At 60.9% G+C, this 57,671-nt stretch carries 46 protein-coding genes (2 of these 46 only partly in view); 24 read left to right on the top strand and 22 right to left on the bottom strand.

From position 1 onward, the window contains the following. The 4 genes from lon to NF676_RS17275 form a co-directional block, all read left to right on the top strand. Positions 1-2,396, top strand: the 3' portion of a protein-coding gene (gene lon, locus NF676_RS17295; protein ID WP_016775334.1) for an endopeptidase La. The gene continues 1 nt to the left of window position 1, outside the view; the window shows 2,396 of its 2,397 coding nt (coding positions 2-2,397); the start codon is cut by the window's left edge — 2 of its three bases fall inside, at positions 1-2; the stop codon is at positions 2,394-2,396. Between the two features lie 149 nt (positions 2,397-2,545). Continuing rightward, positions 2,546-2,818, top strand: coding sequence for an HU family DNA-binding protein (locus NF676_RS17290; protein ID WP_016775333.1), 273 nt, complete (start codon positions 2,546-2,548; stop codon positions 2,816-2,818). A gap of 227 nt (positions 2,819-3,045) precedes the next feature. Next, positions 3,046-4,917 (top strand): SurA N-terminal domain-containing protein, encoded by a 1,872-nt coding sequence (locus tag NF676_RS17285; protein WP_236168547.1) that lies wholly within the window; start codon positions 3,046-3,048, stop codon positions 4,915-4,917. Between the two features lie 741 nt (positions 4,918-5,658). Beyond that, positions 5,659-6,513: a DUF2242 domain-containing protein gene (locus NF676_RS17275; protein ID WP_252886453.1), complete on the top strand. Its 855-nt coding sequence runs from the start codon at positions 5,659-5,661 to the stop codon at positions 6,511-6,513. Positions 6,514-6,899: 386 nt separating this feature from the next. On the opposite strand, the gene NF676_RS17270 is transcribed toward NF676_RS17275, so the two are convergent. Then, positions 6,900-7,940: an AraC family transcriptional regulator gene (locus tag NF676_RS17270; protein ID WP_252886452.1), complete on the bottom strand. Its 1,041-nt coding sequence runs from the start codon at positions 7,938-7,940 to the stop codon at positions 6,900-6,902. 3 nt (positions 7,941-7,943) lie between these two features. Further along, positions 7,944-9,074 (bottom strand): nitrilase-related carbon-nitrogen hydrolase, encoded by a 1,131-nt coding sequence (locus tag NF676_RS17265; RefSeq protein ID WP_252886451.1) that lies wholly within the window; start codon positions 9,072-9,074, stop codon positions 7,944-7,946. A gap of 208 nt (positions 9,075-9,282) precedes the next feature. Between NF676_RS17265 and NF676_RS17260 the strand changes: the two genes are divergently transcribed. Together NF676_RS17260 and NF676_RS17255 are read left to right on the top strand one after the other, a co-directional pair. Further along, positions 9,283-11,322 carry an NADPH-dependent 2,4-dienoyl-CoA reductase gene (locus NF676_RS17260; protein WP_252886450.1) on the top strand — a complete coding sequence of 680 codons (2,040 nt, stop codon included), beginning with the start codon at positions 9,283-9,285 and terminating at the stop codon, positions 11,320-11,322. 125 nt (positions 11,323-11,447) lie between these two features. Continuing rightward, positions 11,448-12,371 carry a 1-aminocyclopropane-1-carboxylate deaminase/D-cysteine desulfhydrase gene (locus tag NF676_RS17255; RefSeq protein WP_252886449.1) on the top strand — a complete coding sequence of 308 codons (924 nt, stop codon included), beginning with the start codon at positions 11,448-11,450 and terminating at the stop codon, positions 12,369-12,371. A gap of 141 nt (positions 12,372-12,512) precedes the next feature. On the opposite strand, the gene NF676_RS27595 is transcribed toward NF676_RS17255, so the two are convergent. Next, a complete protein-coding gene (locus NF676_RS27595) occupies positions 12,513-12,926 on the bottom strand; it encodes a collagen-like protein (protein WP_290128309.1) in 414 nt (137 codons plus the stop codon). A gap of 88 nt (positions 12,927-13,014) precedes the next feature. Here NF676_RS27595 and NF676_RS17245 point away from each other — a divergent pair, with 88 nt between their 5' ends. Continuing rightward, positions 13,015-13,356 carry a hypothetical protein gene (locus tag NF676_RS17245; protein WP_143498023.1) on the top strand — a complete coding sequence of 114 codons (342 nt, stop codon included), beginning with the start codon at positions 13,015-13,017 and terminating at the stop codon, positions 13,354-13,356. Positions 13,357-13,443: 87 nt separating this feature from the next. On the opposite strand, the gene phnX is transcribed toward NF676_RS17245, so the two are convergent. Next, a complete protein-coding gene (gene phnX, locus NF676_RS17240) occupies positions 13,444-14,271 on the bottom strand; it encodes a phosphonoacetaldehyde hydrolase (RefSeq protein WP_095182103.1) in 828 nt (275 codons plus the stop codon). A 142-nt stretch (positions 14,272-14,413) separates the two neighbouring features. After that, entirely contained in the window at positions 14,414-15,523 is a 1,110-nt protein-coding gene (locus tag NF676_RS17235; protein ID WP_252886448.1) for a 2-aminoethylphosphonate--pyruvate transaminase, read from the bottom strand. Positions 15,524-15,636: 113 nt separating this feature from the next. Between NF676_RS17235 and NF676_RS17230 the strand changes: the two genes are divergently transcribed. Further along, positions 15,637-16,497 (top strand): LysR substrate-binding domain-containing protein, encoded by an 861-nt coding sequence (locus NF676_RS17230; protein ID WP_122612110.1) that lies wholly within the window; start codon positions 15,637-15,639, stop codon positions 16,495-16,497. 96 nt (positions 16,498-16,593) lie between these two features. On the opposite strand, the gene NF676_RS17225 is transcribed toward NF676_RS17230, so the two are convergent. Beyond that, on the bottom strand, positions 16,594-17,466 hold the full coding sequence (locus tag NF676_RS17225) for a LysR family transcriptional regulator (protein ID WP_095182100.1): 873 nt from the start codon (positions 17,464-17,466) through the stop codon (positions 16,594-16,596). A gap of 269 nt (positions 17,467-17,735) precedes the next feature. Here NF676_RS17225 and NF676_RS17220 point away from each other — a divergent pair, with 269 nt between their 5' ends. Beyond that, positions 17,736-19,061 carry an MFS transporter gene (locus NF676_RS17220; RefSeq protein WP_016775327.1) on the top strand — a complete coding sequence of 442 codons (1,326 nt, stop codon included), beginning with the start codon at positions 17,736-17,738 and terminating at the stop codon, positions 19,059-19,061. A 72-nt stretch (positions 19,062-19,133) separates the two neighbouring features. Further along, positions 19,134-20,525 carry an FAD-dependent oxidoreductase gene (locus tag NF676_RS17215; protein WP_252886447.1) on the top strand — a complete coding sequence of 464 codons (1,392 nt, stop codon included), beginning with the start codon at positions 19,134-19,136 and terminating at the stop codon, positions 20,523-20,525. Positions 20,526-20,533: 8 nt separating this feature from the next. On the opposite strand, the gene NF676_RS17210 is transcribed toward NF676_RS17215, so the two are convergent. Next, on the bottom strand, positions 20,534-21,922 hold the full coding sequence (locus NF676_RS17210) for a type VI secretion system Vgr family protein (RefSeq protein ID WP_252886446.1): 1,389 nt from the start codon (positions 21,920-21,922) through the stop codon (positions 20,534-20,536). 221 nt (positions 21,923-22,143) lie between these two features. Between NF676_RS17210 and NF676_RS17205 the strand changes: the two genes are divergently transcribed. Next, on the top strand, positions 22,144-22,848 hold the full coding sequence (locus tag NF676_RS17205; protein WP_041477129.1) for a YebC/PmpR family DNA-binding transcriptional regulator: 705 nt from the start codon (positions 22,144-22,146) through the stop codon (positions 22,846-22,848). A gap of 102 nt (positions 22,849-22,950) precedes the next feature. Here the strand turns inward: NF676_RS17205 and NF676_RS17200 are convergent, their stop codons facing one another. The 4 genes from NF676_RS17200 to NF676_RS17185 form a co-directional block, all read right to left on the bottom strand. Then, positions 22,951-24,264: a leucine-rich repeat-containing protein kinase family protein gene (locus tag NF676_RS17200; protein ID WP_252886445.1), complete on the bottom strand. Its 1,314-nt coding sequence runs from the start codon at positions 24,262-24,264 to the stop codon at positions 22,951-22,953. 219 nt (positions 24,265-24,483) lie between these two features. Beyond that, complete coding sequence (gene zapE, locus NF676_RS17195) at positions 24,484-25,614, bottom strand: cell division protein ZapE (protein ID WP_252886444.1); 1,131 nt, start codon at positions 25,612-25,614, stop codon at positions 24,484-24,486. 208 nt (positions 25,615-25,822) lie between these two features. Continuing rightward, a complete protein-coding gene (locus tag NF676_RS17190; RefSeq protein ID WP_056788803.1) occupies positions 25,823-26,578 on the bottom strand; it encodes an anti-sigma factor family protein in 756 nt (251 codons plus the stop codon). Further along, on the bottom strand, positions 26,575-27,081 hold the full coding sequence (locus NF676_RS17185) for an RNA polymerase sigma factor (protein ID WP_016775320.1): 507 nt from the start codon (positions 27,079-27,081) through the stop codon (positions 26,575-26,577). The genes NF676_RS17190 and NF676_RS17185 overlap by 4 nt, the downstream gene beginning before the upstream one ends. Before the next feature lie 156 nt (positions 27,082-27,237). On the opposite strand from NF676_RS17185, the gene NF676_RS17180 reads away from it, so the two are divergent. Together NF676_RS17180 and NF676_RS17175 are read left to right on the top strand one after the other, a co-directional pair. Then, positions 27,238-28,344, top strand: a complete 1,107-nt coding sequence (locus NF676_RS17180) for a catalase family peroxidase (protein ID WP_252886443.1) — start codon at positions 27,238-27,240, stop codon at positions 28,342-28,344. Continuing rightward, the gene (locus NF676_RS17175; protein WP_041477122.1) at positions 28,341-28,886 is read left to right on the top strand and encodes a cytochrome b; all 546 of its coding nucleotides are present in this window, start codon (positions 28,341-28,343) and stop codon (positions 28,884-28,886) included. Before NF676_RS17180 ends, NF676_RS17175 begins: the two co-directional genes overlap by 4 nt. A 59-nt stretch (positions 28,887-28,945) precedes the next feature. Here NF676_RS17175 and NF676_RS17170 read toward each other — a convergent pair whose 3' ends face one another. Further along, the gene (locus NF676_RS17170; protein WP_252886442.1) at positions 28,946-30,097 is read right to left on the bottom strand and encodes a M14 family metallopeptidase; all 1,152 of its coding nucleotides are present in this window, start codon (positions 30,095-30,097) and stop codon (positions 28,946-28,948) included. Between the two features lie 95 nt (positions 30,098-30,192). Between NF676_RS17170 and NF676_RS17165 the strand changes: the two genes are divergently transcribed. Beyond that, complete coding sequence (locus NF676_RS17165) at positions 30,193-30,411, top strand: hypothetical protein (RefSeq protein WP_150741164.1); 219 nt, start codon at positions 30,193-30,195, stop codon at positions 30,409-30,411. Positions 30,412-30,515: 104 nt separating this feature from the next. Here the strand turns inward: NF676_RS17165 and NF676_RS17160 are convergent, their stop codons facing one another. Beyond that, positions 30,516-30,914: a DUF6124 family protein gene (locus NF676_RS17160; protein WP_252887975.1), complete on the bottom strand. Its 399-nt coding sequence runs from the start codon at positions 30,912-30,914 to the stop codon at positions 30,516-30,518. Positions 30,915-31,044: 130 nt separating this feature from the next. Here NF676_RS17160 and NF676_RS17155 point away from each other — a divergent pair, with 130 nt between their 5' ends. Further along, positions 31,045-31,704: a LexA family protein gene (locus tag NF676_RS17155; RefSeq protein WP_071172928.1), complete on the top strand. Its 660-nt coding sequence runs from the start codon at positions 31,045-31,047 to the stop codon at positions 31,702-31,704. A 42-nt stretch (positions 31,705-31,746) separates the two neighbouring features. Here NF676_RS17155 and NF676_RS17150 read toward each other — a convergent pair whose 3' ends face one another. The 4 genes from NF676_RS17150 to NF676_RS17135 all read right to left on the bottom strand — a co-directional run bounded on the left by NF676_RS17150 (position 31,747) and on the right by NF676_RS17135 (position 37,504). Further along, on the bottom strand, positions 31,747-33,696 hold the full coding sequence (locus NF676_RS17150) for an acetyl/propionyl/methylcrotonyl-CoA carboxylase subunit alpha (protein ID WP_252886441.1): 1,950 nt from the start codon (positions 33,694-33,696) through the stop codon (positions 31,747-31,749). Beyond that, the gene (locus tag NF676_RS17145) at positions 33,696-34,508 is read right to left on the bottom strand and encodes a gamma-carboxygeranoyl-CoA hydratase (protein ID WP_252886440.1); all 813 of its coding nucleotides are present in this window, start codon (positions 34,506-34,508) and stop codon (positions 33,696-33,698) included. The genes NF676_RS17150 and NF676_RS17145 overlap by 1 nt, the downstream gene beginning before the upstream one ends. A 120-nt stretch (positions 34,509-34,628) precedes the next feature. Beyond that, entirely contained in the window at positions 34,629-36,233 is a 1,605-nt protein-coding gene (locus NF676_RS17140; RefSeq protein ID WP_252886439.1) for a carboxyl transferase domain-containing protein, read from the bottom strand. Positions 36,234-36,340: 107 nt separating this feature from the next. After that, positions 36,341-37,504 carry an isovaleryl-CoA dehydrogenase gene (locus NF676_RS17135; protein WP_024013438.1) on the bottom strand — a complete coding sequence of 388 codons (1,164 nt, stop codon included), beginning with the start codon at positions 37,502-37,504 and terminating at the stop codon, positions 36,341-36,343. A gap of 300 nt (positions 37,505-37,804) precedes the next feature. Between NF676_RS17135 and NF676_RS17130 the strand changes: the two genes are divergently transcribed. Then, on the top strand, positions 37,805-39,502 hold the full coding sequence (locus NF676_RS17130) for an AMP-binding protein (protein WP_252886438.1): 1,698 nt from the start codon (positions 37,805-37,807) through the stop codon (positions 39,500-39,502). Positions 39,503-40,152: 650 nt separating this feature from the next. Here the strand turns inward: NF676_RS17130 and NF676_RS17125 are convergent. The 3 genes from NF676_RS17125 to NF676_RS17115 all read right to left on the bottom strand — a co-directional run bounded on the left by NF676_RS17125 (position 40,153) and on the right by NF676_RS17115 (position 42,724). Beyond that, a complete protein-coding gene (locus NF676_RS17125; protein ID WP_252886437.1) occupies positions 40,153-41,052 on the bottom strand; it encodes a hydroxymethylglutaryl-CoA lyase in 900 nt (299 codons plus the stop codon). Positions 41,053-41,197: 145 nt separating this feature from the next. After that, positions 41,198-41,596: a MerR family transcriptional regulator gene (locus NF676_RS17120; protein ID WP_039763349.1), complete on the bottom strand. Its 399-nt coding sequence runs from the start codon at positions 41,594-41,596 to the stop codon at positions 41,198-41,200. Between the two features lie 198 nt (positions 41,597-41,794). After that, positions 41,795-42,724 (bottom strand): LysR family transcriptional regulator, encoded by a 930-nt coding sequence (locus NF676_RS17115; RefSeq protein WP_056788837.1) that lies wholly within the window; start codon positions 42,722-42,724, stop codon positions 41,795-41,797. Positions 42,725-42,895: 171 nt separating this feature from the next. Between NF676_RS17115 and NF676_RS17110 the strand changes: the two genes are divergently transcribed. Further along, positions 42,896-44,125 carry an acyl-CoA dehydrogenase gene (locus NF676_RS17110; RefSeq protein ID WP_024013435.1) on the top strand — a complete coding sequence of 410 codons (1,230 nt, stop codon included), beginning with the start codon at positions 42,896-42,898 and terminating at the stop codon, positions 44,123-44,125. Positions 44,126-44,246: 121 nt separating this feature from the next. Here NF676_RS17110 and NF676_RS17105 read toward each other — a convergent pair whose 3' ends face one another. Further along, complete coding sequence (locus tag NF676_RS17105) at positions 44,247-45,581, bottom strand: substrate-binding domain-containing protein (protein ID WP_056788840.1); 1,335 nt, start codon at positions 45,579-45,581, stop codon at positions 44,247-44,249. 179 nt (positions 45,582-45,760) lie between these two features. Next, entirely contained in the window at positions 45,761-46,573 is an 813-nt protein-coding gene (gene xthA / locus NF676_RS17100) for an exodeoxyribonuclease III (RefSeq protein WP_041477104.1), read from the bottom strand. A gap of 260 nt (positions 46,574-46,833) precedes the next feature. Here xthA and NF676_RS17095 point away from each other — a divergent pair, with 260 nt between their 5' ends. The 7 genes from NF676_RS17095 to NF676_RS17065 form a co-directional block, all read left to right on the top strand. After that, the gene (locus tag NF676_RS17095; RefSeq protein WP_041477100.1) at positions 46,834-47,484 is read left to right on the top strand and encodes a GNAT family N-acetyltransferase; all 651 of its coding nucleotides are present in this window, start codon (positions 46,834-46,836) and stop codon (positions 47,482-47,484) included. Positions 47,485-47,550: 66 nt separating this feature from the next. After that, the gene (locus tag NF676_RS17090; RefSeq protein ID WP_095182082.1) at positions 47,551-49,278 is read left to right on the top strand and encodes an autotransporter assembly complex protein TamA; all 1,728 of its coding nucleotides are present in this window, start codon (positions 47,551-47,553) and stop codon (positions 49,276-49,278) included. Next, on the top strand, positions 49,275-52,949 hold the full coding sequence (locus NF676_RS17085; RefSeq protein WP_252886436.1) for a translocation/assembly module TamB domain-containing protein: 3,675 nt from the start codon (positions 49,275-49,277) through the stop codon (positions 52,947-52,949). The genes NF676_RS17090 and NF676_RS17085 overlap by 4 nt, the downstream gene beginning before the upstream one ends. A 251-nt stretch (positions 52,950-53,200) precedes the next feature. Continuing rightward, positions 53,201-53,683 (top strand): MarR family winged helix-turn-helix transcriptional regulator, encoded by a 483-nt coding sequence (locus NF676_RS17080; RefSeq protein ID WP_024013429.1) that lies wholly within the window; start codon positions 53,201-53,203, stop codon positions 53,681-53,683. Continuing rightward, complete coding sequence (locus NF676_RS17075; RefSeq protein ID WP_252886435.1) at positions 53,673-55,142, top strand: efflux transporter outer membrane subunit; 1,470 nt, start codon at positions 53,673-53,675, stop codon at positions 55,140-55,142. The genes NF676_RS17080 and NF676_RS17075 overlap by 11 nt, the downstream gene beginning before the upstream one ends. Positions 55,143-55,157: 15 nt before the next feature. Beyond that, positions 55,158-56,360, top strand: coding sequence for an HlyD family secretion protein (locus tag NF676_RS17070; RefSeq protein ID WP_016775298.1), 1,203 nt, complete (start codon positions 55,158-55,160; stop codon positions 56,358-56,360). A 238-nt stretch (positions 56,361-56,598) separates the two neighbouring features. Next, a protein-coding gene (locus tag NF676_RS17065) for a DHA2 family efflux MFS transporter permease subunit (protein WP_252886434.1) crosses the window boundary here: on the top strand, positions 56,599-57,671 show its 5' portion. The gene runs 457 nt beyond the window's last position; the window shows 1,073 of its 1,530 coding nt (coding positions 1-1,073); the start codon lies at positions 56,599-56,601; its stop codon lies off the right edge, out of view.

Here is a 57,671-nt window from a genome sequence, read left to right as displayed (position 1 = left end):
TGAAGACAACCATCGAATTGCCTCTCCTGCCATTGCGTGATGTCGTGGTTTATCCGCACATGGTTATCCCGCTGTTCGTGGGGCGCGAGAAATCCATCGAAGCCCTCGAGGCAGCGATGACGGGTGACAAGCAGATTCTGCTGCTGGCCCAGAGAAACCCGGCTGACGATGATCCCGGTGAAGACGCTCTCTATCGCGTAGGTACGATTGCCACGGTACTGCAACTGCTGAAGCTGCCTGATGGCACCGTCAAGGTTCTGGTCGAAGGCGAGCAGCGTGGTACTGTCGAGCGCTTCAGCGAAGTCGATGGCCACTGCCGCGCCGAAGTTTCTCTGATCGAAGAAGTCGACGCCGCCGAGCGCGAGTCGGAAGTCTTCGTGCGCACGCTGCTGTCGCAGTTCGAACAATACGTTCAGCTGGGCAAGAAGGTTCCGGCTGAAGTCCTGTCGTCGCTCAACAGCATCGATGAGCCCGGTCGTCTGGTCGACACCATGGCCGCGCACATGGCGCTGAAAATCGAGCAGAAGCAGGAAATCCTCGAGATCATCGATCTGTCGGCGCGTGTCGAGCACGTGCTGGCGCTGCTGGATGCCGAAATCGACCTGCTCCAGGTTGAAAAACGCATTCGCGGTCGCGTCAAAAAGCAAATGGAGCGCAGCCAGCGCGAGTACTACCTGAATGAGCAGATGAAGGCCATTCAGAAAGAACTCGGTGACGGCGACGAAGGCCACAACGAAATCGAAGAGCTGAAAAAGCGCATCGATGCTGCCGGCCTGCCGAAAGACGCGCTGGCCAAGGCCACCGCTGAGCTGAACAAGCTCAAGCAGATGTCGCCGATGTCAGCTGAAGCCACTGTGGTGCGTTCCTACATCGACTGGCTGGTGCAGGTGCCGTGGAAGGCGCAGAGCAAAGTACGCCTCGACCTGGCCCGTGCAGAAGACATTCTCGACGCCGATCACTACGGCCTCGAAGAGGTCAAGGAGCGCATCCTTGAATACCTCGCCGTGCAGAAGCGCGTGAAGAAAATCCGTGGTCCGGTGTTGTGCCTGGTCGGTCCTCCAGGTGTGGGTAAAACCTCGCTGGCGGAATCGATTGCCCATGCCACCAATCGCAAATTCGTACGTATGGCCTTGGGCGGCGTGCGTGACGAAGCGGAAATTCGTGGTCACCGCCGGACCTACATTGGTTCGATGCCGGGAAGATTGATTCAAAAGATGACAAAAGTGGGCGTACGCAACCCGCTGTTCCTGCTCGATGAAATCGACAAGATGGGCAGCGACATGCGTGGCGACCCGGCTTCGGCGTTGCTGGAAGTGCTCGATCCCGAGCAAAACCACAACTTCAACGATCACTATCTTGAAGTCGATTACGACCTGTCCGATGTGATGTTCCTGTGCACCTCGAACTCGATGAACATCCCGCCAGCGCTGCTGGACCGGATGGAAGTCATCCGTCTGCCGGGTTACACCGAAGACGAGAAGATCAACATCGCTGTGAAATACCTCTCGCCGAAACAGATCGCCGCCAATGGTCTGAAGAAGGGCGAGCTGGAGTTCGATGAGGAAGCGATTCGCGACATCATCCGTTATTACACCCGTGAAGCGGGCGTGCGGGGCCTCGAGCGACAGATCGCCAAGGTCTGCCGCAAGGCAGTCAAAGAGCATGCGCTGGAAAAACGCTTCTCGGTAAAAGTGACAGCTGACCTGCTCGAGCATTTCCTCGGCGTGCGCAAGTTCCGCTACGGCCTGGCCGAGCAGCAGGATCAGGTGGGGCAGGTGACTGGCCTGGCGTGGACTCAGGTTGGCGGTGAATTGCTGACTATCGAAGCCGCAGTGATTCCGGGTAAAGGTCAACTGATCAAGACCGGTTCGCTCGGTGATGTGATGGTCGAATCGATCACTGCCGCACAGACCGTTGTGCGCAGCCGCGCCAAGAGCCTGGGCATCCCGCTGGACTTCCACGAGAAGCGCGACACGCACATTCACATGCCGGAAGGTGCTACGCCGAAAGACGGCCCAAGTGCTGGCGTCGGTATGTGCACGGCGTTGGTTTCGGCATTGACCGGTATTCCGGTGCGCGCCGATGTCGCCATGACCGGTGAGATCACTCTGCGTGGGCAAGTGCTGGCAATTGGCGGTTTGAAAGAAAAACTGCTGGCGGCTCACCGCGGCGGAATCAAGATTGTGATTATTCCGGAAGAAAACGTCCGCGATCTGAAGGAGATTCCTGACAATATCAAGCAGGATCTGCAGATCAAGCCGGTTAAATGGATTGACGAGGTCCTGCAAATTGCGCTGCAATACGCGCCGGAGCCCTTGCCGGATGTGGCTCCGGAGATAGTTGCCAAGGACGAAAAACGCGAGTCTGATGCCAAGGAAAGAATTAGTACGCATTAATACGTTTTAGCCTGGGGGGCTTTCCTTGACAGCATTTTAGAGCCCTTGTTATAAAGCGGCTCTTAAGTGTCTGTAGGCCATTCAGCACTCGTTTTTGCTTTCACCAAAAAACTTAGAAACATCTCAAAATAGATATAAGGGGACTTAGAGTGAACAAGTCGGAACTGATTGATGCTATCGCTGCATCCGCTGATATCCCGAAAGCTGCTGCTGGCCGTGCGCTGGACGCTGTAATCGAATCCGTCACTGGCGCTCTGAAGGCTGGCGACTCCGTTGTTCTGGTTGGTTTCGGTACTTTCTCCGTGACTGACCGTCCGGCTCGTACCGGTCGCAACCCGCAAACTGGCAAGTCTCTGGAAATCCCGGCTGCCAAGAAGCCAGGTTTCAAAGCCGGTAAAGCGCTGAAAGAAGCTGTTAACTGAGTTTCCAGGTTTTTACCCATCCGGGTCGGGGTCAAGCCTGACTTGGCAGCGGAGCGGTAGAGCAGGTGGCTGGAACAGGCATCTGTAACGCCGGGATCGAGGGTTCGAGCCCTGTCCGCTCCGCCAGTTACGAGAAGGCGCATCCTCGGATGCGCCTTTCTTCTATCCGGATTCTACCCACGCTCCACGGTTGCCTAAATTGAAGTTCAACCGTTTCTGGGGGACGCATGCTGCAAAATATCAGGGACAATTCACAAGGCTGGATTGCCAAGACCATTATCGGGGTCATCGTTGCACTGATGGCCCTGACCGGTTTCGATGCCATTTTCCAGGCCACGACTCACAAGAACGAGGCGGCCAAGGTCAATGGTGACGAAATCAGCCAGAACGAGCTGAGCCAGGCCGTTGATATGCAACGCCGTCAGCTGATGCAACAGCTGGGCAAGGACTTCGATGCGTCCTTGCTCGACGAAAAAATGCTGCGCGAATCGGCGCTCAAAGGCCTGATCGACCGCAAGTTGCTGCTGCAAGGCGCCGAACAGGCGAAGTTCTCGTTCTCCGAAGCCGCGCTGGATCAAGTGATCCTGCAGACGCCTGAATTCCAGGTCGACGGCAAGTTCAGCTCCGAGCGCTTCGACCAGGTGATCCGTCAACTGGGCTACAGCCGCATGCAGTTCCGTCAGATGCTGGCTCAGGAAATGCTTATCGGCCAGTTGCGCGCTGGTGTTGCCGGCAGCGGTTTCGTCACCGACGCCGAAGTGCTGGCTTTTGCCCGTCTGGAAAAACAGACCCGTGATTTCGCCACTCTTAACGTCAAGGCCGACCCGGCTGCGGTCAAGCTGACCGATGACGAGGTCAAGGCTTACTACGACGAGCACGCCAAGGAATTCATGACGCCGGATCAGGTGATCATCGATTACGTCGAGCTGAAGAAATCGTCGTTCTTCGATCAGGTTGCGGTCAAGGATGAAGATCTTGAGGCGGCTTACCAGAAAGAGATCGCCAACCTGTCGGAACAGCGTCGTGCCGCGCACATCCTCATCGAAGTGAACGACAAGACTACCGAAGCGCAGGCAAAGGCGAAGATCGACGAAGTCCAGGCGCGTCTGGCCAAGGGCGAGAAGTTCGAAGCGTTGGCCAAGGAATTCTCGCAGGATCCGGGTTCCGCCAACAATGGTGGTGACCTTGGTTATGCCGGTCCTGGCGTTTACGACCCGGCTTTCGAAAAAGCGCTGTACTCCTTGTCGAAAGACCAGGTGTCCGAGCCGATTCGTACCGACTTCGGTTATCACCTGATCAAGCTGTTGGGCGTGGAAGCGCCTGAAGTGCCGACCCTGGCCAGCCTGAAAGACAAGCTGACCCGCGAGCTGAAAGCCGCTCAGGTCGAGCAGCGTTTTGTTGAGGCGACCAAACAACTGGAAGACTCGGCGTTCGAAGCTTCTGACCTGGCGCAGCCAGCAGCGGATCTGAAACTGACTGTGCACACTTCCAAGCCGTTCGGCCGTGAAGGTGGCGAAGGTGTTGCAGCCAACCGTGCCGTGGTCACTGCCGCGTTCAGTCCGGAAGTGATTGATGAAGGTGCCAACAGCACCGCCATCGAGCTGGACCCGGAAACCGTGATCGTGCTGCGGGCCAAGGAGCATCTCAAGCCTGCGCAATTGCCACTGGAAAGCGTGAGCGCGGCGATCCGCACTCAGTTGACCAAGGAGCATGCCAGTGCCGAGGCCAAGACCCGTGCCGAGAAGCTGATCGCTGATCTGCGCGACGGCAAGGCGCCGCTGGACAAGGCCATCGATGGCCAGAACTGGAAGATCACCGAAGCGGCCACCCGTGGTCAGGAAGGGGTTGATCCGGCTGTGCTGCAGGCACTGTTCCGTATGCCGAAGCCGGCTGCCAAGGACAAGCCGACGTTCTCCAGCGTTACCTTGCCGGATGGCAGCCTGATGGTGGTGCGCCTCAACGGTGTTAACGAAGCTGCTGCGCCTACTGATGAAGAGAAGGCGCAATATCGTCGCTTCCTGGCTTCCCGTGAAGGGCAGCAGGACTTTGCGGCGTATCGCAAGCAACTGGAAGCTGAGGCGAAGATCGAGCGGTTCTGATCTTTTGACTGACGTTTGAAGGAGCCCCGGCCTGGTTGGTCGGGGCTTTTTTGTTTTTTGGGCGTGGCGGCCTTTGGGCCGGCCATGCTCTGGGTGGTTTGGGTGAATATCCGTTTCTTCGGGTGCGGCGGCTGGCGGTTTCGCCCTTACGGCGAGGCACTTTTTCCAGACGCCGAAAAAGTACCCAAAAAGGCTTGCTCCTACGTTCGGCCCTCGCAGGCTCGGGTTCCTTCGCTGCGGGATCGATCCGGGCGCAGCGGCTCCGGTTTGCTTCGCTGCACCTCCTTCCGCTGTGTCTGGCTGCGCCAGACGGTCGCTGCGCTCCCACGCCCGGATCAATCCCTCCACTCAGCCTTCCGACGTCGCCGGTGGATCAAAAGCAAGATCAGAAGCACTCGAGCTTGCGCTCATTGTGTAGGAGCTGCCGAAGGCTGCGATCTTTTGCTTTTGCCTTTCTGTGGGAGCGAGCCTGCTCGCGAAGGCGGCTTGGCAGCCGACCTGATCTTGAGTTTTTACCTTTCTTTTGCTTTAGAACACGCCGGTCGGTTCTGGGGTGTTATGGCCGTCGAGCCGACAAGCCATGGCGAAATTGCGCGCGTTGATCGATCATTTGTCCACGCGGCTTTTTCCTGACGGCCATGACCGGTAAAGTTGTAACCGATTCTTGACACTATTCCATGCGCCATGGGGCAACGATCTGTTGCACAATACGCCCCGGACTGTTTTCCCTCAGGATGTTCAATGTTGATTTCCACTCCCATGCGTGTTGTCGGGCTGGCGCTGTTATTGACTGCGGTGGCCGGTTGTTCGAAGGACAAGCCGATCTATGAGCATGAGAACTTCGATGACTCCGGCACCTTTTCGCGCAATTACCCGGTAACCGACACCGCCAGTTGCGAAGCGGCCCGGCGCGCGTTGCTCAGTCAGGGCTACATCATTACCAGCAGTGATCCGAAGCTGGTCAGCGGGCACAAGAGCTTCCAGCAGACCGGCGAGACGCACCTCGAGATCAGCTTCAACGTGGTCTGCGCCGAAGATGGCAGCGCCGGGCATCATGCGACGGTGTTCGCCAACGCCTTGCAGGACCGTTATGCGCTGAAGAAGACCAACAACTCGGCCAGCCTCGGGGTTGGTGTGTTGGGCTCGGTGTCGATGCCGATCGGCTCCTCGGACGACTCGATGGTCAAGGTCGCCAGTGAGACGGTCATTGCGCAGAAGTTCTACGAGCGTTTCTTCACGCTGGTGGAGCAGTTCCTGCCCGCCGATGCGAAGAAAGCTGCACACATCGAAGAAAAGCCGAAAACCGATCTTGGTGTGCCAGAACCAAAAGCGGCACCTGCACCTGCGCCTCTGGCGCCGACACCTGCAGCGGAACCGGTCCCCGTGCCGGCTGCGGAAACTGCACCGGCCCCGGTTGAAACCGCGCCAGTGAGTTCCGAACCGATGGTGCCCCCAGCGGAGTCGACGCCGATTACGCCTGCGCCAGCGCCCGTGGAAGAGCCAGCGCCGGCCAGCGAAACCATCACTCCGCCGACCAACCCGGATATTCCGCCACCATCCGAGCCGATTCCGGCGATGCCGGCTTCGGGCCAATAAGAAACCAAGCGAAACCCTGTGGGAGCGAGCCTGCTCGCGAAGCGGTGTATCAGTCGACAGATGATTAGACTGACACACCGCTTCGCGAGCAGGCTCGCTCCCACAGTGGTTTTCGGGTTGGCTTAAAATCTGGTAACACACCTGCGGCATCATCGCCGCGATAAATCCCCAACCACCTGCTACGTTTTATTCATGAAGGCAGCGTTTCACTTTTCCTTCACACGGGCACTTTATGCTCGGGGCACAGGTCGATTGATCAGGCCATTTTCATAGCGAGCAGTTGGGGGATTCATACGATGGATGAGTATCAGGAAGAACTGCTTGAATACCAGGCCTTTGAACTGGATCAACCAGAACCGGCTGACGACGCGACGGAACTCTGAGCTTCAGGCCCCCGAGCGGTAATTTCGTCGGGATTCGCCGGGCGTCTGCCCGCTCCAGCGCTTGAATGCGCGTTGGAAGGCTTCAGCTGAGGCGAAGCCCAGCAGGTAGGCGATTTCGCCGAATGCCAGTTCGGTGTCGCGGATGTAGGTCATCGCCAGGTCGCGGCGTGTGTCATTGAGGATCGCGCGAAATTGCGTGCCTTCCTCAGTGAGCTTGCGGCGCAAGGTCCAGGTCGGCAGTTTCAGGCGTGCCGCGACTTCTTCAAGATCCGGCTCGCGGCCGCCGTTGAGCAGCGGGCCGAGCAACTGAGTGATGCGCTCGCGCAGGCTGCGGGTGCGGGTCAGTTGTTCCAGCTCCCGCTCGCACAATTGCAGCAGATGTCGCCAGGTGCTCGGGCAATGTTCAGAGTTGCGCAGGGCGAGGCTGCTCAGGCTCAGGCGCAGTTGGTTGCGCTCGGCGCTGAACTGGATCGGGCAGTCACCGAGCATTGTGTAGGCGTCGCGGTAATACGGCGCTTCGAATTCGATTTCGATTCTCTCGGCGCGCAACGTTTCGCCGCAAAGGCTCGACAACTGATGCAGCCAGCCGGCGAGGATCGAGTCGACCACGAAGCGGTTATAGGCGTTGTATGGGCTGATCGAGTAGAAGCGCAACCAGGCACCGTTGGCATCTTCATGAAAACTGGACTGCCCGCGATAGTTCGAGCCGTAAAGCGGCTCGAAGCGCGTCAGGCAGCGGGCCGCTTCACGCACGGTGGGTGCTTGCGCCGCAGTGATGCCGGCCAGACCGGCTTGATTCAAGCGGATCATTCGGCCCATGCGCAGGCCCAGGGCCGGGTCGCCGGTGAGTTGAATCGCCGCATGGCCCAGGCGCATGTAACGCGGGATCGACAATCGCGCCCCGGCCTCGGCCAGTCGCGCTGCATCAAGGCCATATTGTTCAAGCAGAGGCAGCGGATCGACGTCGTGGCTGCGCACGGCGTCGGCCAGACTATGGACGAAACCCACCGACAGATCCCCGAGGCGCATCGGCTGCGGCTTCATGGTTTACAGCCAGACGTTCAGCAAGCGCGCACCACGGGCCTCGCCATCGGCGAACTGCTGGCCGTTGCTGCTGAGGAAGCTTGTGCCGGTACTCGACTTGTCCCAGAACTGCCCGCGCATGAACACACTGACCCCGGCAATCGCGCGGCTGCTCGGTGGTTGTGCGGTGAGGGTCAATCGGTGCCAGGCCTGACCTTCGCTGAGGTCGCCGGGCTTGAGGCTGACCGAGCCCGGCGTGCTCGAGCCCTTGTAGCCACGCCATGGCTTGTCCCAGGCGCCTTGGCCGATAACCTGCGCCGGCACGGCCACCAGTTGCGCGCCTTGCTCATCGAGGGTGCGGTAGTTGCCGGGGTACCAGCTGTCACTGCCGATCAGGATGCCCAGGCGTCCGGCCGGTGTGTCGACGACCTGTATGGCGTGTTTGTCTTCGGCTTGAATCACACCTTGCTGATCAAAGATCGGATGCATCTGCCGCTGCGGCTGGCCCAACGGTACGCCGTCGCGACCAAACACCACGCTGCTGTTGAACAGGGCGCCGCTGCCGGGCTTGAGCCGGCCGTCGCGGATGCTTGGCTCCGGCAGCACGATGGAACCGGCCACCAGGGTGACCTGGAACTCCTTGGCCAGACCTCCGAACAGCGCCTGGTAATCCTTGGCCATGGCCTTCGCTTTCATCCGCAGATAAGCGTCATCCAGGCGTTGCTCGCCCTTGGCCCGCAGCCACGCTCGGGCAAACAGCAGTGGATTGCTCGCCGCCAGCCAGTTCATTGCCTCCGCCAGCGTTGGCGCCTGATACAACTCGTCTTTCTCGCCGCTGATCATCAGCCAGGTGCCGACGTGCTCGGGCAACACCACCACGGTTTTTTCGTTGAGCAAGCCCTGATCGCGGGCCTGCTGCAGATACGCCGCGAGTTTGCGGTGCAGGCGTGCGGAGCTTTGGTAATCGGTGGGGAACAATTCGGGCTGGATGCCGAGCAGATTGCCACGGTCGCCGGGCGTGCCCTGATTGACGGCGAGCTTGATGCGCAGGTCCGACAGGTAATGTCCCGCCGGCCGGTCTGCCGCCCACATGGCATAGGTGGTCAGGACGGCAACGAGGGCCATGGAGAAAAACAGATACAGAAGTTTGCGCATGAAAACCAACAACAGCCGGGTACAGGATGTGGCGACTAGGGTAGGGCTCATGGCCCGGGTTGCCAAGGGGCGCTGCGCATTTGGATCAATAACTTGTCAGTTACGGTCATTGAGTGACAGCGGTGCGACTCTTAGTCTGTCGAACATGACTGACGGGGGACGCAGAGCTCCCGCAATTTTTCCGTGATCGCTCGTTGTGGAGTTACCGATGACCGCCGCTCATTACCCGCATCTGCTGGCCCCGCTGGACCTGGGATTCACCACGCTGCGCAACCGTACCCTGATGGGCTCGATGCACACTGGCCTTGAAGAAAAGCCGGGTGGCTTCGAGCGCATGGCGGCGTACTTCGCCGAACGTGCCCGTGGCGGTGTCGGCCTGATGGTCACTGGCGGCATCGGCCCGAATGACGAGGGCGGGGTGTATTCCGGCGCGGCCAAGCTCACAACTGAAGAAGAGGCGCTCAAGCACCGCATCGTCACCCGCGCGGTGCACGAGGCGGGCGGCAAGATCTGCATGCAGATTCTTCACGCCGGGCGTTACGCCTACAGCCCGAAACAAGTAGCACCGAGCGCGATTCAGGCGCCGATCAACCCGTTCAAGCCCAAAGAGCTGGACGAAGAGGGCATCGAAAAGCAGATCAGCGATTTCGTCACCTGCTCGGTATTGGCGCAAACCGCCGAATACGACGGCGTCGAGATCATGGGCTCGGAAGGTTACTTCATTAACCAGTTCCTCGCCGCGCACACGAATCACCGCACCGACCGCTGGGGTGGCAGCTACGAAAACCGCATGCGCCTGCCGGTAGAAATTGTCCGTCGTGTGCGCGAAGCGGTCGGGCCGAATTTCATTATCATCTTCCGCCTGTCGATGCTCGATCTGGTCGAAGGTGGCAGCACCTGGGATGAAATCGTCATGCTGGCCAAAGCCATCGAGCAGGCCGGTGCGACCATCATCAACACTGGTATCGGCTGGCACGAAGCGCGGATTCCGACCATCGCCACCAAGGTGCCGCGTGCAGCGTTCAGCAAGGTTACGGCCAAGTTGCGCGGCTCGGTGAGCATCCCGCTGATCACGACCAACCGCATCAATACCCCGGAAATTGCCGAGCAGATTCTTGCCGAGGGCGATGCCGACATGGTCTCCATGGCCCGACCATTCCTCGCCGATCCGGATTTCGTCAACAAAGCCGCCGAAGGCCGCGCCGACGAAATCAACACCTGCATCGGCTGCAACCAGGCGTGCCTCGACCACACCTTTGGCGGCAAGCTCACCAGTTGCCTGGTCAACCCGCGCGCCTGCCACGAAACCGAACTCAATTACCTGCCGGTGCAGCAGATCAAGAAAATCGCCGTGGTCGGTGCCGGCCCTGCAGGCTTGTCTGCCGCCACCGTGGCCGCCGAGCGCGGTCATCAGGTGACGTTGTTCGATTCGGCCAGTGAGATCGGTGGCCAGTTCAACATTGCCAAGCGCGTGCCGGGCAAGGAGGAATTTTTCGAAACCCTGCGCTACTTCAACCGCAAGCTGCAAACCACCAATGTCGAGGTGTGCCTGAACACCCGCGTCGACGTGGCCAAGTTGGTTGAGGGCGGCTACGACGAAATCATTCTCGCCACCGGTATCGCCCCGCGCGTGCCGGCGATTCCGGGCATCGAAAATGCCAAGGTGCTGAGTTATCTGGATGTGATCCTCGAGCGCAAACCGGTCGGCAAGCGTGTCGCGGTAATCGGTGCAGGCGGGATCGGTTTCGATGTCTCGGAATTTCTCGTTCATCAAGGCGTGGCCACCAGTCTGGATCGCGCGGCGTTCTGGAAAGAGTGGGGCATCGACACGCAACTGGAGGCCCGTGGTGGTGTGGCGGGAATCAAAGCGGCACCGCATGCGCCGGCCCGTGAGGTGTTCCTGTTGCAGCGCAAGAAAACCAAGGTCGGCGACGGTCTGGGCAAAACCACCGGCTGGATTCATCGCACCGGTCTGAAGAACAAGCAGGTGCAGATGCTCAACAGCGTCGGATACCTGAGCATCGATGACCAAGGCTTGCACATTCGCATCGGCGAATCCGGCGAGCCGCAACTGCTGGCAGTGGACAACATCGTGATCTGCGCGGGGCAGGATCCGTTGCGTGAATTGCACGACGGTCTGGTTGAAGCCGGGCAGAACGTGCACTTGATCGGCGGCGCGGATGTGGCGGCGGAGCTGGACGCCAAGCGGGCGATCAATCAAGGTTCGCGGCTGGCGGCTGAGTTGTAAACACATTCCGTAGGAGCTGCCGAAGGCTGCGATCTGTTGATCCTGATTTCAAAAGCAAGATCAAAAGATCGCAGCCTGCGGCAGCTCCTACTAGTATGTGGTCTTTTCCAGATTGTGCAGTGCCCATGCTTTTGCCTCCCCCCAACTGGCTACCCCCGGCCCCTCTCGAACCGCTCTATCTGGACTGGCTTGCAGTTGCCGGCATAGAGGTCGCGATCCTGCGCCTGGACCGCATCGACCCGCTGATCAGCGGCAACAAGTGGTTCAAACTCGTCGAACACCTCAAAGCCGCCGAGCGTGCCGGCGCCGAGGGCATCATCAGCCTCGGCGGTGCGCATTCCAATCACCTGCATGCGCTGGCGGCGGCGGGCAAACGGCTGGGTTTCAAAACCATGGGACTGCTGCGCGGGCACCCGCAGGACACGCCGACAGTGCGAGATCTGCAAGCGTTCGGCATGCAGTTGCATTGGCTGGGTTACGCCGGCTATCGCGCGCGGCACGAAGCGGGATTCTGGGTACCGTGGCACGCGCAATATCCGACGCTGCATGCAGTGCCCGAGGGCGGTGGTGGCGTGGCCGGCGCACTGGGTTGCGCAGCGATCAGGCAGCAAGCCGAAGAGCAATTGGCCAAGCTGGGCTGGGATGATTTCGACGCCTGGTGGCTGGCCTGTGGCACCGGCACGACACTGGCCGGGCTGGCGCTCGCCGAGCAAGGCAAGCGCGCGGTGTACGGTGCTCTGGCGGTACCGGATGATCACGGCGTAGCGCCGAACATCGAGTCGATCCTCGCGCCCGCCACCGAGCCTGCGGCGGGCTATCAACTGATCGACGCCAGCCGTGGTGGTTTCGCCAAAGTTGATGAGGCGTTGCTGACCTTCATCGATCAGACCGAGCAAACCAGCGGCATCCCTTTGGAACCGCTGTACACCGGCAAGGCCTTGCTGGCGCTCAAGCAGCATGTCGAAGCAGGCGAATTTGCCATCGGCACGCGTCTGATCTTTATCCACACGGGGGGCTTGCAGGGGCGACGCGGATTTGCAATGACATAGCCGATGGACGCGATCAGTACATGCCAGCGTTTCGGCGTAATGATATTTGCAACACACAAAAGTCTGATTTGTACGGTTTATTATTTCTGCTTATTTAAAGTTGTTGGTGTGCGTTGATCTGTGGGCGTAACTCTATGTTGCTTATATCTTGTAGGTTCTTTTGATTTGAATAGTTTGTTGTGCGTGATTATTGTTGGTTCGGCTCTTTAGTTTGTTATTAAAGATCATAATTATATTTGTAAATTTGAGTGTGAATATGAAAAGTCCGATCTCCAAGCCTCGCCCCACTACCACTACACCAAAGCCAGTGGCGCCGACCAAACCCGTAGCACCGACCAAACCAGTGGCACCAACCAAGCCAGTAGCACCAACCAAACCGGTAGCGCCGACCAAGCCGGTAGCGCCAACCAAGCCAGTAGCACCAACCAAACCGGTAGCGCCGACCAAGCCGGTAGCGCCAACCAAGCCAGTAGCACCAACCAAACCGGTAGCGCCGACCAAGCCGGTAGCGCCAACCAAGCCAGTAGCACCAACCAAACCGGTAGCGCCGACCAAGCCAGTGGCGCCAACCAAGCCAGTAGCACCGACCAAACCGGTAGCGCCAACCAAACCAGTAGCGCCGGTCGATACCAAGCGTCCGCCAATGCCATGGCCGACCCTTAACATCAACATCGATCCGGTGGCCTTGATTACGCTGATTCAAACACTCGGTGCGACCGTCAATGTCGATGGTTCGACCACACTGCCTGACGGTAGCGTGGTTGACGTTGATAAGACTTCGATCAAGCGTCCCGACGGCATCATTCAATATGACGACGGCCGGGTAGAGTATCCGGACGGGCGGATCGTATGGTCTGATAATACCGTTGAATATCCGGATGGCCGTATTGTCTGGGAAGATGGAACTGAACAGTTGCCTGACGGAAGCGTTAAACATCCCGATGGTAGTGCGTACGACGCAGAGGGCAACCTTGTTTCAGAGTAAGTAATAACCGGGCAATATATTTATTCAAGACAGTGCAAAAAAAACACCGCTGATTGTCATGGATCAGCGGTGTTCCGGTTATCGGCCTCAGGCGTTTTGCGGCATCTCACCGTTGGCCAGACGCTTGTTGATGTCGGCGATCACTTCCGGCAGATCGCTGATGGTGTCGATCATGTAATGCGGCCGCGAACTTGCGAACAGCGCGTGGATGCGCTGGCGCTCGCTGGCCAGTTCATCGCTGCCCAGCGCGCGGAAACCCTCATAATCCAGACCCAGCGCGTTGCCCGAGCAAATCAGCGCAACCGTCCACATGCCGGCCCGGCGGCCTTCGAGAATGCCCGGCACGGTGTCGTCGATCTTCACGCACGCTGCAACATCGTCGATGCCCAGAGCGATCACGTTGGCCAACGCTTGCGCCGGCCATGGACGACCGTTTGGCACTTCGTCGGTGGCGACCACGTGGTCGGCGACGTAGCCGTTGCTGGCGGCGAGTTCGACGACTTTGTCCATCACCGCTTTCGGGTAGCCGGAGCAGGAACCGATCTTGATCCCTTGCGCGCGCAGTTGGGCGATGGCGTCGAGCGCGCCGGGAATCAGTGCCGAGTGCTCGGCGATTTTCTCGATCTGCAACGGCATGAAGCGGTTGTAGATAGCGGTAACATCATCGTCGGTCGGCGTGCGACCGAATACCTTGCGATAACGCTCGGCCACTTGCGGCTGATCACAGAGGGTGCGGATGTGATCCCACTTGCCCATGCCCATCGGCCCACGGGCCTCTTCAATCGACACCTGCACATCGAACTCGGCGAAGGCTTCGACGAAGATCTGCGTCGGCGCGAACGAGCCGAAATCGACCACGGTACCGGCCCAGTCGAGGATCGCGGCTTGCAGCTTGCTTGGATTGGTGTAGTTCATGGCAATCAATTCCTGATTTGAAAATGAGATCAAAATGTGGGAGCGAGCCTGCTCGCGAAAGCGGTCTGACATCAGCGTATGTGTCGCCTGGGACGACGCTTTCGCGAGCAGGCTCGCTCCCACAGGGGATTTTTGGTGAGGCTCAGATATCGAGCACTTCCATCTCGCGCAGCACTTCACCCACTGCTGCTACGGCCTGGCGCATTTCGTCCGGGGTGACGTGGCCGATGCAGCCGACGCGGAAAGTTTCGACCTGGGTCAGCTTGCCGGGGTAGAGGATGTAACCCTTGGCCTTGACCCGCTCATAGAAGTCCTTGAACTGGTAGCGCGGATCCTGCGGGGCATGGAAAGTGGCGATGATCGGCGCCTGAATCGCCGCCGGTAGGAAGCTGCGCAAGCCGAGCTTGTTCATCTCTTCCATCAGCGCCTGACAGTTGGCGGCATAACGCGCATGCCGCGCCGGCAGACCGCCTTCTTCGCGGTATTGCAGCAACGCTTCGTGCAGCGCCGCGACCACATGGGTGGGCGGGGTGAAGCGCCATTGCCCGGTTTTCATCATGTAGGCGTGCTGGTCGTACAGGTCCATCGCCAGCGAGTGCGAGTTACCGGCAGATGCGGCCAGCGATTCCTTGCGGGCGAAGACAAAACCCATCCCCGGTACGCCTTCCAGGCATTTGCCGGAAGCGGCAATCAGCGCGTCGAATGGCACTTTTTGCGCATCCACGGGCAATGCGCCGAATGAGCTCATGGCGTCGATGATCAGACGTTTGCCGTGTTGCGCGACGACCTCGGCGATTTCTGTCAGCGGATTGAGAATGCCGGTGCTGGTTTCGCAGTGGATCAGCGCCACGTGGGTGATGTCAGCGTCGGCGCGCAGCAAGCGGTCGACGTCGGCGGCGGTGGTCGGCTCGTCTTCGGCGGTTTCGAAGGTGCTGAACGAGCGGCCGAGCACTTCGCAGATCTTCGCCAGGCGCTTGCCGTAAGCGCCGTTGATCAGCACGAGGATTTTGCCATCACGCGGTACCAACGTGCCGATCGCCGCTTCGACAGCGAACGTGCCGCTGCCCTGTAACGGTACGCAATGGTGGCTGGCGGCGCCGTTGAGGATGGCCAGCAATTGCTCGCACAGGCTGGCGGTCAGCTGGTTGAAGCGGTCATCCCACGAACCCCAGTCGACCATCATGGCCTGACGGGTGCGGGCCGAAGTGGTCAACGGGCCGGGAGTGAGCAGAATCGGTGCGGCGGTACTCATTCGGGTGTCCTCGCGAAAACGCTGTGGGATGAAGCTACGGGGCCTACGTTGCAATTCGCCGCTTCATCAATCAAATTGTTTGTTGTTATGCCAGCCATCAGTGAGGGTTATCCATGAATCTGTTTCAGCTGCGCGCCTTCGATGCCGTGGCCCGCGAAGGCAGCTTCACCCGCGCGGCTGCGCGGTTGTTCATCAGCCAGCCGGCGGTCACCGGACACATCAAGGCGCTGGAAGAGCACTACCAGATCACCTTGCTGCGGCGCACGGCGCGACGGGTGGAACTGACCGAGGAGGGCACCAAACTGGCGGCGATCACCCGCGCCATGTTCGGCCTGGCTGAAGAAGCGCAGACGCTGCTCGAGGCCAATCGGCAATTGTTGACCGGGCGTCTGGAGGTGGCGGCGGATGGGCCGCACATGGTCATGCCGATGCTGGCGAGCCTGCGCGCACGCTATCCGGGGATCACCGTCAACCTGCGTCTGGGCAACGCGCAGGAAACCCTGGCGGCGCTGTTGTCGGAACACGCCGATGTCGCGGTGCTGACCGAGGTCGAGCCGCGCAAGGGCCTGCATCTGCAAGCGCTGAGCGAATCGCGGATATGCGCGCTGGTGCCGGCGGGGCATCGCTGGGCGAATCGCTCCGGGGAAGTGAAACTCAAGGAGCTGGACCAAGTGATCATGGTCCTGCGCGAGCCGACTTCGATTACCCGGCGCACGTTTGACCAGGCGTGTATGCAGGCCTCGATTCAGCCGCGGGTGTTGCTGGAGCTGGACAGTCGCGAGGCGGTGACCGAAGCGGTCGCGGCCGAGTTGGGGGTCGGTGTGGTGTCATCGGTGGAGGTCAGTCATGACCCGCGCGTGGTGGCGATCCCGATTGCCGGGGAAGGGCTGGTGAACCGGCACATGATTGGCTGCATGGAGCGCCGGCGCGAGTTGCGCTTGATTCAGGCGTTTTTTGATCTGGCGCCAGACTGAAAACCGAGGCGACTTTTTCGCGAGCAGGCTCGCTCCCACACTACAGAGCGCGGTCCCATGTGGGAGCGAGCCTGCTCGCGAAGGGGCCAATACTGTTTACACAAGGCTCTCGCGAACCATATCGAGAAACGTCGCCACCACCCGCCGCGAACTCTGTTCGCGCAAACACACCAGGGTTTCGGTCAGGCGCCTCGTGCAATCGGTGATCGGCAACGCGCAGACCCGTGAGTCGGCGCCGAACTCCGCCGCTGAAACCACACCAACCCCGATCCCCACCACCACGGCTTCGCGCGCCGCTTCCCGACCTTCAACCTGAATCGCCGGGCGGATGCGCAAACCTGCGCGGGCCATTTCCTCTTCCAGGGTCTGCCGTGTCACCGAACCGGTCTCACGCAGCACCAGTGGCGTGTCATCCAGATCGGCCAGACAGATCGATTCGCGTTCGGCCCACGGATGATTGCGCGAAACGAACGCCACCATCGGATCGTTGCGCAACGGCACACACAGCAAGCGTTCATCGGTTACATCGCGGCCGAGCAGCGCCAGATCGGCCTGATAGTTGAACAGGCGAAACAGCGATTCATCGGTATTGCCGGTTTCGATTTTCACGCTGATGCCCGGGTAGCGCTCGCAGAACCGTGCGATCTGCGGCAACACGTGGATCGGCGCGTCCACCGCGAGAATCAGGCTGCCGGTCTGCAGGGCTTGGGATTCCTGCAGCAATTCCTGCGCTTCGGCTTCGATCACGAACAGGCGCTGGGTGATCGCCAGCAGGCGCTCGCCGAGATCGGTCAGGCGTACGGAACGTTTATTGCGGTGAAACAGCAGCACGCCGAAGCGTTCTTCGAGTTTGCGTACCTGGTCGGAAATCGCCGGTTGCGTCAGATAAAGCCGCTCGGCGGCGCGGGTGAAGCTGCCATGGACGGCCACCGCGTGGAACGCTTTGAGTTGGGCGTGAGAGACGGACATGGTGGCTCCAGTAACAAGCTCGGCTTATGTGTGAAATACGATAAATCGATTTTATTTATTAAACAGTAATTGCTTTGATCGGCTCACGCCATCGCTGACTGCTCGGTCGAGCAGCGGCGCCGGCCCATGAGCCTGTGCGTGCAACAGCAGACTCATCTGACCGTTATCGCCGAAGGGAAGGGGCGGTATCGCAGTGCTCAACAATAAAAACACAGGCGTTTTTCTTAACGATTCTGCCGGCACACTCACACCCTGAGGTCAGAACCACCATGAACAAGCACATCGGCACCCTGGCGCGTTGGCGCGTGCAGATCTTCGCTATTACCTGGCTCGCGTACGCCGCGTTCTACTTCACCCGCAAAGCCTTTTCGGTGGCCAAACTGGGCATCGCCGAAGACCCTGATTTCACCCTCGACAAAATGGCCATGGCCAACCTCGACGCGATCTATCTGGCGGCGTATGCCCTCGGACAGTTCACCTGGGGCATGCTCGCCGATCGCTTTGGCCCGCGAGTGGTGGTGCTTGGCGGTTTGCTGATATCCGCCGCTGCGGCGCTGGTGATGGGCAGTTTCGCTACATTGCCGATCTTCGCCACGTGCATGTTGATTCAAGGTCTGGCGCAGTCCACTGGCTGGTCGGGGCTGTGTAAAAACCTTGGCAGCTTCTTCCCGTCAGAGCAGCGCGGGCGCGTGCTCGGCTTGTGGAGTTCCTGTTACGCGTTTGGTGGTCTGGTCGCCTCGCCGTTCGCCGGCTGGTGGGCCTACACGCTGGTCGGCACCTGGCACGCGGCATTCATTTCCAGCGCGGCGGTGGTCGCGGTGGTGGCCGTGCTGTTCTTTATCTTCCAGCGCAACAAACCGGAAGACGTCGGCTTGCCGGCGGTGGAGCCCGAGCCGGAACTGACCGCCGAGGAAACCGCAGCCAACAGCAAACTCAGCGTGTGGGAGCCGTTAAAGGAAATCCTGCGCAACCGCACGGTGCTGGTGCTGGGCCTGGCGTATTTCCTGCTGAAACCGGCGCGCTACGCGATTCTGTTGTGGGGCCCGGTGATTGTTTTCGAGCAGATGCCCAGTGTCGGCAAGGTCGGCGCGGCGATCATTCCAACCGCGTTTGAACTGGCCGGATTGCTCGGGCCGATCATGATCGGCCTGGCCTCGGACAAACTCTTCGGCGCCCGACGCATGCCGGCCTGCGTGCTGAGTCTGTTGGCGCTGACCGTAACGCTGGCGCTGTTCATGGCTGCGCTGAACACCGGCAGCGTGTTGTTGGTCGTCGCGTTGCTGTTCGTCATGGGCCTGACGTTGTACGGCCCGGACTCGATGATCAGCGGTGCGGCCGCCATCGATTTCGGCAAGGCCAAGGCCGGTGCCACCGCCGCCGGTTTCGTCAACGGCTGCGGCTCCGTTGGCGCAGTGCTCGGCGGTTTGCTGCCGGGCTACTTCGACTCGGTGACGGTGTTTATCGTCTTCGCCGGATGCGCGCTGTTCTCGGCGCTGGTGCTGATTCCGCACTGGAACAGTCGGCCGGTCGGCGTGATGGAGCCGCGCGCGGCGATCCCCAACTGCCCGCTGAGCGTCAAACCGCTGCGTTCCTGAAACCCTTCGCCCCGTGGCCTGCTGCGCGGTGCGCGGCAGGCTGCGTAGTGGCTTTCTGACTGGAGATTTCCCATGCGACCGTTCTGGCTCGAGCAAGCCTTGCAGGCCGACCCATCCGAGCAGTGTCCACCGCTGCAAGGCGAGGTGCGCACCGATGTGTGCATCGTTGGCGGCGGCTACACCGGATTGTGGACGGCGATCATGCTCAAGCAGCAAAACCCCGAGCTGGAGGTGCTGCTGATCGAGGCGGACATCTGCGGCGCTGGCGCCAGTGGCCGCAATGGCGGCTGTGCGCTGTCGTGGTCGGCGAAATATTTCACCCTGGAACGCTTGTTCGGCGTCGACGAGGCGGTGCGTCTGGTCAGGGAGTCCGAGCGCAGCATCCATGCGATCGGCGAGTTCTGCGAGCAGTACGGCGTCGATGCCGACTACCGCCTCGACGGCACGCTGTACACCGCGACCAATCGCGCCCAGGTCGGCGCAACTGACGCGGTGATCGCGGCGCTGGAGCGTAACGGCATCAACTCGTTCAGCCAGCGACCGCTCGCCGATGTGCAGCGCATGGCTGGTTCGTCAAAACATCTGGAAGGCTGGTTTTCCCCGGCGGCTGCCAGCGTGCAACCGGGCAAACTGGTGCGCGGCCTGCGCCGGGTGGCGCTGCAATCGGGCGTGAAAATCCATGAAGGCACGGCGATGACCGGGCTGGAAGAGGGCCGCCCGGCACGCATCCACACGCCCGGCGGCAAGGTCATCGCCGACCGGGTGGTGCTGGCGATGAATGCGTGGATGGCCCGCGCGTTTCCTCAGTTCGAGCGCAGTGTGGCGATCGTTTCCAGTGACATGCTGATCACCGAACCGCGCCCGGACCTGTTGCAGCAAATCGGTTTGACCAGCGGCGTCAGCGTCCTCGATTCGCGGATTTTCGTGCATTACTACCACAACACCCCGGACGGCCGGATCATGCTCGGCAAGGGCGGCAACACCTTCGCCTATGGCGGGCGGATGCTGCCGGTGTTCGATCAGCCGTCGCCTTATGCCGGCTTGCTCAAGCGCAGTCTCGCGGATTTTTTTCCGGCGTTCGCCGAGGTCAAAATCGACGCGACGTGGAACGGCCCATCGGATCGTTCGGTGACCGGTTTGCCGTTTTTCGGCCAGATGAGCTCGGCGGGCAACGTGTTTTACGGCTTCGGTTATTCCGGCAGCGGCGTCGGCCCGTGTCACATGGGTGGGCAGATTCTCGCCGCGCTGGTGCAGGGCCTGGATAACCCGTGGACCCGCTCGTCGCTGGTCAACGGGCCGCTGGGTTATTTCCCGCCGGAACCCATCCGCTACCTCGGCTCGTTGATGGTGCGCAACGCCATCCGCCGCAAGGAGCGCGCCGAAGATTACGGGCGTCGGCCTCGGCATCTGGACGTGCGCCTGGCCAGGTTCGCGGCGGCGGCGGGCAAGGCGGACAAAGGCTGAGGCGCCGATCAATGCTCGGCGCGGTGGCTCAGCCAGTCGAGCAACAGGCTGTCGCGCACGGGCTCTGATTCGCGCTCCGGCGGCTGGCGTGCGTGGCTGAGGCAAAGGATCGGTCGGTCCGGATCGCTGTCGAGGAAACTCACCCACACTTCACTGCCGGCGCGCGGTAATTGATCGACGGCGACGGGGCCGCTGAGCCGGCTCATGGCGATCGGCAGCCACAGGGCGTCGCTGGCGGATTTATCCTCAGCCGGCCACAGGCTTACAGCGAGGCAGCCGTTTTCGTCCACTTGCGCAGGTTGCCCAGGCGCACCCGCCACTTTTGCCAAGTGATAACCGGCAATATTCGGGCGAGCTTGTTTGAGTGGCGGACGGAAATCGGTCGACCAGGGCTGCGCAGTGAAGTCGTTGTGATAACGCTGAACGCTTGGCGCCGGATCAAGGATTGAAGGGTGCTGCCCGTGGTGGCGCACCGCGCTGATCAGCCATTGTTCGTTGAAATGATGAATCGGGTGGTCGGCCACAAGCAGCAGTCGTCCACTGAGCAAATCGCTGCAATCACTGCGCCCGTGAATGGAGCGCAACTGGCAGCGTTGGCGTTGCAGATGACGTCGGCTGCGTTGTTCGGCGTGCAGACGTTCCGGCGATCGCGCGGGCATCGGCAACTCGGTCGAGACCTCGTTGGCGGCTTCGGCATTGCCGGTTGGCTGACCGCGATTGCGCACCGCATGCAGCATCGGTACTGGCGCCGCGCGATGCTGTTGATAGAGCGCGCTGACGCAGGGCGATGGTGGTTGCTCATCAGCATTGAAAGGGATTTCGATCGGTCCCTGCGGCAGGCTCAGGCTGTCGTCAGCGAACACCACGACGTGTCCGTCCGGCCCATGTTCGAAGTGATAGTGGATGCCTTCTTCTTCGCATAGCCGCTGCACCAGCGCCAGATCGCTTTCTTCGTACTGAATGCAAAACGCCCTTGCCGGGTAGTGACCGACGCTCATTTCAATGCGATAGCTGTGCGCTGGCAGGGCATGTTCTTCGAGCAGTTGTTGAATGATCTGCGGCACACTCAGGTGAGTAAACACGCGGCGCTTATGCGTTTGCGCCAGTTGTTGCAGATGCGGCACCAGAATCAGTCGATAGCCGACCCGATGCGTCCCGCGATGTTCGCAGCTGGCGCTGGAAATGACGCCGTGGAATCCGTGCTGCTCACTGAGCCGCAAAAAGGCTGGCCTGTGCAGGAAGGATCCCGGGACGATGGCCGGGGCCAGTCCGAGCAGTTCGATGTCGAAACGGTAAGGCTGGTTCAGCGCTTCCTCGCCGCGAAAACGCACCACCGGCAGGCGCAATCCGCTGTCGGTCAGCGTAAGGGTGAAGGGACTTTCCTTGTCATTGAACATTCGAGCAGGCCCTGTCAGGCGATACGGGGTTTCAAGGGTACGAAACCGTCGGGCTGAATGGTCATGTCAAAGGCGCTTTTCAGAATCCCCCTACATGCTTTGGTGAAGATGTCGATTCCGTCGGCTGTTTTTTTGGTCGATTGCCGACTTTAGGCCGTATAAACTTGCCGCCACGCGTCGGCCAATAGATGTCTCGGCGCCACAGATCAAGAGAGTGAGTAATGGGCGCACAGTGGAAGGTTAAACACAAAGAAGCGGCAGCCAACGCCAAAGGGAAGATCTTCGGCAAACTGGTGAAGGAAATCACCATTGCTGCACGCAACGGTGCCGATACCGCCACCAACGCACACCTGCGTCTGGTGGTCGAACAGGCGAAAAAAGCCTCGATGCCAAAAGAAACCCTCGATCGCGCGATCAAGAAAGGCGCCGGTCTGTTGGGTGAAACCGTGCAATACCATCGCGTGACCTACGAAGGCTTCGCGCCGCATCAGGTGCCGCTGATCGTCGAATGCGTCACCGACAACATCAACCGCACCGTCGCGGAAATTCGTGTGGCGTTCCGCAAGGGCCAGTTGGGCGCTTCGGGTTCGGTGGCGTGGATGTTCAACCACGTCGGCATGATCGAAGCCTCGCCGGACAGCCCGGAAGCCGATCCGGAAATGGCTGCGATCGAAGCCGGTGCCCAGGATTTCGAGCCGGGCGAAGAGGGCGCGACGCTGTTCCTCACCGACCCGACCGACCTCGACGCTGTGCAGAAAGCCCTGCCGGAACAAGGCTTCACCGTGCTCTCGGCCAAGCTCGGCTACCAGCCGAAGAACCCGGTCAGCGGCTTGAGCGACGAGCAGATGGCTGAAGTCGAGGCGTTCCTCGAAGGCCTCGACAACCATGATGACGTGCAGGACATGTTTGTTGGTCTGGCTGGCTGATCTGTCGCGCCAGTAATGACCTCTTCGCGAGCAGGCTGGCTCCCACATTTGCAATGCATTCCAATGTGGGAGCGAGCCTGCTCGCGAATGACTGCGCAGCGGTCAAAGATTCTCCAGCACCTCGATGACTTCACTGAACCCCGGCCGCCCCAGCACATCGGCCTGACAGCAGCGTCGTTCCAGCGCCTCCAGGTGCGCGCGCCGCTCCGTACTCAATCCTGAGTCGACACGCTCCAGCAACTCCCCCAACAACACACCGAACGCCCGGACTTCCAGGCGCTGCAATGCGCGCGTCTGCACATCATCGCGGGTTGCATGAAACGACGCCGCGCCGAAATCCCCGAGCAGACATTCGCCCTGATCGTTCAACAGAATGTTGTGGCCATACAGATCGCCGTGGGTAATGCCTTGGTGGTGCAGGTGCTCGGCCGCTGAGGCGATGCCTTGGGCGACGCGCAGGGCAACCTCCGCCGTGAACCGGCAGTCCTCGGCATAAACATCCCGCGAGCACGAGACCAGGCTCGGCAAGCCGGCGAGATTGCCGAAGCTCGGATCTATCAACTGCATCACCAATCCCTGCTGCTGATCGGGGTGGCCGCTGATGCGGCCCTCGACGCGGATCAGGTTGGGGTGCAAACCGGCAGTGATGCAGGCGTTCATCTCGTGCAATGGCGAGCCGTCGCTGGTCATCTCGCCTTTGTACAGCTTCACCGCAACCGCTTGCGCCGTGCCATCGTCACGCTGCCAGACCGCCTGGGAAATCACCCCGGAAGCGCCTTCGCCCAGTTGCTGTTCCATGCGCAGCGTCGACCAGTCGATCAGCGGCGTGGCCTCAAGGGCAGCGGCATCGGCTTCGGTCTCCAGCGGATTGCCGGCGTAGGCCAGCCAGGTCAGGCTCGGCAAGGTCAGCAGCCATTGCGGCAGCTCGTTGAGCTGGTTGGCGGCGATGCGCAGCAATTCCAGCCGATGGCAGTGACGCAGGGAGTCTGGCAGCGAGCGCAGGCAATTGCCGGCGAGCATGAGCTTCTGCAAAGCGCGGCGTTCGCCCAGTTCCTTCGGCAGGCTCTCGATGCGGTTATCGGTGAGGATCAGCCAGCGCAGCTGCGGCGGCAGAGCGTCACCAGGGACATTGACGATGCGGTTGGCCTTGAAGCCGACCATGGTCAGCGCGGTGCACTGGCCGAGGCAGGCCGGCAGCTCGGTGAACTGGTTGTCGGAGCAGAACAGCACGCGCAGGCGGGTCAGGCGATGCAGGTCATCGGGCAGGCTGGATAACGCATTGCCGCTGAGGTTGAGCACTTCCAGCGTGTCGGCCAGTTGGAATATTTCGCGGGGGAATTCGGTCAGCCCGCAGGACAGGTCGAGGCGGGTGATGCCTGACAGTTCGCCGGCGCGCAGTTGAGCAAGGGTGTGCATGTCTGGTTTCGCTATTGATCGGTGGAGCGACGCGGGGGCGCGGGAATGGGCGACATGATAGCGGTAAAGCGGACGCTGAAAGGATTTTGAGTTGTCCCGGGACCTTGTGGGAGCGAGCCTGCTCGCGAAAGCGGTGTATCAGTTAAATGAACTCTGACTGACATACCGCTTTCGCGAGCAGGCTCGCTCCCACAGGGCTCGCTCCCACAGGGTAGGGTGTCAGTTGGGAGCGTGGATTTCCTGCAATTGCCCCAACCGGCTGCGCGTGCGCGCCAGGTCGATGGCGTGACCTTCCAGGCTCTGGCCCAGCGGCAGTTGGCCGAGCAGGGTCAGGTGCTTGTCCTGATCGTAGAGCACGTCGATCAAATTGATGAAGCGCTGTTGCACGGCGATCGGACACTCGCCGAGCGGCGGCAGGTCATCGATGATCCACTGGTCGAAACGCTGGCACAGTTGCAGATAATCCATCACTGCCGTTGGCTGTTCACACAGGTCGTTGAAGGTGAACGCGACTCGCCGGCCTTGGCAAAAACGGGCCTGAAGCTGGCGCTTGCCAACCTCGAGGGCAAGGGCAGGCGCGTCGGCTGGTGGCAGGTCCAGGGCCTGGCGCTGGGCTGTTGTAGCCGGCCAGACGTAATGTCCTTGGGTAAACACTTGATGCGAATGCTGGCGGTTGAGCGTGCGGTAGTCGTGGTCGCCGCCGACTTCCATCACCTGCATGCGCGTGTTGATCAGCTCGATCACCGGTTTGAAGCGTGCGTGATACAGCGGGTTGGGCAGCAGGCCCTCGGGTGCATAGTTGGAGGTCACCAGCAGCATGATCCGCCGTTTGAACAGGGCCTTGAACAAACGCGTGATCAGCATCGCGTCGCCGATGTCGTGCACATGAAATTCGTCGAAACACAGCACCTGGCAATCTTCCAGCAACTCATCCAGGGTGATTTCCAGCGCGTCTTCCTGCAGGCGGTGACGGAACATGCCGTCGTGCAGCCGGGCAAAAAACTGATGGAAGTGCAGGCGACGTTTGCGCGGGATCGGCAGTGCCTGGAAAAAACCGTCGAGCAACCAGCTCTTGCCGCGCCCGACGGCTCCGTACAGGTACAGACTCGGCGGTGTGTGGCCGCTGTCGCCCAGCAGTACGCTGGCCTGCTGCGCCATGCAGTCGATGACGTGCTGCTGACTGCGGCTAAGGGTGTAGCCCTGGCTTTTGGCTTTGTCGCGGAAATAATCGCGGATGGTCGCGGCATGAGCATCGTGCCCGGCGCTGACGGGCAGGCTTTTGCCGAACAGGCGGCGCAACAACGGCCAGCGTTGGCTCAGTCGTGATCGTTTCGGCGTTCGGGCGGGCACGCGGGAAAGGCTCCTGTTTGATTGGGCGGGCTCCACCGGGAGCGCGGTGGCCCAAGTGTAACCAGAGCTCAGGCGTCGGCTCCATGAAATATGTGCACGGTCCCCTGTAGGAGCTGACGAGTGCAACGAGGCTGCGATCTTTTGATCTTGGTTGCCGCCAACAGATCGCAGCCTCGTTGCACTCATCAGCTCCTACCAGAGGCGGATTTCAGAACGGTGGCGATTGCTTGAGCAACTCTGCTGCCGGCGAGTCGGTCGGGCTGACCACCGCATAGTTGTAGCCCGGCCCTGACCAGTAATCGGCCTGCAGATCGCCATCGCTGCGCGAACCGCGCGGCAGCAGGGTGTTTTTCGGCCCCGGTGGACGCAGGTAGAAACTGACCTTGTGACCGCTGCCATCCTCATACATCACCATCGCCGCCGCGCCTTCATCGGTGCTGAGCAAACGCCCGCTGACCGGCTCGAATCCGGCAGCTTTCAAGTCCGGCAAGCGCCCGGCACCGCTGAAGTAGCGGTCGAGCCAACGCTGCATGTCGCCGTCGCTGTCGACCTTGTAATCGGCGGGCAGTACGCCTTGCTGGGCGATCAGGCGATAGGCTTGCAACGCGTCAGTCATCGGCAATTGCGCAGGGCGCGCCAGGGTCATTTCCCGTGCCTGCCAGCCACTGAAACCGCCAATGCTCACGGCAATCAGCAGCACCGCCGCGCTGGCCAGGTGCCGACGGGACTGCTGGCGGCGGCGCTGGCGAATCATCATCGGGTCAAGCGCCGGATTGGCCGGTTGCTGCAACGCGCCACTCAGCGCTGCGCGCAGCTGCTGGGCGTCGCGTTGCCAAGCGCGAACCTGCGCCGCTTCTTCAGGGTGGCTGGCCAGCCAGGTCTCGAGCACGCGCCGATCGGCGTCGCTGAGCTGGTGGTCGATGTAGGCGTGCAAATCACGTTCGTTGGGAGGCAGGCTGATCATTTGAGTATCCGCAAGGAAGGGCTGCTGATTTCGCCGTCGCTGAGTTGGCGCAAGGCCTGGCGGGCGCGGGACAGGCGCGACATCACGGTGCCGATCGGGGCGCCGAGGATCTCGGCGACCTCTTTATAGGACAGGCCTTCCACCGAGACCATCAGCAGCAAGGCGCGCTGTTCGGTGGGCAGGCGTTCGAAGGCTTGCAGGGTCGACTGGGCGATTACCGTGCGTTCCACTGAGGGTTCGGCATCGTCGCGACCGGTGAAAAATTCCAGCATCCGCGCATAGCGCCGCGAACGACGGTGCGCATCGAGAAATTGCCGATAGAGGATTGCAAACAGCCAGGCGCGCAAGTCGCCCTCAGCGCGTTTCTCGCCCCACGCCGACAGCGCCCGCTCGAGGCTGGCCTGGACCAGATCGTCAGCGCTGCTGCTGTTGCGCGTCAACGACACGGCGAAGCGGCGCAATCTGGGAATGATTTCTCTCAACTGTTCGTCGAATTCGCTCATGAATGTCTGCTGGTCGCTACGCTGTGGACTAGGAAGACGCCCGTCAGCGCAGGTTATTCCCCGTGCGCAAAAATAAATACCGCGCCGCGGAATAAACCCGGACGGGGTGCGTCTTGCTGACTCTTTCCACTTGTGGCCGATGGCCTGGAGATATTCATGGTTGATCGCTCGTCCCCAAACGCTGCACCGCCCGGCAGGCCGCCGCGCGAGCCACTGAGCGCCGCGAGCCTGGTTTTACGTCTGGGCGGCATTGCCGTGATTGTCGCTGCCGTGGCCGGGGCGTTTGCCTACGTGCATGGCAATCTTGACCCACAACGATTGACGCCAAAAGCGTTGGTCGATGTGCTGGAAAAGAACAACGGCGTGCATCCCGGCTTTCGTCGCAATCACGCCAAGGGTGTCTGCGTGATCGGCCATTTCGAAAGCAGCGGCGAGGCGCGCGCGTTCTCCACGGCACAGGTGTTCAACCTGCCACAGACACCGGTGGTGGGGCGTTTCGCCTTGCCGGCCGGCAATCCCTACGCGCCGGACAGCGCCGTACCGATCCGCAGTCTGGCGCTGCGCTTCACCCAGGCGAACGGTCAGCAATGGCGCACCGGCATGAACAGCATGCCGGTGTTTCCAGTGGGCACGCCTGAAGCGTTCTACCAATTGCAGCAGGCGCAGTCGCCGGATCCAGCCACCGGCAAGCCAGACCCGACGAAGGTGCCGGCGTTTTTTGCCGCACATCCGGAAGCCGTGCCGTTTCTGACGTGGGTGAAGACCGCCAAGCCTTCGGCCAGCTACGCCACCGAAACCTATAACAGCATCAATGCGTTCTATCTGGTCGATGGCAACGGTAAAAAACAGGCCGTACGCTGGAGCATGACGCCGCTGGCGCAGGACGCGGCGGGTGCCACGGCTCCTGAAGGCGCGGACTTTCTCGAGAAGGATCTGGTGCAACGCCTGGCCGCCGCACCCTTGCGCTTTCAGTTGAACATCACCCTGGCCAACGCCGGTGACCCGGTGAACGATGCCAGCAAGACCTGGCCCGCAGATCGCAAAGTGCTGAACGCCGGAACCCTGGTGCTGGAGAAGACCCAGCCGCAACTCAGTGGCGAGTGCCGTGACATCAACTACGACCCGCTGGTGCTGCCGGCCGGGATTCAAGGCTCGGAAGATCCACTGCTGGCCGCGCGTTCTGCCGGCTATGCCGATTCCTACCTGCGTCGCACCAGCGAAGTCAGCCAGTTGCCCGCCGCCAAACAGGAGGCTCGTCCATGAACAAGCAACCGACGCATTTCGTTTTGCTGGCGCGCCTGCTGCACTGGCTGATGGCGCTGATGATCATCGCCATGCTGTTTATCGGCGCGGGCATGGTCACTTCGGTGTCGTCTCGCCATGAATGGCTGATTCATCTGCACAAGCCGCTGGGCATCGCGATTCTGGCGCTGGTGATCGTGCGCCTGCTGGTGCGCTTCACCACCCGTCAACCGCCGCTGCCGGATGATCTGCCGGGCTGGCAGGTGCTCGCAGCCAAGGCTTCCCACGTCTTGTTGTATGCGTTGATGCTGGTGTTGCCGTTGCTCGGCTGGGCGATGATCAGTGCCTCGGGCGAGCCAGTGATGCTGACGTCGTCGCTGCATCTGCCGTCGATTGTGCCGGCCGATGCGCAACTGTTTGCGTTGCTGCGCAAGTCCCATGGCTATCTGGCGTATCTGCTGTTTCTGACGGTGCTGCTGCACTTGGCGGCGGCGCTGTTCCATGGCTGGGTGCGGCGTGACGAAGTGCTCGACAGCATGTTGCGCGGGCGCGATCGCGGCTGACCGCTTAAAGCAAAAGATCGCGGACAGGCCGCGATCTTTTGTTGTTGCAGGGGAGGGGATCAGCGCAGGGTGTCGACCATGTCGGCGAAGGTGGTCAGCACATCCTTGCCCAATTGCTTGGAACGTTTGCCCGACCAGCCGGTGATCTTGTCCGGGTGGTCGTCGTGGTCCTTGAATGGCATTTCCAGAGTCAGCGACAGGCAGTCGTATGTCTGTCCGACGCTGTTGCAGGCCAGCGTCATGTTGGCCTGTCCCGGTTCGTCGCGGGTATAGCCATAGGTGGTCTGGAAGTCTTTGGTGGTGTGCTTCAAGTGGCTGCGGAAATGCTCTTCAAGCTTTTCGATGCGCGGCGTAAAACCAGGATTGCCTTCACAGCCGGCGGTGAAAACGTGAGGTATGGTTTCGTCGCCGTGTACGTCGATAAACGCATCGACGCCATACTTTTGCATCTGCTGCTGAACGAATAGCACTTCCGGGCTGATGTCCTGGCTGGCGTTCTGCCAGGCCCGGTTCAAGTCCTGCCCCATGGCATTGGTGCGCAGGTGGCCGTGGAACGCGCCGTCCGGGTTCATGTTCGGCACCAGATACAGATCGGCGCTGGCCAGCAGTTTGTTCAATACCGGATCGTCCTGTCGTTCCAGACGCTCGATCACACCTTCCATGAACCATTCAGCCATGTGCTCGCCCGGATGCTGCTGGGCGATGATCCAGATTTTGCGCTGGCCTTCGGCACCGGTGCCTTTGCGCAGCAGCTGAATGTCGCGGCCCTCGACACTTTTGCCGGTCGCCAGCAATTCGGTGCCAGCCTTGCTCAGCGCTTGCTCGATCAACCAGTCGTGGCGGCCGCGGCTGTAGGGTTCGAAGTAGGCGAACCAGGCGTGGGTCTGTTCGGCTTCGAGGCAGAAGCGCAGGCTGTCGCCTTCGAAGCTGGTGGGGATGCGGAACCAGTTGACGTGATCATACGACGCCACCGCTTGATAGCCCGGCCAGCCTTTGCTGTAGGTCGATTGGCTGGCGTTGACCAGGCGGAACCAGTGTTCCTGGTGCACATGCAGGCCGCTGGCCTTGAAGTGGAACCACTGAAAATGAGCGCTGCGGGTGTCCGGGCGGATGGCCAGGACGGGACTGAGCGGGTTGCTGATATCGATGACTTGGATATTGCCGCTGTCGAAATTGGCGCTGATGTCGAACGAAGATTTGGCCACGGTCATGGTCGGTTCCTGATCAGGATTTTTATGACCGGTACTTTACACGCAGGCAGGGCTGAAACCGAGGGGAATCGCGGGTGTAGCGGGGGGCGTCTTCCGTGACGCGCCAGCAGCTTAGAGGCTATGCGATTGATTCTCAAGTGCTGATTGCCATTAGTTTCGCCCAATGTGGCTGGGCTCGGCTTGCCAATCAATATTCTTTTGATATTATCCGCGCCATCGAATTTGCAGCATCCAAAGACTTCATTAGCCTGAAGACACAAGCCCGAAAAACGGGCAAAAAAAGACCCGGCAAAAAGCCGGGTCAAAAACCGTGATTAGCCTGATGAGGAGATAGTCCAGAAGACCGACCTAAGGTCTCTGGTCCATCGACTGATCTCGCGACCAGCTGCTTGCAATAATAATCATTATCATTTGCAAGTCAAATGTTTTTATCTGCGCGATGGGAAAATTCTTTCCTTTCCGCCCGTACCTTGTCCGCCGTGACTTCGTCGTTGTCGATCGAATGGTCGACCATCGCCCGCGCCATATCCACCATGTGCACCACCGAAAAGGCCAGATCGCGACTGGTGCCTTGCAGGTTTTCTGCGGCCTTGAACGCGGTGGCGGCCGCACATCGCAACAGATCCGAGGCATGCACCAGCGCTTCTTCGCCGCTGAGATGGCCTTTGACATTGAAAAAACGTTCGTCCGTCTCGGATTTCGAAACAGTCGGTTTCAAGTAGTAGTCCAGCGCGCGCTGTGCGGCGGCATTGCCCTGAGGGGAGGTGAAGCTGGTGTCGATTTGCAGATCGGGCAGGTCTTTGCTGCTGATGTTCATCATGAAACGTCACTCCATGTTCGATTGAAAGTCCGTTCCTCTAGGATAGTACCGCCTGTATTTGTGACTAGGATTTAAATACTACAATATGTGTTTTGCCGGTCGAAGACGTCCGCGTAAGGTGCGGCACATGGATAAATGGATTGAGTTGGTCAAGGCCAAGATGAGTGAACTCAAAGTCACTCAAACAGAGCTCGGAGAGCGCGTCGGCATGTCCCAGGGCGGGATCGGTCATTGGCTGAACAAGCGTCGCGAACCCGGTGTTACCGAAATGAACCGCGTGCTCAAGGCGCTGGGAATGGACTTCCTCGAAGTCGTTCTGGTGATCCGCGAACCGCAGCCGACGCCGGAAGACGAGATGCCGCTGGCGCAGAAGTACAACCCGTACTTCCGTTATCCGGTCTGCGATTGGCGTGCACCGTGCGAAGTGCGTGACACTGCGGCGAGCTATCCCGGGGCATCAGCGAAGCAGCGCTTCGAACTGACGGATTACCACGCTCGCGGCGGTGCGGCGTTCTGGCTGACGGTGACGGGGGATTCGATGACCGCGCCGAGCGGGCAGAGCGTTGCCGAGGGCATGCTGATTCTGGTCGATCCGGAGTTGGAGGCAGTGCCTGGCAAACTGGTGATCGCCCAGTGGCCGGACAGCGAAGAAGCGATTTTCCGCAAACTCGACGAGCAGGCCGGCCAGCGTTACCTGGTGCCGCTCAACCCGACCTGGCCGAAAACCCTGCTCACCGATGAATGCCGGATCATCGGCGTAGTGGTTCAGGCAACGGCGCGTTACTGAACGGATCGATCCTCGCGCAAGGCCAGGATCGACCCTTTTATTTCATCCCTCTTCCAGTTCAACCAAAGCGCTGCCTTCACTGACCATATCGCCTTCCTGGCAATACAGCGCTTTGATCACACCGGCCTGCGGCGCACGGATGCTGTGTTCCATCTTCATGGCTTCAAGCACCACCAGTTGCGCCCCGGCCTCAACCGACTGTCCCGTTTCGACCAGCACGCGTACGATGCTGCCGTTCATTGGCGCGGTCAGACCGCCCTGATGGCTGTGGCTGGCCTCGACGGCGCTGATCGGATCGAACGCTTCGATGCGCCGCAACTCGCCGTCCCATTCCAGATACAACGCGCCAGCCTGACGAATCGCCCGCAATGTGCGGCGCACGCCGTCATGCTCGACGATTAGTGCTTCGCCCAGCAGTTTTGCATGGGCCGCAGTTCTCAAGGTCAACGCGCGATCCTGTCCCTCGCAACTCAAATGCAAGGTGATTTGCGCCGGCAAACCTGCTCGCAATCCGCCACCTGAAGCCCACGGCGAAGCGGGATCATCCGCCCGAGCACGCTGCGGCAGACTCTGCGCAAACGCCTGCGCCGCCGCCTGCCAGAACTCATCGCTCAACGTGCCTGGTGCTGGCAGCAATTGCTCCTGATAGCGCGGAATGAACCCGGTATCCAGCTCTGCCGCCGCAAACGCCGGATGCGCGATGATCCGGCGCAGGAAATTGATGTTGGTCTTCAGCCCGCCAATCGCAAACTCGTCGAGCATGCTCAACAGACGCAAGCGCGCCTGTTCGCGATCTTCACCCCAAGCAATCAGCTTGCCGAGCATCGGGTCGTAGAAGGGCGATATCTCGTCACCTTCCTCAACGCCGCTGTCCACCCGCCGCCCCGCGCCCTGTGCCGATTCGCGATACAAGTCCAGCCGCCCGGTGGCCGGCAGGAAGTCATTCGCCGGATCTTCGGCATACAAGCGCACTTCGATCGCATGACCGTTGAGCGGCACCTGCGCCTGGTTGATCGGCAGCGTTTCCCCACGGGCGACGCGAATCTGCCAGGCGACCAGATCCAGCCCGGTGATTGCTTCGGTCACCGGGTGCTCGACCTGCAGCCGCGTGTTCATCTCCATGAAGAAAAACTCGCCGCGCGCATCCAGCAAAAACTCCACGGTGCCGGCGCCGACATAACCGATCGCCTGCGCTGAACGCACGGCCGCTTCGCCCATTGCCCGGCGTAGCTCGGGCGTCAGGCCCGGCGCCGGGGCTTCTTCGACGACTTTCTGGTGACGGCGCTGGATCGAGCAGTCGCGCTCGTTGAGATACAGGCAGTTGCCGTGCTGATCGGCGAACACCTGAATCTCCACGTGACGTGGCTTGAGCAAATACTTTTCCACCAGCATCCGCGAGTCGCCAAACGACGATTGCGCTTCGCGCTGCGCCGAGGCGAGGGCTTCAGCCAGTTGGCTGACATCCTCAACCACCTTCATACCCTTGCCGCCACCACCGGCGGTGGCCTTGAGCAGCACCGGATAACCAATGCGTTCGCAAGCTTCGCGGAAGGTGTCGAGGTCCTGCGCTTCGCCGTGATAGCCCGGCACCAAAGGCACACCGGCCTTTTCCATCAGCGCCTTGGCGGCGGATTTGCTGCCCATCGCGTCGATGGCCGAGGCGGGCGGGCCGAGGAAGATCAGCCCGGCGGCTTCGATGGCGCGGGCGAATCCAGCGTTTTCCGAGAGAAAGCCATAGCCGGGATGAATCGCCTGGGCACCGCTGGCCTTGGCGGCGGCGATCAATTTATCGATTTGCAGATAACTCTCGGCAGCCTTGCTGCCGCCCAGATCGACGCGGATATCGGCTTCACGGCTGTGGCGCGCATCGCGGTCGGTGGCGCTGTGCACAGCGACGGTAGTCAGGCCCAAGGCCTTGGCGGTGCGCATGACCCGGCAGGCGATTTCGCCACGGTTGGCCACCAGCACAGTGGTAATCACAGGTGCGCTCATCAACGCGACTCCTTGGTGGGTGCGGCTTGCCAGTTCGGTGGGCGTTTTTGCAGGAAGGCGCGCAAGCCTTCCTGGCCTTCAGGGCTGACGCGAATCCGCGCGATGGCATTTTCCGTGTAGCGGCGCAGGGCCGGGGTCAGCGCGCCGTTGCCGACTTCGCGCAGCAAGTCCTTGCTGGCGCGCATGGCCGCGGGGCTGTTGAGCAGCAGGTTGTCGATCCACTGTTCGACCTGTTGCTCCAGTTCAGCCGCAGGATAGCTTTCGGCGAGCAAGCCGATCTCCCGCGCCCGCTGCCCGCTGAAGCGCTCGGCAGTCAGCGCATAGCGCCGTGCCGCACGCTCACCGATCGCTTGCACCACGAACGGGCTGATTACCGCTGGCGCCAGACCGATGCGCACTTCCGACAGGCAGAACTGCGCGTCATCGGCGCCGATCGCCATGTCACAGCAACTGATCAAGCCCAGCGCGCCACCGAACGCCGCGCCTTGCACCACGGCCAGCGTGGGGATTTTCAGCTTGGCGAGGTTGTACATCAGCTCGGCCAGCTCGCGGGCGTCATCGAGGTTGGTGTGATAATCGAGTTCCGCCGATTGCTGCATCCACGCTAGGTCGGCGCCGGCACTGAAGTGCTTGCCGCGCCCACGCAGCAGCAGGAAACGCAGGCTCGAATCGCTGGCGACCTTGTCGAGGGCGAGGATCAGTTCGCGGATCATCTCGGCGTTGAAGGCGTTGTTTTTCTCCGCGCGATTGAGCCACAGCGTCGCGAAACCGCGTGGATCGGTTTGCAGTTCGAGGGTATTGAAGTCGCTCATATTCATCTGTCTCCACGGTTCTTGTGGGAGCGAGCCTGCTCGCGAAAGCGGGGTATCAGTCGATCTATCCGCCGCCTGACAGATCGCATTCGCGAGCAGGCTCGCTCCCACAAAAAAACATCACATCCGGAACACGCCGAAGCGGCTCGGTTCGATTGGCGCGTTCAGCGACGCGGACAAGGCTAGGGCCAACACGTCGCGGGTCTGCGCCGGGTCGATGACGCCGTCATCCCACAGCCGCGCGCTGGAGTAATAAGGGTGACCCTGTTCTTCGTACTGATCGAGAATCGGCTGCTTGATCTCGGTCTCCTGCTCGGCGCTGAACGCCTGACCGCTGCGTTCGGCCTGTTCGCGCTTGACCTGCACCAGCACACCGGCGGCCTGTTCGGCGCCCATCACGCCAATCCGCGCGTTCGGCCACATCCATAAGAAACGCGGATCGTAAGCGCGCCCGCACATGCCGTAGTTGCCGGCACCGAAGCTGCCGCCGATGATCACGGTGAATTTCGGCACCTTGGCGCAGGCCACTGCGGTCACCAGTTTCGCGCCGTGTTTGGCGATGCCGCCGGCCTCGTATTTCTGGCCGACCATGAAACCGGTGATGTTCTGCAGAAACAGCAGCGGGATGCCGCGCTGGCAGGCCAGTTCGATGAAGTGCGCGCCTTTCTGTGCGGCTTCGGCGAAAAGGATGCCGTTATTCGCCAGAATCGCGATCGGATAGCCGTGCAAGTGAGCGAAACCGCAGACCAGCGTGGTGCCGAACAGCGCCTTGAATTCGTCGAACACCGAACCGTCGACCAGCCGCGCGATCACTTCGCGCACATCGAATGGCTGCTTGGCGTCAGCCGGAACCACTCCGTACAACTCGTCGCTGGCGTACAGCGGCGCGATCGGCGTGCGTTGCTGCACCTCGCCGAGCTTGCGCCAGTTGAGGTTGGCGACGCTGCGGCGGGCGAGGGCGAGGGCGTGTTCGTCGTTCTCGGCGTAATGGTCGGCCACGCCGGAGGTCTTGCAGTGCACATCGGCGCCGCCGAGGTCTTCGGCGCTGACCACTTCGCCGGTCGCGGCTTTTACCAGCGGCGGGCCGGCGAGGAAAATCGTCGCCTGGTTGCGCACCATGATCGCCTCGTCCGCCATCGCCGGCACATACGCGCCGCCTGCGGTGCACGAGCCCATGACCACGGCGATCTGCGGGATGCCCATGGCGCTCATGTTGGCCTGATTGAAGAATATCCGCCCGAAATGCTCGCGATCCGGAAACACTTCGTCCTGACGCGGCAGGTTGGCGCCGCCCGAGTCCACCAGATAAATGCACGGCAGGCGATTCTGCTGGGCGATGGTCTGCGCACGCAGGTGCTTCTTCACGGTGAGCGGGTAATACGAGCCACCTTTCACCGTCGCATCGTTGGCGACGATCATGCACTCCACGCATTCGACGCGGCCGATGCCGGCGATCACCCCGGCAGCCGGCACGTCTTCGCCATACACGGCGTGAGCCGCCAGTTGGCTGATTTCGAGAAACGGCGAGCCCGGATCGAGCAAGCGATTGATGCGCTCGCGCGGCAGCAATTTACCCCGCGAGGTGTGGCGTTCCTGAGCTTTGACACCGCCACCCTGCGCGACTTGAGCGAGCAAGGTGTGCAGCGCGTCGACCTGTTTGAGCATCGCCGCACTGTTGGCGGCGAACTGCGCCGAGCGCGGGTTGAGCTGAGTGTGCAGAATCATGGGGCTTACTCCGTAAGCAGCTTCTAGCTACAAGCGGCAAGCTGCAAGTTGGGGCAAGAGCGTGGTTCTCTTGCAGCTTGTCGCTTGCGGCTTGCAGCTGACGAAATTCATTTCGTCTCGTTGAACAGTTCGCGGCCGATCAGCATGCGGCGGATCTCGCTGGTGCCTGCGCCGATTTCGTAGAGCTTGGCGTCGCGCAGCAGGCGGCCGGCGGGGAATTCGTTGATGTAGCCGTTACCGCCGAGAATCTGGATCGCGTCGAGGGCCATTTGCGTGGCGCGTTCGGCGGTGTAGAGGATTACCCCGGCAGCGTCCTTGCGGGTGGTTTCGCCGCGCTCGCAAGCCTGGGCCACCGCGTACAGATAGGCGCGGCTGGCATTGAGCTGGGTGTACATGTCGGCAACTTTGCCCTGGATCAGCTGGAATTCGCCGATGCTCTGGCCGAACTGCTTGCGGTCGTGGATGTACGGCACGATCAGGTCCATGCACGACTGCATGATCCCGGTCGGGCCACCGGAAAGCACCACGCGTTCGTAATCGAGGCCGCTCATCAGCACTTTCACGCCACCGTTGAGCACGCCGAGGATGTTTTCCTCCGGTACTTCGACGTCATCGAAAAACAGCTCGCAGGTGTTGGAGCCACGCATGCCAAGCTTGTCGAACTTGTTGCTGCGGCTGAAGCCTTTCCAGTCACGCTCGACGATGAATGCAGTAATGCCGTGCGGGCCTTTTTCCAGATCGGTCTTGGCGTAGATCACGTACGTATTGGCGTCAGGGCCGTTGGTGATCCAGGTTTTGCTGCCGTTGAGTACGAAGCGATCGCCGCGTTTGTCGGCGCGCAGCTTCATCGAGACCACGTCGGAACCGGCGTTGGGCTCGCTCATCGCCAGGGCGCCGACGTGCTCGCCGCTGATCAGCTTCGGCAGGTATTTGGTTTTCTGTTCGTGGTTGCCGTTGCGGTTGATCTGGTTGACGCAAAGGTTGGAGTGCGCGCCATAGGACAACGCCACCGACGCTGAGCCACGGCTGATTTCTTCCATCGCCACCACATGCGCGAGGTAACCCAGACCTGCGCCGCCGTACTCCTCCGGCACGGTGATGCCGAGCAGGCCCATGTCACCGAATTTGCGCCACATGTCGGCGGGGAACAGGTTGTCGTGGTCGATCTGCGCGGCGCGCGGGGCGATCTGATCGGCGACGAAGGACTGCACCTGATCGCGCAGCATGTCGATGGTTTCACCGAGGGCGAAATTCAGGGATGGATAGCTCATGAGGCACCTTTTGGCTTTTTTATCGGGTGGAGCGCACGACGAATCGGCGTTCAGCTTTACGTTAACGTAAAGCTTCCGGAGTTCGACTGTCAATCGGCTTTACGTAAGCGTCAACTTGGGCGAGAGTAAGGACAGTTCAGGATCAGATATCGGTTTGTTTCTGGTGGGAGCGAGCCTGCTCGCGAAAGCGCTGTATCAGTCGCCCTCAAGGCTGAATGACGCAGCGTATTCGCGAGCAGGCTCGCTCCCACAGGGATTCAAAACCGGGAAAACCCACTAATAAAGACAATAGGGGTCGTCATGGATCTACCCAGTGCAAACCCGCAGCGCAGCTACACCCGTGGCTCTCAGGACAAAGCCCTGCTGGCGATGACCATCGGTCAGCGCTTCGATCAGACTGTCGCGCAATACCCGGACGGCGAGGCTTTGGTGGTGCGCCATCAACAGTTGCGTTACTCCTGGCGGCAACTGGCCGACGCGGTGGATGAGCAGGCCAGGGCCTTGCTCGCACTGGGCTTGCAGACCGGTGATCGCCTCGGCATCTGGGCGCCGAATTGCGCGCAGTGGTGCATCACCCAGTTCGCCACGGCGAAGATCGGCGTGATCCTGGTCAACATCAATCCTGCCTACCGCAGCTCCGAACTCGAGTACGTGCTCAAGCAATCCGGCTGCCAGTGGCTGGTCTGTGCCGGAGCGTTCAAGACCTCGAATTACCATGAAATGCTCCAGGGCCTGGCGCCAGAATTGGCCGAGCACGCCATCGGTCAGCTGCGCAGCGAACGCCTGCCGGAGCTGCGCGGGGTGATCAGCCTCGATGCCAATCCGCCGCCGGGTTTTCTGCCGTGGTCGCAGCTCAGCGATCTGGCCGTCAGCGTCTCGCCCGATCAATTGCGCGAACGCAGCGCCAGTCTGCATTTCGATCAACCGGTGAACATCCAGTACACCTCCGGCACCACCGGTTTCCCCAAGGGCGCGACCCTCAGTCACTACAACATTCTCAACAACGGCTACATGGTCGGCGAAAGCCTCGGCCTGACGACTGCCGATCGTCTGGTGATTCCGGTGCCGCTGTATCACTGCTTCGGCATGGTCATGGGCAACCTCGGTTGCGTCACCCACGCCAGCACGATGATTTACCCCAATGACGCTTTCGATCCGGCGCTGACCCTGCAAGCGGTGGCCGAAGAAAAAGCCACGGCGCTGTACGGTGTGCCGACCATGTTTATCGCCATGCTCGATCAGCCGCAGCGGCAGACCTTCGACCTGTCGAGCCTGCGCACCGGGATCATGGCCGGCGCGACCTGTCCGATTGAGGTCATGCGCCGGGTCATCAACGAAATGCACATGAGCGAAGTGCAGATCGCCTACGGCATGACCGAAACCAGTCCGGTGTCGCTGCAGACCGGTCCAGCGGATGAGCTGGAGTTGCGTGTCACCACGGTCGGCCGCACCCAGCCGCAACTGGAAAGCAAGATCATCGACACCGCCGGCAACCTTGTGCCGCGCGGCACCATTGGCGAATTGTGCACGCGCGGTTACAGCGTGATGCTCGGCTACTGGAACAACCCGCAGGCTACTGCCGAAGCCATCGATGAGGCGGGGTGGATGCACACCGGCGACCTGGCGAGCATGAACGAGGAGGGTTACGTCAACATCGCCGGGCGTAACAAAGACATGATCATTCGTGGCGGGGAGAACGTTTATCCCCGTGAGCTGGAGGAATTCTTCTTCACCCATCCGGCGGTGGCGGACGTGCAGGTGATCGGCATTCCGTGCTCGCGCTACGGTGAGGAAATCGTCGCCTGGATCAAATTCCACCCCGGCCACAGCGCCTCGGAGCTGGAGCTGCAAGCCTGGTGCAAGGAGCGCATCGCCCATTTCAAGACACCGCGTTACTTCAAATTCGTCGACGCGTTTCCGATGACGGTGACGGGCAAGATCCAGAAATTCAGGATGCGTGAGATCAGTATCGAGGAGCTGAAAATAACCGAGCGGTAACCTAAACCCTGTGGGAGCTGGCTTGCCAGCGATGGCGTCAGGTCAGCCAGCATCAATGTTGAATGTTCTACCGCAATCGCTGGCAAGCCAGCTCCCACAGGGATCGGGGGATTCAGGAATCACAGAAAGCACAAAGGGGAGCCGAAGCTCCCCTTTAATTTGTCGTTGCGTGCTCTTTTTATTATTGAGGGTCGGTCTGTTGTTGTTTTTGGCAACCGTGGCCCTGTACAGCTTTTTGGCGACCCCCATCCGGGGTCAAGAGCAAACGTATTTTTTTGAGCGCTGATCTGCTTTCTCGTTAACGATCCAACCGATTCGGGAGCTACCTGAAGGTAGTTTTATTGTTCTCTGCCCGGTTGCGGGTCACTCCTGAGAGCACCCTGAAAAGCACACCTTCTCCAAAAAAATCTGTTAGCTGCGTCTCTGCCGTGTTGTTCTTGTTATGTCAGAGTCGTTTCGTCTTGTTTTTATTGGTTTGCGGCTTTTTATTCTTGTTATGCCATAGAGATAGCAGGTGTCGTGCCAACTTTTAAAAAGTCTTATAAATCAGTGATTTAAGTTTTTAGGGCTTTTTCACCCCAAGGCAAAGCCAGACAATTTGTTTCCGTGTTACTCGCTTTTGCCCACAGCACTGACCCAGCGGTAACACCTCACTGCGCGCTGCGTGCCTTGGCCACTCGCGAACCGCTTGGACGGCCGAGCACTGCACTGATCTGCTGGCCCGCAGCAATCAAGGCGTCCAGGTCGATACCGGTCTCGATGCCCAAGCCATCCAGCAGGTACACCACGTCTTCGGTCGCGACGTTACCGCTCGCGCCTTTGGCGTAAGGGCAGCCGCCAAGGCCGGCGATAGAGCTGTCGAACACCGCAATGCCTTCGAGCAGGCTGGCGTAGATATTGGCCATGGCCTGGCCATAGGTGTCGTGGAAATGCCCGGCAAGCTTGTCCCGTGGTACCTGCGCCGAGACCACCTCGAACAGGCGCCGGGTCGCGCCCGCCGTGCCGGTGCCGATGGTGTCGCCCAGCGACACTTCGTAGCAGCCCATCGCGTACAGCTCGCGCGCGACCATCGCCACTTGCTCCGGCGCGACCGTGCCTTCATACGGGCAGCCCAGCACACAGGAAACGTAACCGCGCACGGTAACGCCGTGTTGTTTGGCGGCCTCCATGATCGGCGCAAACCGCGCCAGGCTTTCGTTGATCGAGCAATTGATGTTGCGCTGCGAGAACGCCTCGGAGGCGGCGGCGAACACCGCGACTTCCTTGACCCCGGCGGCGAGCGCGTCTTCAAAGCCGCGCAAGTTCGGCGCCAGCGCGCCGTAGGTCACGCCGGGCTTGCGCTGAATTTGCGCAAACACCTCGGCGGAGCCGGCCATCTGCGGCACCCATTTGGGCGAAACGAAACTGCCGACTTCGATGTAGCCGAGCCCGGCGGCACTCAGGGCATCGACCAGTTGCACCTTGTCAGCGACGCTGATCGGTTGGGCTTCGTTCTGCAGGCCATCGCGCGGGCCGACTTCGATCAGGCGTACTTGGGAGGGGAGGGACATGGGTGGGACCTGCCTGTTTTTTTAGTTCACGAAGAACCCTGTGGGAGCGAGCCTGCTCGCGAAAGCGGTGGATCAGTCACCGTTAATGTTGGATGACAGAATGCATTCGCGAGCAGGCTCGCTCCCACAGGGGCGCCAGTGTTGGCTAGACCGCCTGCTGGCTCTTGAGCGTCTGCTCCAATGCCTGCACGCAGCGCTCTTCAGCAGTGTCCAGCTCGAGTTTCATCTGTTCGATATCCAGCAACTGCTGTTCGAGCTGTTCGCGGCGTTCGCTGATTTTTGCCAGCATGCTGTTGAGCTGTTTGGTGTTACCGCCGGACGGATCATAGAGTTCGATCAGCTCGCGGCATTCGGCCAGGGAAAAACCGATGCGCTTGCCGCGCAGGATCAGCTTCAGAGTGACCTTGTCGCGCGGCGAATAGATACGTTCCTGGCCACGACGCTCGGGGCTGAGCAGGCCTTGCTCTTCATAAAAGCGGATCGCCCGGGTGGTGATGTCCAGCTCGCGGGCGAGGTCGGAAATGCTATAGGTCTGACTGCTCATGAAAGCGCTCGGAAAAGGGGCATGGCGCTAAGCTAATCGGTGGTTTACGTTTACGTCAAGCGGGATGGTTTTGGGGTGTCTGTACAGGCCTCTTCGCGAGCAGGCTCGCTCCCACATTCGACCGCGTTCCTTCAGATGAAATGCAATTCATTGTGGGAGCGAGCCTGCTCGCGAAGAACGATAACGCGGTAATAAGCCCTACACCTTCTCCAGCTTCTTCTCCTGCGCCGTCACCTGTTGGCACAACTCGATCATCTGCTCGCGCATCCAGCGGTTGGCCGGGTCCTGGTCGGTGCTCTCATGCCAATACAGGTGCGTTTCCACCGAGGGCACATCATTCACCGGCAAATTGAACGATTGCAGATCATGGCGGCGGGCGAAGCGTTCCGGCACGGTCATGACCATGTCGGTCTGCTGCATCACTTGCGAAGCCATCAAATAGTGCTGCGAGCGCAGGGCGATCTTGCGCTGGATGCCCATTTTGCCCAGCGCCAGATCGACATAGCCCAGCCCGCTGCGGCGGCTGGAAATATGGATGTGAGTCAGCGACAAATAGTCATCGAGACTGAGTTTTTCCTTGCCCGCCATCGGATGGCCCTTGCGCATGGCGCAGACGTAACGGTCGTCCATCAGCTTGACGTGGCGCACCTGCGGGTCGGTGTTGAGCGGCGCATCCACAGCGAAATCCAGACGCCCGGCGGCCAGTTCCTTGGTGGTTTCCCGGCGTTTGGACAGAAAGCTTTCGATGATCACCGTCGGCGCCAGGCGGCGCAGGCGCTGGAACAGGGGCGGCAGAATGATTGCCTCCGTCAGGTCGGTCATGCTGATGCGGTAAGTCTTGGCCGCCTGCGCCGGGTTGAAAATGCGGCTTTCCTGCACCGACACGCGCAGCAGCGACAGGGCGTTGCGCACCGGGCCGATGATGTTTTGCGCCATCGGCGTGGGCACCATGCCTTGGGCAGTACGCACGAAGAGCGGGTCGTTGAAGGTTTCGCGCAACCGCGCCAGGGCATTGGACACCGCCGGCTGGGTGATGCCGACAATCTGCCCGGCACGGGTCAGGTTGGCTTCGGTGTAGATCGCGTCGAAGACGATGAAAAGGTTCAGGTCGACCTTGCTCAGATTCATAACGCGGCTTCTCTTGTTATTAAGTGCAAGTGTTTTGGGGCTGACGATCAGCGGATCATATATTGGTGATGAATGTTTATACACGCCGAGAATAGGCTAGGTAAATGATCAGCGCTGTTCTAGCATCGATTGCATGACTTGAACAACCTCTGCCCGAGAAGGTAACTACCCATGGATTTCGCTTATTCGCCCAAGGTTCAGGAACTGCGTGAGCGCGTGACTGCGTTCATGGACACTTACGTTTACCCGGCCGAAGCGGTTTTCGAACGCCAGGTCGCCGAGGGCGATCGCTGGCAGCCGACCGCAATCATGGAAGAGCTCAAGGCCAAGGCCAAGGCTGAAGGGCTGTGGAATTTGTTTCTGCCTGAGTCCGAGCTGGGCGCCGGCCTGAGCAACCTCGAATATGCGCCATTGGCGGAAATCATGGGCCGTTCCCTGCTGGGGCCGGAGCCGTTCAACTGCTCGGCGCCGGACACCGGCAACATGGAAGTATTGGTGCGCTACGCCAACGAAGAGCAGAAACAGCGCTGGCTCGAGCCGCTGCTGCGCGGCGAGATCCGTTCGGCGTTCGCCATGACCGAGCCCGACGTGGCATCTTCCGACGCGACCAACATGGCCGCCCGTGCTGTGCGTGATGGCGATCAGTGGGTGATCAACGGCAAGAAATGGTGGACTTCCGGCGCCTGCGATCCGCGCTGCAAGATCCTGATTTTCATGGGCCTTAGCAACCCCGACGCGCCGCGTCACGCCCAGCACTCGATGATTCTCGTGCCGGTCGACACCCCCGGGGTGAAAATCGTCCGTCCGCTGCCGGTGTTCGGCTACGACGATGCACCGCACGGTCACGCCGAAGTGCTGTTCGACAACGTTCGCGTGCCGTACGAAAACGTCCTGCTCGGTGAAGGACGCGGCTTCGAAATCGCCCAGGGTCGCCTTGGCCCAGGCCGCATTCACCACTGCATGCGTTCGATCGGCATGGCCGAACGTGCGCTGGAACTGATGTGCAAACGCTCGGTGAGCCGCACCGCGTTCGGCAAACCGCTGGCGCGTCTGGGTGGCAACATCGACAAGATCGCCGACTCGCGGATGGAGATCGACATGGCGCGCCTGCTGACGTTGAAAGCGGCGTACATGATGGACACCGTCGGCAACAAAGTGGCGAAAAGCGAGATTGCGCAGATCAAAGTCGTCGCGCCGAATGTCGCCCTGCGGGTGATCGACCGCGCTATCCAGATGCATGGCGGGGCAGGGGTGTCGAACGATTTCCCGCTGGCCTATATGTATGCGATGCAGCGCACCCTGCGTCTGGCCGACGGCCCGGACGAAGTGCACCGCGCGGCGATCGGCAAGTTCGAGATCGGCAAGTATGTGCCGAAGGAGATGATGCGTAGCGGCCAGTAACACCGCGTCGCCTCATTCGCGAGCAGGCTCGCTCCCACAAGATTTGTGCACGCCACAGATCCAATGTGGGAGCGAGCCTGCTCGCGAAAGGGCCTGTACACTCAGCACATCGACATCAGGATCAATACACCCAAACCTCAACCCGCCGATTCTTGATCCGCCCTTCATCCGCACTGTTGGTCGCCACCGGCATCAGCGCACCAAAGCCACGGACTTCGCGCATGACCACACCGTTTTTGACCAGCTCGCGCCGCACCGCCATCGCTCGCAGCTTCGACAGCAGATCGGCCCGCGCCGGGTCATCCTTCAAATCACCAAACCCCACCAGCGTCACCGCCCGTTCGGTCTTGCCATGGCGCTTTATATAGTCGAGCACCCGCGCCAGATCCTGCCGCGCCTTGTTGTCCAGACTGGCGCTGCCCTCGGCAAAACGGAAATTCACTGTCAGACGCTGGGCATGCCGGCTGAGGGATTGGTAACCCTCGGGCATCAGCGCATTCGGCGCCACGCTCATGGCTTGTACGGTCTGGCTGACAAAACCGCTGGCCGCGACGATCGCCTGACCCTCTGGGCTCTGGGCAAAGCTGGCCAACGCCTGCGCCCACTGATTCTGTGTGTCAGGCGGCAGATAAAAGAACAGGCGCCGCGACAGCGGATAGTCTTCGGTGGCGATCAGGCTGTTCAGCGGCAGCATCGCTTGCGACGCGCCGTCGGCAATCGCCACGGCTTTGGCTTGACGCACATAGGGCAAGCCGATGAAGCCGATACCTTGCGGATCGTTGCTGACTGCATCGGACAATTGCTCGCTGGATTCGAAACGTTTCGCCGCGCTGCTCAGACTTTTCCCACGCCGGCTCAGGACCAGTTCCTTGAAGGTGTCGTATGTTCCCGACTGATCATCCCGCGCATATAAATGAATGGCGCCGCCACGGCCACCGAGTTCTTCCCAGGTTTTCACTTCGCCGGCAAAAATCCGCGCCAGTTGCTCGGTGTTCAACTGCTGTAACGGATTGGAAGGGTTGAGGATGATCGCCAGACCGTCGATGGCGATGACTTGCTCGGCCGCCGGGCTTTTCAGATCGCCGAGGGTTTGCAGGGCAAGCAGTTCGCTGTCCTTGATCTCACGAGAAGAGGCGGCCAGATCGGCGCTGGCGTTTTTCAACGCAGCGAAACCGGTGCTGGAACCGTGAGCGGCAACTTCGATGATCACGCGTTGCCCTTGTGCGGTCTGGCCGACGATGCGTTGTTCGTTGGCGGTGTCCGGGGTTTCGCGGTGGATTTTCAGCAGGCCTTGTTGCTGCAACAGGCCTTCGACCAGCGCCGGACCCAGATCGGCACCGATGGTGTTGGAACCCTGAATGCGCAATGCCGGGCCGTTTTCGGGGATCGGCAGGGCGGCGGCGTAGATCGACAGCCAGCCACTCAACAGGAAAACGCAGAGAACACGCAGGGTCATGCCGGCACCGAATCAAGCCAAGGGGATTGCCGGGGAGATTAAGTCAGGCGCGTGACCGAAATATGACAGGGGATTACCTGTGGGAGCGAGCCTGCTCGCGAAGGCGCCGTGTCAGTCGAAAAATTCGTCGCTGATCCACCGCATTCGCGAGCAGGCTCGCTCCCACAATGAAAATTCCCTCAGGCCAGCTCAAGCCAGATCGGCGCATGGTCCGATGGCTTTTCCATGCCGCGCAGTTCGTAGTCCACGCCGGCATCCTTGACCCGTGGCAGCAGGCCATGGGACGCCAGAATTACATCGATGCGCAGGCCGCGTTTGGGCTCATCTTCAAAGCCACGGCTGCGGTAGTCGAACCAGCTGAACATGTCGCTCACGTCGGGATTGAGGTGACGGTAGCTGTCGGTCAGGCCCCAGTTTTTCAGGCGCGCCATCCACTCGCGTTCTTCCGGCAGGAAGCTGCATTTGCCGGTTTTCAGCCAGCGCTTCATGTTGTCCGGGCCGATGCCGATGTCGCAGTCTTCCGGGGAAATGTTCACATCGCCCATCACCACCAGCGGCTGTTCGTTGTGGAACTGGCTTTCCAGCAGCGCTTGCAGATCGCTGTAGAAACGCTCTTTGGCAGGGAATTTGGTTGGGTGATCGCGGCTTTCACCTTGTGGGAAATAGCCGTTCATGATCGTCACCGGCACGCCGTTGGCATCGGCAAAAGTGCCCCAGATAAAGCGCCGTTGCGCGTCTTCTTCATCGGTGGCGAAGCCTTTATGGATGGCGATCGGTTCGTTGCGCGAGAGCAGGGCGACCCCGTAATGACCTTTCTGGCCATGGAAGTGCACGTGGTAGCCGAGGGCGCGGATGTCTTCGAGGGGGAACTGGTCGTCGTGGACCTTGGTTTCCTGCAGGCCGATCACGTCGGGCTGATGTTTTTCGATCAGCGCTGCCAGCTGATGCGGACGGGCACGCAGTCCGTTGATGTTGAAGGAAACAATCTTCATGGTCGGCAGTCCTGGCAAAAGGGCGATGCTAGCTGACATGGGGGAGATGGGCCAGTGTGGGACAAATCATTTTGGCCTGTGGGATTTGTGATGCCCTATGCAGCGCCTCTGTGGGAGCGAGCCTGCTCGCGAAGAGGCCGGCGAGATCGATGAAGATCCCGACTTGGTCTATACCTGTCAGGGGAACCACCACATCCGCCCAAGGTTCGTACCAACAAGCGCGCCAGCCTCCGAGCGCGCCCCCGGGGAGAATCACTGCAATGCCTGAAACCCAGACCGCCGTTGCCGACATCCACATGCTCGACCGCGGCTATTCGCGCGAAGCCCGCTCGTTGCTGTATCAGGCCTATCGCCACGAGCCGACCTTCGGCTACCTGTTCGAAGCCGAACGTCCCGGCTATGAACAACGGGTGCGCGCGACGGTGCGCGAGTTGGTCAAACAGCATTTTCTCCAGGACCTGCCGGCGATCGGCCTGTTGGTCAACGATCGCTTGATCGGCATCGCCCTGATCGCACCGCCGCAACGGCGCCTGGGCGTTACCGAAAGCTGGGCATGGCGCTTGCGCATGGTGCTCAGCACCGGTTTTCGCTGCACCCGGCGTTATCTGGAATACCACGATGCCGTTGCTGCATGCGTGCCGGGTGACTCGGTGCACATGCTGCCGCTGCTCGGTGTGCATCCGCAGTTTCAAGGCAAGCATTACGGAGAACAATTGCTCACTGCCGTGCACAACTGGTGCGCCGTCGATGAAACATCGCAAGGCGTGGTGCTCGACACCGGCAACCCGCGCTACCTGGAATTCTATAAAAGGCAGGGTTATCAGGAGATCGGCGAGGTTGCCGTCGGGCCGGTGCGCGAACACGTATTTTTCCACGCCAATCCGCAGGTGTTACAAACAGCAACGGGATAACGATCGAACTTCTTCACAAATTACCTGTTCTATCAGGCTCCCGAGCCCGTGATAGCATCCGCGCCTATGAAGTTTCCACGAAGATTTACCAGCGGCGTGCTGATGCTGTTATCCAGCTGCGCGGCGCTGGCGCAAAGTGAATTGGATGTACGGATCAAGCCGTCCAACGATGAACTCAAGGCCAATATAGAAGGCTATATCGGCAGCCTCGGCGATCGCGACGAAGAAGCCTTGCTGCGTTTCAGTCGCGGCGCCGAAGAGCAGGCGCGCAAAGCGGCTCAGGCGCTGGGCTACTACCAGCCGCAGATCGACAGTGACATCAAGGGCGGAGAAAAACCGCGTCTGGTGTTGAACATCGATCCCGGCGAGCCGATTCGCCTGCGCAACGTCACCGTGCGCGTCGACGGCCCGGCGGCCTCGCTGAAATCCTTTCGCGTGCCGAAAAGCGACCTGCTCAAGTCCGGCGCCGTGCTCAACCATGGCCGTTACGAAGACGCCAAGCGCGTGATCCAGAATCAGGCCTCGCGCTTCGGTTACTTCAGCGGTCATTTCACCAGCCAGAAACTCATGGTCGATCCCCGCGCGGGCGTGGCCGACATCGAATTGATCTACGACAGCGGCCCGCGCTATGCGCTGGGCAAAGTCAGTTTCGAGGGCGACACGCCGTTCGACGAAGACCTGCTGCAACGCATGGTGCCGTTCAAGGCAGGCGAGCCTTACGATTCGGAACTGATCGCCGAACTCAATCGCGATCTGCAATCGAGCGGCTATTTCGAAGGCGTGCGCGTCGACGCGGCACCGACGGCAGCGCAGAACGATGTGATTCCGGTCGCCGTCAAACTCGACACGCGCAAGCCGCGCACCATGGGCCTGGGCCTCGGTTATTCGACCGACGTCGGGCCACGGATCAAGGCCAACTGGACGCGTCACTGGGTCAACCCGCAGGGCGACAGCTATGGCTGGGAGGCCGAGCTCTCGGCGCCCCGGCAGAACGTCGGGCTGTTCTACGACATCCCGCTCGACCCGCCATTGACCGACAAACTGCGCTGGGCCGGCGGCTATCAGTTCGAAGACATCGAAGGCTCCGACACCCTCAGCAAGCTGCTGACGTTCGGCCCGGAATGGCACAGCAAGTTGCCCAGCGGCTGGCAGCGGGTGATCTCGCTGAAATGGCAACGTGAAGAATACGAACTCGGCGACGACTCCGGCCTGAGCACGTTGCTCATGCCCGGCATCAGTTATTCCTATCTGAAAAGCGACAACCGCATCGACCCGCGTAACGGCTATCGCCTGAGCTTCGAAAGCAAAGTGGCCAAGGAAGGCCTCGGTTCGGACAACAACCTTCTATACGGCACCGCGCTGGTCAAGGGCCTGACCACGGTGTTCGACAGGCACCGCCTGCTCGGCCGCGTGCAGGTCGGCGGCAGCGCCACCAACGGCTACAACTCGATTCCGCCGTCGCTGCGCTTCTTTGCCGGTGGCGATCAGAGCGTGCGCGGTTACGACTATCAGAGCCTGTCGCCGAAAAACTCTGACGGCGACCGCATCGGTGGCCGCTACATGATTGCCGGCAGCGTCGAGTATCAGTATTCGATCGCCGAGAAATGGCGGGTCGCGACCTTCGTCGACCAAGGCAACTCTTTTAACAAACTCGAACTGCCCGACCTCAAGACCGGGGTCGGTGTAGGTGTGCGCTGGGTCTCGCCGGTCGGGCCGATCCGCCTTGACCTGGCCCATGCGCTGGACGACGACGGCGGCATCCGGCTGCACTTTTCCATGGGGCCTGAGCTGTGAAGCGTGGTGTGAAAATAACGGCGCTGACGCTGTTGGCGCTGGTCTTGTTGATCGTCTTGAGCCTGGCCGCACTGCTTGGCACGCAGGCCGGCAGTCGTTGGGCGCTGGGCCTTGTGCCCGGCTTGACCGTGGAGAATTTCCACGGTCGCCTCGCTGGGCAGTGGAGTGCCGATCACCTGGTGTGGCAGCAGGACACAAGCCGCGTCGAGCTGAACAAGGCAATCTTCGCCTGGTCGCCGCTGTGCCTGACGCGCATGACCTTGTGCATCGATCAGCTCAAGGCCGCTCAGGTGATCCTGCAATTCCCGCCGAGCGAAGAAACCACCGAGAGCGGCCCGATCAAACTGCCGGACCTGCAATTGCCGTTGGCCATCGAATTGGGCGACGTCGAGGTCGGCAGCCTGTTGTTCAACGGCAGCGAACAGCTCAAGGGCTTGCAACTGGCGGCGCACTGGACCGCACAAGGCCTGCAGATCGACAGCGTGAAATTGCAGCGCGACGAGCTCAGCCTGAACCTGTCCGGCCTGCTGCAACCGAGCGGCAACTGGCCGCTGACGATTCAGGGCGATTTGACTTTGCCTTCTCCCGGCAGCGAGCCGTGGACGCTGGCGCTGAAAGTCGACGGCGACCTGCTGAAAACCCTCAACCTGCACGCCGACAGCCGCGGCTACCTCGACGGCCAGTTGAACGGCGAGCTGCAAGCGCTGGCGGAAAACCTCCCGGCCAAGCTGCGCGTCACCAGCGATGCGTTCAAGCCGAGCGCCGATCTGCCGGACACGCTGCAATTCAATCAGCTTGTGCTCACCGGCGAAGGCGACCTGAAAAACGGTTATCAACTGCTCGGCAACGCATCGTTGCCCGCCCAGAAATCACCGGTGGCGCTGCTGCTCAAGGGCAAGGTTGACGCCAACGGCGCGCAGATTGCCGGGCTCGACCTCAACGCCAACGACAAGCAAAGCCTCAAGCTCACCGGCAACGTCGACTGGAGCAAAGGCCTCAGCGCTCAGGCCAATATCAACTGGCAAGACTTCCCGTGGCATCGGCTCTATCCGGAAATCGCCGAGCCGCAAGTCGCATTGCGTACTTTCACTGGCGAAGTGTCCTACACCGATGGTCAGTACCTCGGCAACTTCGACGCCGCGTTGGATGGCCCGGCCGGGGCGTTCACCTTGAGCAGTCCGTTCGGCGGCAGTCTGGAACAGATCGCTTTGCCGCAACTGGTCATGCAGGCCGGGCAGGGCAAGGCCGAAGGGCACGTCAATGTGCGCTTCGCCGACGGCATCGCCTGGGATACCGCGCTGGATCTGTCGGCGCTCAACCCGGCGTACTGGGTCGCGGAGCTGCCGGGCACGCTGGCCGGGCCGTTGAGGAGCAAAGGCGAGATGAAAAATGATCAGCTCAGCCTCAGCGCCGACCTCGACCTCAAAGGCAAGCTGCGCGGCCAACCGGCGATTTTGCAGGCCAAGGCTGACGGCGCGGGCGAGCGCTGGAACCTCAACGCCCTGCAGATCCGCCTCGGCGACAACAGCATCAATGGCAAGGGCAGCCTGCAGGACAAACTCGGCGGTCAGATCGACATCAAGCTGCCGCGTCTGGCCCAGCTGTGGCCGCAATTGCGCGGTCAGGTCAACGGTCAGGTCAACGTCGCCGGCACGCTGAAGGCGCCGCAGGGCAAGCTCGATCTGCAAGGTTCGCAACTGGCCTTCCAGGACAATCGCCTGCAAAGCCTCAACCTCGACGCCACGCTCGACAGCGCGCAACGAGCGAAGATCAATCTCAAAGGCAGCGGCATTCAGACCGGCGACACCTCGCTGGGCACCCTGACCGCCAGTGCTCAGGGCGATATCAAAAGCCAGAAACTCAATCTCGACCTGATCGGACCGAAGCTGAAACTGGCGCTGGGGCTGGACGGCAATCTGGACAAGGGCAACTGGCGCGGACGCTTGGCCAGTGGCGACATTCAGGCCGGTGGCCAGGACTGGAAGCTGCAAAGCCCGGCCAGACTGGAGCGCCTGGCGGACGGCCAGATCAATTTCGGCGCGCATTGCTGGCTGTCCGGCAATGCCAGCCTGTGTGGCGAAGATCAGCGCCTGATGCCCGAGCCTAAGCTGCGTTATCACCTCAAGCAATTCCCGATCGAAAGCCTTGCGCAATGGTTGCCCAAAGACTTCGCCTGGCAGGGCCGGCTCAACGCCGATCTGCAACTGGACCTGCCGGCGAGCGGCCCGAACGGCGTGGTCAGTGTCGACGCCAGCGGCGGCACCCTGCGCGTGCGCGACAAGGATCGCTGGCTGGATTTCCCCTACCAGACCCTCAAACTCAGCAGCAAGCTCACGCCCAAGCGGGTCGACACCGAGCTCAATTTTGTCGGCGGCAAACTCGGCGAATTGCTGGTGCAAGCGCAGCTCAATCCGCTGCCGAAAAACAAACCGCTGAGCGGCTCGTTCCGCCTCTCTGGCCTCGACCTGTCGGTGGCGCGGCCGTTCGTGCCGATGGTGGAAAAACTCACCGGCCGGCTCAACGGCAGCGGCACTATTTCCGGTGGCCTGCTCGCGCCGCTGGTCAACGGCACTGTGCAGCTCAGCGATGGCGAAGTGTCCGGTGCCGAACTGCCGATGGAGCTGCAGAATCTGCAACTGACTGCGGCGATCGCCGGCGAATCGATGCGCCTGGACGGCGGCTGGAACAGCGGCAAGACTGGCAAGGGCAGCCTCAACGGCAACGTCGCCTGGGGGCAGGCGCTGGTGGTCGATCTGGCGCTCAAGGGCACGCAATTGCCGGTCAGCGTCGAGCCCTACGCCAAACTGGAAATGGCCCCGGACCTGAAGATTTCCATGGCCGGCGATGAGCTGAAAGTTGCTGGCAAGGTGCTGGTGCCGAAAGGCGAAATCACCGTGCGCGAGCTTCCGCCATCGACGGTGAAAGTCTCCGACGACACGATCATCGTCGGCGCACAGACCGAAGAGGGCAAACCACCGATCGCGATGAAAATGGACATCGACGTGATCGTCGGCCAGGACAAGCTGAGCTTTGCCGGTTTCGGCCTGACCGCCAATCTGCAAGGTCAGGTGCACATCGGCGACAACATGGACACCCGTGGCGAGCTCTGGCTCAACGACGGCCGCTATCGCGCCTACGGCCAGCGCCTGACGGTGCGTCGCGCGCGTCTGTTGTTCGCCGGTCCCATCGACCAGCCATATCTGGACATCGAAGCGATCCGCCAGACCGACGACGTCATCGCCGGTATTCGCCTGAGCGGCAGCGCCGAACAGCCGACCACGCAGATCTTCTCCGAACCGGCGATGAGTCAGGAACAGGCGCTGTCGTACCTGGTGCTGGGCCGCCCGCTGAGCACCAATGGCGAAGACAACAACATGCTCGCGCAAGCCGCGCTGGGCCTGGGCCTGATGGGCAGCGCCGGGGTCACCAGTGGTCTGGCCAAGGATCTGGGCATCGAGGATTTCCAGCTCGACACCCAGGGCAGCGGCAACGACACCAGCGTCGTCGCCAGCGGCAACATCTCCGAAAAACTCAGCCTGCGCTACGGCGTCGGCGTCTTCGAACCGGCCAGCACCATCGCCTTGCGCTACAAGCTGAGCAAGAAGGTCTACGTCGAAGCGGCGAGCGGCGTGGCGAGTTCGCTGGATATTTTCTACAAGCGGGATTTCTAGAGCGCGTTCTCTCCAATGATCGTTCCCACGCTCTGCGTGGGAATGCCTCAAGGGACGCTCTGCGTCCCGGCTCTCAAAAAAAACGGACGCAGAGCGTCCCCGGCTGCATTCCCACGCGGAGCGTGGGAACGATCCCGCGTGGCCGGTCAGTGATTAATTACAAAGCCCCCTAACTATTGCGTTGACATTCGCTGCCTAAGCAGTAACATCTCGACATACATTCACTGCCTAGGCAGTTATCAGGTCGACCCATGAAGCATTTCACTCCGGAAGAATTCAAACATTGCCACCTCGGCCTGTTGCTCGGTCGTGCCGCGTTGCTCAAGGACCGGATCATCGATACCCACATGGAACCCCACGGCATCACCGCCGCGCAGTTCAAGGTGTTGATCATCATGGCCCAGTTCGGCGTCGACACCCCGGCCGAGCTGTGCCGCCATCTGTCGCTGGACAGCGGGTCGATGACGCGCATGCTCGATCGCCTCGAGCAGAAGGCTTTTCTGATTCGCCAGCGCAGCGAAGGCGACCGGCGTCAGGTGCAGTTGAAACTGACCGAGCAGGGCCAGCAACTGGCTGATCGCCTGCCGCACATCGGTGCCGATGCGATGAATGAACTGGCCGGCGCGATCTCCCGCGAAGAGCTGAAAACCCTGGAATACATCCTCAAGAAAATCCTGCTGGCCGCCGGTGACCCGATCACCATCCAGCGTCTAGGTGATCACAATGAGCGCTAACACTTTGCGCAGCAGTCTGACGCTGCTGTTGTCGGCGATGATCCTCGCCGGTTGCGCCAATTACAGCGGCCTCGACACTGAAGGCCAACGCCTCGACGCGAAGAGCCTGAAGACAGCGCAGTCTCTGGACGGCGTCACCCTGTCGCCAGCGGCGTGGCCGAAAAGCGATTGGTGGAGCAGCCTCGGTGATCCGCAGCTCGACGGCCTGATCCGCGAAGCCCTGCATGACAGCCCGGACATGCAGATCGCCGCAGCCCGCGCCCATCACGCCATTGCCGCCGCCTATGCCGCCGATGCCGAACGTTATCCGACCCTCGACGCCAGCGCCGGCATCAGCCGTTCGCGGCTGGCTCGTGACCAGGATCCGCGCGGGCAGGGCGGGGCTTACGCGACGGTGCGCAATGTCAGCGCCGGCTTCAATTACAACTTCGATTTGTGGGGCGGCCAGCGCGATGCCTGGGAAGCCGCACTCGGCGAGGCGCGCGCTGCTGAAGTCGACCGTCAGGCGGCGCAGTTGACACTTGCCGCTGACGTCGCCCGTGCGTACAGCGATCTCGGTCAGGCGCACATCGTTTACGACCTTGCCAGCGAAGACCTCAAGCGCACCCGGCAAATGCTCGACCTCAGTCAGCGCCGCTTGAGTTCGGGGATCGATAGCCAGTACCAGTTCCAGCAAACCCAGAGTCTGGAAGCCAGTTCTCAGGCCAGCCTGATCGACGCGGAAAAACGCCTGAACAGCGCGAAGATTGCCTTGGCGGTATTGCTCGGCAAAGGCCCGGATCGTGGCAACGAAATCGCTCGACCGAAAGTTCTGCAAGCCAGCGCCGTGGCGGTGCCCTCGGTGTTGCCAGCGGAACTGCTCGGCCGCCGCCCGGATCTGGTCGCGGCGCGCTGGCGGGTCGAGGCGGCGAGCAAAGACATCGATGCGGCGAAAACCCGCTTCTATCCCAACCTCAACCTGTCGGCCTCGGCCGGCGCCGAGTCGTTGCTGGGTGATGCGATGTTCGGTTCGGCCAGCCGTTTCTTCAACATCGCGCCGACCGTATCGCTGCCGATTTTCGATGGCGGCCGCCTGCGCGCCAACCTTGATGCCCGCGACGCCGATTACGATCTGGCGGTGGCGCAGTACAACAAGAGTCTGGTCAAAGCCCTGGGCGATGTCGGCGATACGATCAATCAGTTACGCGATATCGGCCGGCAGATCGGCGCGCAGCAACATGCCACCGACATCGCTCAGGATTCTTACAACACCGTCGTCCAGCGTTACGGTTCCGGCATCGGCAACTACCTGGACGTGCTCAGCATCGAGCAGCAATTGCTCCAGGCACAGCGTCAGCTGGCGACCCTCAATGCCGAGCAGATCGACCTGTCGATTCAACTGATGCAAGCGCTGGGCGGCGGCTTTCAGGGTGAAAACCTGAGCGCAGCCAACGCCAGCCCCGCCTCGTCGCACCCATAATTCAAGGTATTTGTCATGGCCACTGCCGAAAACACCCAAGCTCAAGACAACACCCCGGACACCGGCAACCCGCGCAAACGCAAGGTGATGCTGCTGGCCCTCGCCGTGGTCGTCCTGCTCGCCATTGCCGGCGTCTGGGCCTATCACGAGTTCATCGGGCGCTTTAACGAAAGCACCGACGATGCCTACGTCAATGGCAACGTCGTGGAGATCACGCCGCTGGTCACCGGCACCGTGGTCAGCATCGGCGCTGACGACGGTGATCTGGTCCAGGAAGGCCAGGTGCTGGTCAACTTCGACCCCAACGATGCCGAAGTCGGCCTGCAAAGTGCCAAGGCCAAACTGGCCCGCACCGTGCGTCAGGTGCGCGGTTTGTACAGCAACGTCGACGGCATGAAAGCGCAGGTCAACGCGCAGCAGGCCGAAGTGCAGAAAGCCCAGGACAACTACAACCGACGGAAAAATCTCGCCCAAGGCGGGGCGATTTCCCAGGAAGAGCTGTCCCACGCCCGCGACGACCTGACCTCGGCGCAGAACGCCTTGGCTAACGCCAAACAGCAACTGAAAACCACCAGCGCACTGGTCGACGACACCGTGGTCTCGTCCCATCCGGACGTAATGTCGGCGGCTGCCGATCTGCGTCAGGCCTACCTGACCAATGCGCGCAGCACCTTGATCGCGCCGGTCACCGGTTACGTCGCCAAGCGCACCGTGCAACTCGGTCAGCGCGTGCAGCCGGGCACCGCGTTGATGGCGGTGATTCCGCTGGATCAGCTGTGGATCGATGCCAACTTCAAGGAAACCCAACTGCGTGACATGCGCATCGGTCAGCCTGTCGATATCGAGGCCGATATTTATGGCAGCGACGTGAAATACAGCGGCACCGTCGACAGCCTCGGTGCCGGTACGGGTAGCGCGTTTGCTCTGCTGCCGGCACAGAACGCCACCGGTAACTGGATCAAGATTGTTCAGCGTGTGCCGGTGCGTATCCACATCAATGCCGAAGAGCTGGCCAAGCACCCGCTGCGTGTCGGTCTGTCGACCAATGTCGAGGTCAATCTGCACGACCAGAGCGGCCCGGTGCTGGCCCAGCAACCGCCGCAAAAGGCCTCGTTCAGCACCAACGTCTACGAGCGCCAACTGGCCGAAGCGGACGCGATGATTGCCCAGTTGATTCACGACAACAGCGCAGCAGCAGGCAAGACCGCGCAGCGCTGAGAGCACACCGGATCAGAAGTAGGCTCTGTGGTGAGCGGTTATCTGTGGCGAGGGGATTTATCTGTGGCGAGGGGATTTATCCCCGCTGGACTGCGCAGCAGGCCCGTTTTTCCTGAGCCAAAAGAGGGGCCGCTTCGCGACCCAGCGGGGATAAATCCCCTCGCCACAAGGGCCTGTTACCACAGGGCCTGCTGTGTTCATCAGACCGCAGCGACCATCAGGTTTCATAGGATTCACAATGAGCAATAACGCTTCTTTCACGCCGCCCAGCCTGTTGCTCAGCACCATCGGCCTGTCGCTGGCGACGTTCATGCAAGTGCTCGACACGACCATCGCCAACGTGGCGCTGCCGACGATTTCCGGCAACCTCGGGGTGAGTTCGGAGCAGGGCACCTGGGTCATCACTTCGTTTGCCGTGAGCAACGCGATTGCGCTGCCGCTGACCGGTTGGCTCAGCCGCCGCTTCGGTGAGGTGAAGCTGTTTCTGTGGGCGACGATGCTGTTTGTGCTGGCGTCGTTTCTCTGCGGTATCTCCACTTCGATGCCTGAGCTGATCGGCTTTCGTGTGCTGCAAGGCCTGGTGGCCGGGCCGCTGTACCCGATGACGCAGACCCTGTTGATCGCGGTGTATCCGCCGGCGAAACGCGGGATGGCCCTGGCATTGCTGGCGATGGTCACGGTGGTCGCGCCGATTGCCGGGCCGATTCTCGGCGGCTGGATCACCGACAGTTACAGCTGGCCGTGGATCTTCTTCATCAACGTACCGATCGGCATCTTTGCGGTGATGGTGGTGCGTTCGCAACTGGCGAAACGGCCGGTGGTGACCAGTCGCCAGCCGATGGATTACGTCGGCCTGATCACCCTGATCATTGGCGTCGGCGCGTTGCAGGTGATCCTCGACAAGGGCAATGACCTGGACTGGTTCGAATCGAACTTCATCATCGTCGGCGCGGCGATTTCCGTGGTCGCGCTGGCGGTGTTCGTGATCTGGGAAATGACCGACCGCCATCCGGTGGTCAACCTGCGCCTGTTCGCCCATCGCAACTTCCGCATCGGCACGCTGGTGCTGGTCTTGGGTTACGCCGGGTTCTTCGGCATCAACCTGATCCTGCCGCAGTGGCTGCAAACGCAAATGGGTTACACCGCGACTTGGGCGGGACTTGCCGTGGCGCCGATCGGGATTCTGCCGGTGTTGCTGTCGCCATTTGTCGGCAAATACGCGCACAAGTTCGACCTGCGTCTGCTCGCCGGCATTGCGTTTTTGGCGATTGGCCTGAGCTGCTTCATGCGTGCCGAGTTCACCAACGAGGT

The sequence above is a fragment of the Pseudomonas siliginis genome, assembly GCF_024072275.1.
GTDB lineage: Bacteria > Pseudomonadota > Gammaproteobacteria > Pseudomonadales > Pseudomonadaceae > Aquipseudomonas > Aquipseudomonas siliginis.
This window is presented reverse-complemented; position numbering and strand designations above follow the sequence as displayed.

Bases quoted from the DNA above. Each gene is read 5' to 3' on its own strand.
- NF676_RS17285 (WP_236168547.1), top strand. From the start codon at position 3,046: ATGCTGCAAAATATCAGGGACAATTCACAAGGCTGGATTGCCAAGACC.
- NF676_RS17275 (WP_252886453.1), top strand. From the start codon at position 5,659: ATGTTGATTTCCACTCCCATGCGTGTTGTCGGGCTGGCGCTGTTATTG.
- NF676_RS17270 (WP_252886452.1), bottom strand. From the start codon at position 7,940: ATGAAGCCGCAGCCGATGCGCCTCGGGGATCTGTCGGTGGGTTTCGTC.
- NF676_RS17265 (WP_252886451.1), bottom strand. From the start codon at position 9,074: ATGCGCAAACTTCTGTATCTGTTTTTCTCCATGGCCCTCGTTGCCGTC.
- NF676_RS17260 (WP_252886450.1), top strand. From the start codon at position 9,283: ATGACCGCCGCTCATTACCCGCATCTGCTGGCCCCGCTGGACCTGGGA.
- NF676_RS17255 (WP_252886449.1), top strand. From the start codon at position 11,448: ATGCTTTTGCCTCCCCCCAACTGGCTACCCCCGGCCCCTCTCGAACCG.
- NF676_RS17245 (WP_143498023.1), top strand. From the start codon at position 13,015: ATGCCATGGCCGACCCTTAACATCAACATCGATCCGGTGGCCTTGATT.
- phnX (WP_095182103.1), bottom strand. From the start codon at position 14,271: ATGAACTACACCAATCCAAGCAAGCTGCAAGCCGCGATCCTCGACTGG.
- NF676_RS17235 (WP_252886448.1), bottom strand. From the start codon at position 15,523: ATGAGTACCGCCGCACCGATTCTGCTCACTCCCGGCCCGTTGACCACT.
- NF676_RS17230 (WP_122612110.1), top strand. From the start codon at position 15,637: ATGAATCTGTTTCAGCTGCGCGCCTTCGATGCCGTGGCCCGCGAAGGC.
- NF676_RS17225 (WP_095182100.1), bottom strand. From the start codon at position 17,466: ATGTCCGTCTCTCACGCCCAACTCAAAGCGTTCCACGCGGTGGCCGTC.
- NF676_RS17220 (WP_016775327.1), top strand. From the start codon at position 17,736: ATGAACAAGCACATCGGCACCCTGGCGCGTTGGCGCGTGCAGATCTTC.
- NF676_RS17215 (WP_252886447.1), top strand. From the start codon at position 19,134: ATGCGACCGTTCTGGCTCGAGCAAGCCTTGCAGGCCGACCCATCCGAG.
- NF676_RS17210 (WP_252886446.1), bottom strand. From the start codon at position 21,922: ATGTTCAATGACAAGGAAAGTCCCTTCACCCTTACGCTGACCGACAGC.
- NF676_RS17205 (WP_041477129.1), top strand. From the start codon at position 22,144: ATGGGCGCACAGTGGAAGGTTAAACACAAAGAAGCGGCAGCCAACGCC.
- NF676_RS17200 (WP_252886445.1), bottom strand. From the start codon at position 24,264: ATGCACACCCTTGCTCAACTGCGCGCCGGCGAACTGTCAGGCATCACC.
- NF676_RS17190 (WP_056788803.1), bottom strand. From the start codon at position 26,578: ATGATCAGCCTGCCTCCCAACGAACGTGATTTGCACGCCTACATCGAC.
- NF676_RS17185 (WP_016775320.1), bottom strand. From the start codon at position 27,081: ATGAGCGAATTCGACGAACAGTTGAGAGAAATCATTCCCAGATTGCGC.
- NF676_RS17180 (WP_252886443.1), top strand. From the start codon at position 27,238: ATGGTTGATCGCTCGTCCCCAAACGCTGCACCGCCCGGCAGGCCGCCG.
- NF676_RS17175 (WP_041477122.1), top strand. From the start codon at position 28,341: ATGAACAAGCAACCGACGCATTTCGTTTTGCTGGCGCGCCTGCTGCAC.
- NF676_RS17170 (WP_252886442.1), bottom strand. From the start codon at position 30,097: ATGACCGTGGCCAAATCTTCGTTCGACATCAGCGCCAATTTCGACAGC.
- NF676_RS17160 (WP_252887975.1), bottom strand. From the start codon at position 30,914: ATGAACATCAGCAGCAAAGACCTGCCCGATCTGCAAATCGACACCAGC.
- NF676_RS17155 (WP_071172928.1), top strand. From the start codon at position 31,045: ATGGATAAATGGATTGAGTTGGTCAAGGCCAAGATGAGTGAACTCAAA.
- NF676_RS17150 (WP_252886441.1), bottom strand. From the start codon at position 33,696: ATGAGCGCACCTGTGATTACCACTGTGCTGGTGGCCAACCGTGGCGAA.
- NF676_RS17145 (WP_252886440.1), bottom strand. From the start codon at position 34,508: ATGAGCGACTTCAATACCCTCGAACTGCAAACCGATCCACGCGGTTTC.
- NF676_RS17140 (WP_252886439.1), bottom strand. From the start codon at position 36,233: ATGATTCTGCACACTCAGCTCAACCCGCGCTCGGCGCAGTTCGCCGCC.
- NF676_RS17135 (WP_024013438.1), bottom strand. From the start codon at position 37,504: ATGAGCTATCCATCCCTGAATTTCGCCCTCGGTGAAACCATCGACATG.
- NF676_RS17130 (WP_252886438.1), top strand. From the start codon at position 37,805: ATGGATCTACCCAGTGCAAACCCGCAGCGCAGCTACACCCGTGGCTCT.
- NF676_RS17125 (WP_252886437.1), bottom strand. From the start codon at position 41,052: ATGTCCCTCCCCTCCCAAGTACGCCTGATCGAAGTCGGCCCGCGCGAT.
- NF676_RS17120 (WP_039763349.1), bottom strand. From the start codon at position 41,596: ATGAGCAGTCAGACCTATAGCATTTCCGACCTCGCCCGCGAGCTGGAC.
- NF676_RS17115 (WP_056788837.1), bottom strand. From the start codon at position 42,724: ATGAATCTGAGCAAGGTCGACCTGAACCTTTTCATCGTCTTCGACGCG.
- NF676_RS17110 (WP_024013435.1), top strand. From the start codon at position 42,896: ATGGATTTCGCTTATTCGCCCAAGGTTCAGGAACTGCGTGAGCGCGTG.
- NF676_RS17105 (WP_056788840.1), bottom strand. From the start codon at position 45,581: ATGACCCTGCGTGTTCTCTGCGTTTTCCTGTTGAGTGGCTGGCTGTCG.
- xthA (WP_041477104.1), bottom strand. From the start codon at position 46,573: ATGAAGATTGTTTCCTTCAACATCAACGGACTGCGTGCCCGTCCGCAT.
- NF676_RS17095 (WP_041477100.1), top strand. From the start codon at position 46,834: ATGCCTGAAACCCAGACCGCCGTTGCCGACATCCACATGCTCGACCGC.
- NF676_RS17090 (WP_095182082.1), top strand. From the start codon at position 47,551: ATGAAGTTTCCACGAAGATTTACCAGCGGCGTGCTGATGCTGTTATCC.
- NF676_RS17080 (WP_024013429.1), top strand. From the start codon at position 53,201: ATGAAGCATTTCACTCCGGAAGAATTCAAACATTGCCACCTCGGCCTG.
- NF676_RS17075 (WP_252886435.1), top strand. From the start codon at position 53,673: ATGAGCGCTAACACTTTGCGCAGCAGTCTGACGCTGCTGTTGTCGGCG.
- NF676_RS17070 (WP_016775298.1), top strand. From the start codon at position 55,158: ATGGCCACTGCCGAAAACACCCAAGCTCAAGACAACACCCCGGACACC.